A 42,863-nucleotide genomic window follows, 5' to 3' on the forward strand; every position below is an offset into this window, starting at 1 on the left:
CGGCGGTCGCCCGGCACTCCATCGACTGCGACTTCGAGCGCACCGGCGAGATCGACGTCGCCACCGAGCCCTACCAGGCGCGGGAACTGCGCGAGTGGCACGAGGAGACGACCCGCCGGGGCCTGGCCGAGGGCGTCGAGTACCTGGACGCCGACGCCGTACGGGAACAGGTGAACTCACCCACCTTCCAGGCGGGCCTGTGGGACCGCAGGGGCGTCGCGATGCTGAACCCGGCGAAACTCGCCTGGGGCCTGAAGCGGGCGTGCCTCGCCCTGGGCGTCCGCGTCCACGAGCACACGCCCGCGCTCGACCTGAAGCCCTACGGCGCGGGCATGTCCGTCCGCACCCCCTACGGAAGGATCCGCGCCCGCCGGGTCGCCCTGGGCACCAACATCTTCCCCAGCCTGGTCCGCCGCGTGCGCTCCTACACCGTCCCGGTCTACGACTACGCCCTCATGACCGAGCCGCTCACCGGCGACCAGCTCGCCTCCATCGGCTGGAAGAACCGCCAGGGCCTGGGCGACAGCGCCAACCAGTTCCACTACTTCCGGCTGTCCGCCGACAACCGGATCCTGTGGGGCGGCTACGACGCGATCTACCCCTACGGCGGCCGCGTCCGCGCCGAGTACGACGACCGCCCCGAGACCTACGCCAAGCTCGCCGGGCACTTCTTCACCTGCTTCCCGCAGCTGGAGGGCGTGCGCTTCTCCCACGCCTGGGGCGGCGCCATCGACACCTGCTCCCGCTTCTCGGCGTTCTTCGGCACGGCCCACCAGGGCAAGGTCGCCTACGCGGCCGGGTACACCGGCCTCGGCGTCGGGGCCACCCGGTTCGGCGCCGAGGTGATGCTGGACCTGCTGGCCGGGGAGCGCACCGAGCGGACCGAGCTGCAGATGGTCCGCAGGAAGCCGCTGCCGTTCCCGCCCGAGCCGTTCGCCTGGACGGGCATCGCCCTCACCAAGTGGTCACTGGCCCGCGCGGACGCCCAGGGCGGCCGCCGCAACCTGTGGCTGCGCACGATGGACCGACTGGGCCTGGGCTTCGACAGCTGATCACTCGGAGGCCCGGCCCGGCGCGGAGCCGCCCTCCGCCGGAGCGGGCGGCGCCGGCGGCCGGGCCTCCTCCCGGCGCGGCGGTCCTTCCTGGCGCTGCCAGGCGGCGTACAGCGTGGAGAGGCCGATCGCCACGGTGGACACCGCCTCCGGCTGGATCCCGGACAGGACGAGGACCACTCCGGTCACCAGAACCGCCAGGAAGACGACCAGGTCGGTTCGTCGTCGTGCGCTGCGCATTGCTGCCCCTTCTGATCCGATCTCGTGCGAAGCTGCTCCCTCGGGAGCGGGCATCAGGCTGCGCCGGAGACGAAGTGTTGCGCCACACGGCACAGTTGCCACGTTCCGCAACGCCCGGCGCGAGGAGGGTCAGGGGGATGGCATGGGCAGTCTCGTGCCGCTGGGCGGCGATCTGCCGGTCGAGTCGCGGGCGCTCGCGGAGGCGCTGCGCGGCCTCTTCGACGGACTGGGGCTCAGCGTCCGCCGCTACGCCACCCGGCGGCACCGGGACCCCGGCTCCGTGTCCCGGTTCCTCAACGGCACACGCGTACCGCCCTGGGAGTTCGTCAACGACCTGATCAGCGATGTCACGGAACAGCACGGCCAGCCTCCCACCCAGGAGGCCATGGACCTGCTGCGGCGCCTGTACCGCGCGGCTCTCGCGGAGAGCGGCTCGGCGTTCAGCCGGGTCCAGCTGCTGGAGAACCAGCTCGCCGACGCCGACCGGCGGTCCGTGGAGTCCACGGCCGTGGTCCGCGCTCTGGAACGGGCGTTGGCGGACGCGCAACACCGCGCCGCCGACCTGGAGTTGCAGATCCGGCAGCTGCACGGCAGGCAGCAGGGCAGGATCGCCGAGAAGGACAAGGCCCTTCGGCTGTACGAGGATCAGGTGACCGCGCTGCTCAGAGAGCGGCAGTCTCTGCTCCGGGAGGTCGAGGCACTCGGCGAGCAGTTGCTCGACGCCCACAACCGGCGGGCGCAGGCGGAACGCCGCTGCGAGGAACTGGAGCGGCAGCTGGTCGTGGCCGAGGAGCTGTGGGCGGAGGAGAGCGGCCCGGGCGAGCGGGACGCGGACCACGCAAACGGGGAAGCCGGGGCGCCCGGCCTCTCCGCGCGCGGGGCCGGCCCCTCGGGGAGCGACGACGTCCGCACCGGAGGCGGGCCGGACCCCAGGTACGCCCTCGACACCTTCGAGGCGGGCGAGGCCAACCGCTTCGCCCTCTCGGCCGCCGTCGCCGTCGCCGAGGCCCCCGCCAGGCTGTACAACCCGCTCTTCGTCTACGGCACGTCCGCCATCGGCAAGACACACCTGCTGCACGCGATCGGGCAGCGCACCCGCGCCCTGCACCCCGACAAGCGCGTGCGGTACGTCGGCGCCGAGGACTTCGGCAACGAGTTCGCACGGGCGGGCGGCGAACGCGGCCTGGACCGGTTCCGCCGGCGCTACCGGGACGTGGACGTCCTGCTGATCGACGACATCCAGTTCCTCGCCGACCATGAGCGGTTACGCGAGGAGTTCCTCCACACCTTCGACGCCCTGCACGGCGCGCAGAAGCAGATCGTGCTGTCCTCGGACCGCCCGCCCAAGCAGCTGACCCACCTCGGGGACAGGCTGCGCAACCGGCTGGAGTCCGGACTGATCACGCACGTCCAGCCGCCCGACCGGCCCGCCCGCGTCGCCCTCCTGCGACGCCAGGTGGAACGGGACCGGCTGACCGCGTCGCCGGAGGTCCTGGAGTACATCGCCTCCCAGGTGCAGCGGAACGTGAGGGAGCTGGAGGGGGCGCTGATCCGCGTGACCGCCTTCGCGTCCCTGAACCGGCAGCAGGCGGACGTGGAGCTGGCCGAGACCGTCCTGAAGGATCTGGTGCCGGACCGGGTGCCGACCCGGCAGGAGGACGTGGCCCGGCTGATCATCGCGGAGACCGCCGAGTACTTCGGCGTCACCTCCGACGACGTGTGCGGCAAGGAACGCGGCCGCGCGATCGTGACGGCGCGGCAGATCGCCATGTACCTCTGCCGGGAGCTCACCGATCTGTCGACGCCGAGGATCGCCGCGGTCTTCGGCGGCCGGGAACGGGAGACCGTCGAGCACGCGGACCGGAAGATCCGCAACCTGGTGGCCGAGCGGCGCTCCATCTACAACCAGATGACCGAACTCACCCTGCGCGTCAAGGCAGCCGGCGGGCTGGGCTCCGGCAGCTGAGCGCGTGGACCGGCCCGGCGCGGCGGGTGTGAGCCGGTTCACTCCGATGAGGTGGTGGAACCCGCGTAATGACCCCGGGGAGACCCCCTTCTCCCTCGTGGTGCCCCCGTGGGCGCAGCGCGCGCCCGCGGGATCCACGAGCTTCACGAGAGAGAAGGGGGTCTTCCTCATGACAGGGGCCAAGACGGCGGTCGAGTGGCTCGCATCCGTCGCACCCGATCCCGAGGCCTGCCGCTGGGAGTGGGAGCGCAACCCGCTCGGGGTCGCGCTGCTGCCGGCCGGCAGTGCCTGGGACGTGCTCATCCTGCCCGGGGAACTCGGCTACGCCACGCTCGACGTGCTCAGCCGCGTCCTCGACCAGCCGGGCCCCGTGCTCGTCGACTTCGGCGACGAACGCATGGGGTTCTTCGTACCGCCCGGCACCGCGGCCCGCTGGCTCGGCACCGGCATCCGCACGGCGGGCGCCGGCACCTGGATCGTCGTGCCGTACCCGGGCCGTTCCTCACCCGGCGGCGTGCGCTGGCTGGTCCCGCCGGACGGCTCGGGCCTGCTGACGGATCCGGCCCTGCTGGAACTGGCCATGCACGAGGCGGCGGCGGGCCTGGCCAGCCCGAGCGGTGACTAGGCCCTACCGGGGCGGCCCGCCTCGCGCCGTCCGCCGCAGGAACAGCCACAGCGACGTCAGCAGCACCGCGCACAGACACCAACTGCCCACCACGTCCAGGGGCCAGTGGTAGCCGCGGCGGACCAGGCCGTAGCTCACGCCCAGCACGAGGGCGGCGCAGACGGTGATCAGGGCGCGGCGGGCCGGGGCGGTGCGCAGCCACGGGAGCAGCAGCAGCGTCGCGCCGCCGTAGGCGACGGCGGCCGTGGCGGTGTGGCCGGAGGGGTAGTAGCCGGTGCCCGAGGGGACGACCGGCGGGCCCGGGCGGTCGGTGAGTTCCTTCAGCGGGACGACCAGGGCCGGGACCAGCACCATGAGCAGGGCGGCGGCGGCCACCGGCGGCCACCAGCGGCCGGTGCCGTCGCGGCGGCCGCGCACGGCGGCGTACCCGAGCGCGACGGCGAGGACCGGGACCGCCACCCCGACGTTGCCCAGGTCCGACAGCAGCTCGGAGAAGCGGTCGGGGTTGAGCAGCACCCGGCTGAGCCGCTCGTCGAGCCGCAGCAGCGGGCCGTCCGCGACGACCTGCCAGGTGATCAGTGCGAAGAGCAGGGCGGGCAGGCCGAGCAGTGCGACCAGGGTGCCGGGGTGCTCGCGGGAGGGGGTGCGTTCCTGGTGCGCGTGCGCGGCGATCGGCATGGGGACAGCTTGGCACGAGCGCGGACGTCCGCCCGTCGCCCGAACGGTCGCTGTCCGGGCCGGTGTCAGTGCCCGGTGCGACACTGCCCGGCATGACCGCACCCCACGCGAAGGCGGACCTGCTCCGTTATCTGCAGGACGCCCGCGACGCGCTGCTCTGGAAGCTCGACGGACTCTCCGAGTACGACGTCCGCCGCCCGCTCACCCCGACCGGGACCAACCTGCTCGGGCTGGTCAAGCATGCCGCCGGGGTGGAGCTCGGGTACCTCGGCGACACGTTCGGGCGGCCGTACTTCGCGACGGAACCGCCGCCGCCCTGGTGGTACACGCGGGACGCCGAGCCCAACGCGGACATGTGGGCCACACCGGAGGAGTCACGCGAGCGGATCACCGGGCTCTACCGGCAGGCCTGGCGGCACTCCGGCCGGACGGTCGAGGCCCTGGAGCTGGAGGCGACCGGGCAGGTGCCGTGGTGGCCCGAGGAGCGGCGGGAGGTGACGCTGCACCACGTCCTGGTCCGGGTGATCGCCGACACGCAGCGGCACGCCGGCCACGCGGACATCGTGCGCGAGCTCATCGACGGGAGCACCGGTCTGACGCCGGCCGCGGACAGCATGCCGGAAGGCGACCGGGCGTGGTGGGAGAGGCACCGGGCCCGGCTGGAGCGGGCCGCGCGGGAGGCCTCGGACGGCTGAGCCGAGGCAGGGAGGTCTCGAACGGCGGGGAAAAGCGCCGGAGAAAGAGGAAGAGGGAGGTCGGCCGCCCCGGAACAGGGGGGGGTGGTTCCGAGGCGGCCGTCCGGACCGGAACGTCGCGCGCCCCGGGGGGTTTGGGGCGGGCGACCGTCCGATCGGTGAGGAGATCCAGAGCCTCAGGCTCCGGTTGTGTGCGCGAGGGCACGACCAGGTCGAAGCTGGGGAGGCCCCGGCCTGATGTCGCCCACAGTCCCCTGTGGGCGGGGTGTATCTCTCATCTGGGTAGAACCTACGACAGGGGCAGGGCTCAGGACAGGCCGTAGGGCGCCATGTCATCCACCTCGCACACCTTCTTCACACGCTCTGCCGCTCGCCGCCCCGGTAGCGGAACCGGGGCGGCTCACCTGCCCCGACGGGGGCTCAGATGCGCGTCGCGGCGGGTCAGATGCGGGCGAAGCCCTGCTCGATGATGTCGAGGCCCTCGTTCAGCAGGTCCTCGCCGATCACCAGCGGGGGCAGGAAGCGGAGGACGTTGCCGTAGGTGCCACAGGTCAGGACCAGCAGGCCCTCCTGGTGGCAGGCCTTGGCCAGAGCGGCGGTCGCCTCCGGGTTCGGCTCCTTGGTGGCGCGGTCCTTGACCAGCTCGATGGCGATCATCGCGCCGCGGCCGCGCACGTCGCCGATGATGTCGAACTTCTCCTGCATGGCCGAAAGGCGCGCCTTCATCAGGGCCTCGATGTTCTTGGCCTTGGCGTTGAGGTCGAGCTCGCGCATGGTCTCGATCGCGCCCAGCGCACCCGCGCAGGCGACGGGGTTGCCGCCGTACGTGCCGCCCAGGCCGCCCGCGTGCGCGGCGTCCATGATCTCGGCACGCCCGGTCACGGCCGCGAGCGGCAGACCGCCGGCGATGCCCTTGGCGGTCGTGATCAGGTCCGGCACGATGCCCTCGTCCTCGCACGCGAACCACTGGCCGGTGCGGCAGAAGCCGGACTGGATCTCGTCGGCGACGAAGACGATGCCGTGGTCGGAGGCGAACTTCCGGATGGCCGGCAGGAAGCCCTTGGCCGGCTCGATGAAGCCGCCCTCGCCGAGCACCGGCTCGATGATGACCGCGGCGACGTTCTCGGCGCCGACCTGCTTGCTGATCTGGTCGATGGCCTGGGCGGCGGCCTCGGGGCCGGCGTTCTCGGGACCGGTCGGCCAGCGGTAGCCGTAGGCGACGGGCACGCGGTACACCTCGGGCGCGAACGGCCCGAAGCCGTGCTTGTACGGCATGTTCTTCGCGGTGAGCGCCATCGTCAGGTTGGTGCGCCCGTGGTACCCGTGGTCGAACACGACGACGGCCTGCCGCTTGGTGTAGGCACGCGCGATCTTGACGGCGTTCTCGACGGCCTCGGCACCGCTGTTGAACAGGGCGCTCTTCTTGGCGTGGTCACCCGGGGTGAGCTCGGCGAGGGCCTCGGCGACCTCGACGTAGCCCTCGTACGGCGTGACCATGAAACAGGTGTGGGTGAAGTCAGCGAGCTGCGCCGACGCCCGGCGTACGACGGCCTCGGCGGAGGCGCCGACGGACGTCACGGCGATGCCCGAGCCGAAGTCGATCAGGCGGTTGCCGTCGACGTCCTCGATGATCCCGCCGCCCGCGCGCGCGGTGAACACGGGCAGCACGGAGCCCACGCCCTGCGCGACCGCGGCGGTGCGGCGGGCCTGCAGCTCCTGCGACTTCGGGCCGGGGATGGCGGTGACGACACGACGCTCCTGCGGCAGTGCGCTCATGCGGGGCTCCTGGGGGTGGTGCGGACGGACCTGTACAGACACTGTGACTTCTTTTCCCGCAGGCTAGGGCGGGGGGAGGGGGGTGGGCATGCTCCATGTGGGCGTTGTCGGCGCGGTGGCTTGTCCGGGGTGGACATGGCGGTCTCGGCCACCCGTGCCCACGGCGCGGCCGCGTATGCGGTGAACTCCCCAGGGGAGGGCGTTAGATTGGCTCGCTGATGGTGGACGGAGCGGCTGGTCAGGGGGCAAGGGCGATGGACAGCGACGGGACGCAGGAGGCCCGGGGCACGCATGCGAACCCGGTACCGCGTCCGGCGGGACCACCGGAGGTGCCCTCGATGCCTCCCCGGCCACCCCGGGCACCGGCGGCCCCGCCGCTGCCGGACGGCTCGGCCTTCCTCGCCTGGCTGCGCGCGCCCCGGCCCGAGGCCGCGCCGGGGGTGTGGCGGTTCGGGTACCGGCCGCGGCCCGCTGAGGAACTCGACGTCACGCCCACCCGGCAGCTGCTGAGCGGGGCGGTGATCGCGTTCCTCGTGGGGTGGCTGATCTGGTCCCTGCTGCAGAACGGGTACCTCGGCAACTGGTGGTGGGTGCCCTTCGACCTGATCGTCCCCGACGCCTGGCGCGGCGCCGACAGCGATCTCGGCGAGACCGGCACGTTCCTGGTGTACCGGGGGTACGAGCTCCTCGTCGCCCTGGCGATCATGGTCGGGGTGGCCCGGCTCGGCCGCTGGGGCGAGGTCTGGCGCCGCTTCGTCGCCGCGCGCTTCCGCCGGCCCGAGGCCCAGGCGACCGCCGCCTCACCCGAGGACGACCCCGCCCAGTGGAACGAACTGCGCGCCGCCGGCGCCGTCGACGCGGCCGAGCGGCTCGCCGCCGACGCCCGCTCCGGGCTCATGCGGGACGTCGACCACGCCCGGATCCAACGGGCCTGGCAGGGCGTGCGCACCGGACGGCACAGCCTCGCCACCTTCAGCGGCGCGGTGCTGAAGGACGGCGCCGCCGCCTGTCTGCACCCCTCCGGAGAGCGCGACCTGCCCGCCCGGCTCGCCCGGCACGACCTGCTCACCGGACAGGTACGGCTCGGCACCACGGTGGACGACGCCCGCAACCCGTACACCTACCGCGGCGCCGGGCTCGCCCTGGGGCCCGACCTGCTCGGCACCTCGCTCGTCGCCGTCGGCCCCGCCGGTTCCGGGAAGACCGGGGCCGTGGTGCGGCCCTTGGCCGAGGCGTTGTGTCTGCAGGCGCTGGCCGGGCGGGCCGCCGTCGTGGTGGTCGGGGCGGCCGGGGCGGGTCTCGGGCCCGCCGACGCGTACGACGTCGTCGTCCGGATCGGCAATCAGGACTCCGAGTACGACCTCGACCTGTACGGCGGCACCGCCGACCCGGACGAGGCCGCGGCCGTGCTCGCCGAGGGGCTGGTCGGGGACCTCGCCGATCCGCACCCCGGCAGTGACAGCCGGCGCGCCACCACCGTGCTCGCCCAGCTGCTCGGGCCGTTCCGCGCCGTGCACGGGCGATTCCCCTCCGTGCCGGAGCTGCGGCAGCTGCTGGACGGGGCACCGGGGCCGTTCGCCGCCCTGCGGCAGGGACTGCAGGAGTCCGGGCAGGAGTCGCTGCTGCGGGAGCTGGACGCCCGGGAGCGGCAGATGGGGCAGCCGGGGGACGTCGGCGGGGTGCTCGGCGACCGCGTCGCGCTGCTCGACCGGCCCGCCTTCGCCGGGTTCTTCGACACCTCCGGCCAGTCCCGGCCCTTCACCCTCAAGGCCCTCGACCACCCCGTGCGGGTGCGCATCGACCTGCCCGAGCGCGGGCACGCCGACGCCTCCCGGATGCTCGCGCGGCTGGTGCTCGCCCAGTTCACGGCGAGTGTCGCCGTACGCGAGGACCGGTCGCTGTTCGCCTGCCTGGTGCTCGACGACGCGACCGGCGTGGTCACGCCCGAGGCCGTGCGCGGCATCCAGCGGCTGCGGTCCGGCAACGCCGGTGTCGTGCTGACCCTGCGGACGCTGGACGACGTGGCCCGGCCCCTGCGCGGACCGCTGCTCGGCGCCACCGGGTGCCGGATGGCGCTGGCCGGGCTCACGCCCTGGGACGGGCAGGACTTCGCCGAGGTGTGGGGCAAGGAGTGGACCGAGGCCCGTGACGTCACCGACCGGCAGATCATCGCCGAGACTCCGGCCGGCAAGGCGCTGCACGCGGTCCGGCGGGTGATCACCGGCAAGGCGCCGACCGCCCGGGCGGTGACCGTCCGGCAGGTCGAGCGCGAGCGCTGGTCCGCCTCCGAGCTGGCCCACGGGGTGCCGGCCGGGCACGCGGTGCTGTCGCTGACCACCGTGCAGGGCGAGCACGCACCGCCCCTGCTGGTGAACCTGCGGGGCTGAGATCCCACGGTCCGTGGGCCGACGCGGTACGCCGGGACCGTACGGTGAGGCAGAATCGTCACAGGTCGTTCATACGCCGCGGCCAAAAGACCACGCCGCCCACACCGCCCACACAGCCCTGACGCAGACCTGAAGGCCTCATGCCCCCGACGCTCGCCTCGCTCGTCCACCACTCCGCGCTGAAGCTGACCGTGCGGGCGGGCGAAGACCGCCTCGACGTGCCGGTCCGCTGGGCGCACGTCAGCGAGCTCGCCGACCCCGTGCCCTACATGGAGGGCGGGGAGCTGCTGCTGATCACGGCGCTCAAGCTGGACGCCGAGGACCCGGAGGCCATGCGGCGCTACGTGCGGCGGCTGGCCGGCGCCGGCGTGGTCGGGCTCGGCTTCGCCGTCGGCGTCAACTACGAGGAGATCCCCAAGGCGCTCGTCGACGCGGCCGAGGAGGAGGGCCTGCCGCTGCTGGAGGTGCCGCGCCGGACCCCGTTCCTCGCCATCAGCAAGGCCGTCTCCGCCGCGATCGCCGCCGACCAGTACAAGGCCGTCACGGCCGGGTTCGCCGCCCAGCGCGAGCTGACCCGGCAGGCGCAGACCGGCGGGCCGGAGGGGCTGCTGGCCGCGCTGGCCGCGCAGGTCGACGGCTGGGCGGCGCTGTACGACGCGTCGGGCGCCGTCGTCGCCGCGGCCCCCGAGTGGGCCGGGCGGCGTGCCGCACGGCTCACCGGCGACGTGCAGCGGCTGCGGGACCGGCCCGCGCCGGCCTCGTCGGTGGTCGGCGGGCCGGAGAACGAGGACCGGGTCGAGCTGCACACGGTCGGCACCGGCCGGCGGCCCCGCGCGGCGCTCGCCGTGGGCACGGCCGCCACCCTGGGCACCGCCGAGCGGTACGCCGTCCACTCGGCCATCGCCCTGCTGACCCTGACCACGGAACGCTCCCGGTCCCTCCAGGCGGCCGAGCAGCGGATCGGCGCCGCGGTGCTGCGGATGCTGCTGGCCGGGGAGCCGGACCACGCGCGGGCGGTCGCCGGGGACCTGTACGGCGGGCTGCTGGACGCCCCGTTCCGGATGATGGTCGCCGAGCGGGTGCCGGTGTCGGCCTCGGCGGCGCTGGCCCGTGCCGAGGCGCGGGCGGGCGCCCCGGCCCTCGACCGGCCCTCCGCCGCCGCGCTCGCCGCGGCCGACACCGCCGGCGACCCCCTGGCGGCGCTCGCCGACGTGGTGGAGTCCGCGGCGGCCCGGGCCGGGGAGGCCGTGCTGGTCGTGCCGGAGGGGGAGCGGCTGGTGGTGCTGGCCGCGGACGGCGGTGCCGCGGCGGCGGCCTGCGCGCAGTACGCGGCCGCCCTGGAGACGGCCCGGACCGGCGTGCGCGAGAAGGTGCCGGGCGGCGAGGAGGACGAGCTGGTCGTGGGCCTGTCCGCACCGGCCGGGCCCATCGCCGCGTCGGCCGCGTACAAGCAGGCCGAGCAGGCCCTGTCGGTGGCCAGGCGGCGTGGACGCGTCCTGGTGGAGCACGAGCAGATGGCGGCCGGATCCGTACTGCCGCTGCTCGCGGACGACGCCGTACGGGCGTTCGCCGACGGCATGCTGCGCCCGCTGTACGAGCACGACGCCACGGGCCGCGGCGACCTGGTCGCCTCCCTGCGCGCCTGGCTGTCCCGGCACGGCCAGTGGGACGCGGCCGCGGCCGACCTCGGCGTCCACCGCCACACCCTGCGCTACCGCATGCGCCGCGTCGAGGAGATCCTCGGCCGCTCCCTGGACGACCCGGACGTGCGGATGGAGCTCTGGCTGGCCCTGAAGGCGACCAGCACGGACTAGCCAAACCGTAGTGTCCCGGGGCGCCACTGCTACGCCCCGGACAAGCGCCCCTCGGCCACTCCGCCCCTACGGTGGGTCCGTACGACTGGATCACCCCCAACGCCGAAGGGCCGGAACGAACATGACCTCCACCCACGCCTTCTGGCTCGCCGGCCGCCAGGCCACCGGCGAGGACACCTTCGACGTCACCTCCCCCTGGGACGGACGGCTCGTCGGCAAGGTGAGCGTGCCGACGGACGCGCAGGTAGAGGAGGCCGTCGCCGCCGCGTACGCCGTGCGCGACGAGCTCGCCGCCACCCCGGCCCATGTGCGCGCCGCCGCCCTCGACCACGTCAGCAAGCGCCTCGCCGAGCGCACCGAGGAGATCGCGCGGCTGATCTCCGCCGAGAACGGCAAGCCCATGAAGTGGGCGCGCGGCGAGGTCGGCCGTGCCGTGTCGGTGTTCCGCTTCGCGGCCGAGGAGGCCCGGCGGTTCAACGGCGGCGAGGCCCAGCGCCTCGACACCGACCTCGGCGGCCAGGGCCGCCTCGCCCTCACGCGCCGCTTCCCCAAGGGCGTCGTGCTGGGCATCGCGCCCTTCAACTTCCCGCTGAACCTGTGCGCCCACAAGGTCGCCCCGGCCATCGCCGCCGGCGCCCCGATCATCCTCAAGCCGGCCCCGGCCACCCCGCTGTCCGGCCTGATCATCGGTGACCTGCTCGCCGAGACCGAGCTGCCCGCCGGTTCCTGGAGCATCCTGCCGGTCGCCAACGACAAGATGCCCGCGCTGGTGCAGGACGAGCGCCTGCCCGTGATCTCCTTCACCGGCTCCGAGAAGGTCGGCTACGCGATCATGGACTCGGTGCCGCGCAAGCACTGCACCCTGGAGCTGGGCGGCAACGGCGCGGCCGTCGTCCTCGCCGACTGGGCGAGCGAGGAGGACCTGGACTGGGCGGCGAACCGCATCGCCACCTTCTCCAACTACCAGGGCGGCCAGTCCTGCATCTCCGTCCAGCGGGTCATCGCCGACGCCTCGGTGTACGACCGGCTGCTGCCGCGCATCGTCGCCGCCGTCGAGGCCCAGGTCACCGGTGACCCGAGCGACGACGCCACCGACGTCGGCCCGCTGGTCAGCGAGGACGCCGCCCAGCGCGTCGAGAAGTGGGTGCAGGAGGCCGTGGACGCCGGTGCCCGGCTGCTCACCGGCGGCAAGCGCGACGGCGCCTCCTACGCGCCGACCGTCCTGGCCGAGGTCCCGGCCGACGTGACGATCTCCTGCGAGGAGGTCTTCGGGCCGGTCCTCACCGTGCAGAAGGTGGACGGCGAGGCCGAGGCCTTCGCCGCCGTCAACGACTCCAAGTACGGCCTGCAGGCGGGCGTGTTCACGCACGACCTGCAGACCGCCTTCCGCGCCCACCGGGCCCTTGAGGTGGGCGGCGTGGTCGTCGGCGACGTCCCGTCCTACCGCGCCGACCAGATGCCGTACGGCGGCGTCAAGCAGTCCGGCGTGGGCCGCGAGGGCGTGCGGTTCGCCATGGAGGACTACACCTACGAGCGCGTGATGGTCCTCACCGGCATCACCCTCTGACCCTCCTCCGGCCCCTCTGGCCGATGGGAACCATTTTCATATAGGGTCCTGAAGAGGCCCGGCACCGATGCCTTCCGGTGCCGGGCCTCTTCTGTTCGTGCCGGCCTGCTCCGGACCCTCAACCGGAGAAGCCGACGTGCGCGAGCCGCAGCGGGCCGCGCAGCCTCAGGCGCACGTCGTGGACACCGGCGGCGGCGACGGCGGCGACGAGCGGGACGTAGTCGTACGGGCCCGCCGTGGGCGCCGCGGTCGACAGCACCGCGAGCACCGGACCGCCGTCCAGGGACAGTTCGGCCGTGCCCGCCCCGGCCACCTCCATCGTCACCCCGGAGACGCCGCGCCCGAAGTCGCAGGCGCGGTAGAGCAGTTCGGCGCCGTCCGCGTCGGCCGGTGTCACCGCGTCGCCCGACACCTTCGTCCGGTCGACGATCTCGATGCCGTGCTGCTCGTCGAAGTCGGCCGCGGCCAGGCCGTCCGTGACGACCGCGCGGGGCAGGGCGGGCTCGCCGGTCAACGTGACCGTCGTCCGCAGCCGGACGTCCTCGCTGGACGCCCCCACCAGAAGCTCGTGCGGGCCCGGCTCCACCCGCCACCGTCCCCGGGCCACGTCCCAGAAGGCGAAGGCGGACAGCGGGACGTCGAAGTCCAGCGCGGCCGTCGCGCCCGGGGCGAGCGTGACCCGGCGGTGGCCGAGCAGCTCACGGCGCGGGCGGGGGACGGTGGAGCCGGGCGCCCGGGCGTAGACCTGGGCGACCTCGTCGGCGGTGACCTCGCCGGTGTTGGTGACGGAGAAGGAGACACGCACCGACCCGTCCCCGGCCCGGGCCGTCAGGCCGTCGTAGGCGAACGCGGCGTAGGACAGTCCGTGCCCGAAGGGGAACAGGGGAGTGCCCTCGAAGTAGAGGTACGTCTGGCGGCTGCCGATCACGTCGTAGTCGAGCAGGTCCGGCAGGTCGGCGTCCGAGGCGTACCAGGTCTGCGGGAGCCGGCCGGCGGGGGAGACGTCACCGGCCAGGACCCGGGCCAGGGCGGTGCCGGCCGCCTGCCCGCCGTGCGCGGTCCACAGCACGGCCGGCAGGTCCGCCGGGTCGACGGCGTAGGGGTAGGCGCTAACCAGGGCGAGCACGGTCGCCGGGTTCGCCGCGCGGGCCGCCCGCAGCAGCCGCTCCTGGTGGCCGGGCAGCCGCAGTGTCGTACGGTCCTCGGTCTCGCGGCCGTTGAGGTGCGGGTCGTTGCCCGCCACGACCACCACCACGTCGGCCGCCGCGGCGGCCCGGGCCACCGCCTCCTCGCCGCGCTCGGCGACGACCAGGCCGAAGACCTCGGGGTCCTCGTCGGCAACCTTCACGCCGTCGGCGGAGACACAGACGTGGCGACCCGTTCCCAGGTGCCTGAGGAGGTGCCCGTCCCCGTGCGGTTCCAGCCTGAACGTCTCCTGCACGACCCAGCCGCCCGGCTGGTCGGCGGCGGCGCGGACGTACCCGTCATCGGCGACCGAGAGGTAGCGGCCGTCGGGCGCCCGCAGGGTCAGCACGCCCTCGCCCCAGTCGACCAGCGCCAGTTCGGTGCCGGACGCGTCGGTGGTCAGCGGGGGCAGGTCGGTGCGGCCCGCGAGCAGCGCCGGGTCGAGCGCGCCCTCGGCGCCGCGCACCTCGTCGGCGGCGTCCCCGGCCGGCGGCACGCGCAGGAAGGCGCCCGACGCGGTCCGCAGCCGGACCCGGTCCACACCCTCGGCGAACTCCACCCGCTCCGCCCCGAACCGCTCGTACAGGCCCTCCAGCGGGGTCGAGCGGTGCAGCAGGGTGCCGCTGTACCAGTCGAGCTTGCACTCGTCGGCCAGCAGCCCCACCACCGCGACGCGGGCCCCGGCGGCCAGCGGCAGCAGCCCGTCGTTCTTCAGCAGCACGATCGCCTGCTCGGCGGCCTCCTGCGCGAGGGCGCGGTGCTCCGGGGTGTCGAACGCGGCCGTCGCCCCGTGCGGGTCGTCCTGCGGGTCGAACTCGCCGAGCCGGAAGCGGACCGAGAGCTGGCGGCGGACGGCCGTGTCGAGGTCCGCCTCCGTCAGCAGGCCGCGCTCCAGGGCGCCGCGCAGCCGCGCGGTGATGCGCGAGGAGTCCGTGCCGTGGTCGGTGAAGCTGTCGACGCCCGCCACGAGCGAGGCGGCGGTCGCCTCCTCGTGCGTGTCGAAGTAGTGCTCGGAGTCGACCAGGTTGCTCGGCGCCCCCGCGTCCGAGCAGACCAGCAGCTCCTGGCCGGTCCAGGTGCGCAGGTGCTGTCGCAAGTACGGGGAGACGTGGTTGGGGCGGCCGTTGACCAGGTTGTAGGCCGGCATCACCCCGGCCACCGCGCCCGCCTCCACGGTGTCGCGGAAGGCCCGCAGGTCGTACTCGTGCAGCACGCGCGGGCGCACCGAACTCGACGTGGTGGAGCGGTCCGTCTCGTTGTTGTGGGCGAGCCAGTGCTTCAGCACGGGCGCCGTGCGCCAGTACACCGGGTGGTCGCCGCGCAGGCCGTGCGTGTAGGCGGTGGCGATCGCCGAGGTCAGCTTCGGGTCCTCCGAGTAGCCCTCCTCGTTGCGGCCCCACAGGGGGTGGCGCAGCAGGTTGACCGTCGGGGCCCACACGTTGAGGCCGACCCGGTCGTCCTTGGCGCGCATCGCGCGGGCCTCCCTCGACACGGCGTCGCCGACCCGCCGTACGAGGTCGGGGTTCCAGGTCGCGCCGAGCCCGACGGCCTGCGGGAACACCGTCGCCGGGCCCATCCAGGCGACGCCGTGCAGGGCCTCCTGGCCGGTGCGGAACGCGGCGATCCCGAGCCGTTCGACGGCGGGCGCGTACTGGTGCAGGAAGGCGATCTTCTCGTCGAGGGTGAGCCGCCCCAGCAGGTCGTCGACGCGTTCCGCGAAGGGCAGCCGCGGATCGCGGAAGGGTGCGGTGGGTGGCGTGTGTGCGGTCACGTGGGGATCCCTTGCGCTGAATCGGCGAGGTGCTTTCGAAGCGCTTCGATGCTGATTCGACGACGGGTCGGGTGTCAAGACATCGGCGCCTCACTTCAAGTGGTGCACGAGGAAAGGTCCCTTGCGAGGCCGGGAGGAAGTTTGGAAGCGACCCTTGTGCACCGTGGGGCGTTCACTTAACCTCGCAGCAACATCGAAGCGCTTCGACTGCCTCGGCCGCCGAAATCCCGACGCATGCGTCGAAGGTCCGCTTCAGCTCAGCCAGTTCCACTCGAGACACCGCAGCCGACGGCCTCCGCCGGGTGTCCTGGTGTGCCACGAAGGGTTGACGCAATGACGCCGAACGCCGCCTCCGCCTCCTCGGGACCGAGCCGGAGAACCTTCCTCGCCTCCACGGCGGTCGCCACCGCGGCGGTCGCGGGCGGGGTGCCGCTGCTCACCGCGTGCGGCGGGTCGGACAGCGGAACGCGCGACGGCACCACCTCGGCCAAGGACGCCGAGAAGATCCTGCCCGCCTACGTGGCGAGCAACGTCGTGAAGCCGGACATCCCGTCGAGGAACGGCTCGGCCATCGGCTTCACCGGCAAGCTGGACCTCGCCACCCTCAAGACCTCGGTCGCGAAGAAGCTCGGCAAGGGCGGCAGGGTCACCGTCATGGCGCCGTTCTGGGGGTCGCCGCCGAAGCAGGACAACGCCTACTACACGGCGATGAACGACCTGATCGGCGTCGACGTCGTCTGGCAGAACCAGGACGGCAACACCTACGACCAGAAGCTCGGCGCGGTCCTCGCCTCCAGCGACGTCCCGGACGTGGTGGTCGTCCCCGGGTGGAACATGGGCGGCAAGATACCCAGCGCCATCATCGGCAAGTTCGCCGACCTCGGCCCGTACCTGTCCGGGGACGAGGTCAAGCAGTACCCGAACCTCGCCGCGATCCCGACCGACGCCTGGCGGCGTTCCCTCTTCGGCGGCAAGCTGCGCGGCCTGCCCATGCCGGCGCCGTCCGCCCCCTCCATGGTGCCCCTGTACCGGCAGGACGTCTTCGAGAAGGAGGGGTACGAAGTCCCGCGCTCCTGCGACGAGTTCATGTCGCTGGCCAAGGAGATCACCAACGCCCGGGCCAGGCGGTGGGCCTGCCTGGACATGAAGTGGACCGCCTTCCAGGCCTTCGGTGTGCTCTCCGGCAGCGAGAAGCCGCTCGGCTGGAACCTCGTGGACGGCAAGCTCGTCAACCGCATCGAGACCGAGGAGTTCCTCGAAGCGCTGGAGTGGTCCCGCAAGCTCTTCGCCGCCGGGGTCGTCCACCCCGACTCCAAGATGGGCAAGAACGCCCCGGACCCGGGGCCCAAGTTCGCGGCGGGCGAGTTCCTGATCTACCCCAACAACATCTCCCAGTGGTGGGGCCGCACCGCAGAACAGGCCGCGCAGAACCCGGAGTTCAAGATCTGGGGCATGGACCTCTGGGGCCACGACGGTGGCGACCCCACCCTGTGGGCCGATCAGCCCGCCGGCATCTTCGCCTTCGTCAACAAGAAGGCCTCCGAGTCGGTCGTCCGCGACGTGCTGGCCGTCGCCAACGTCACCGCGGCGCCGTACGGCACCAAGGAGTACATGATGACCAACTACGGCGTCGAGGGCACCCACTACACCGTCGAGGACGGCGTCCCCGTCAAGACCGACAAGGGCAACATCGAGGTGATGAACGCCTACGTCATGGTCGCCTCTCCCGCCGCGACCCTCGCGCACCCCGACTTCCCCGAGGTCGCCAAGGGCCAGGTCGAGTGGCAGCAGCGGATGGGCGCGTTCGCCAGGAAGTCCGCCTTCTGGGGCCTGCAGATCACCGAGCCCGCCCGGTACACCAACCTCACCAACGACGTCGAGCAGCTGGAGGACGACATCGTCCGCGGCCGGAAGAAGATCGGCGACATGCAGCAGTTCGTCTCCGACTGGAAGAGCAGGGGCGGCGACAAGCTGCGCGACTGGTACCGCAAGCTCCTCGACGAGAACGGTTCGGCGGCGAGCTGACCCGGCCCTGAGGCAAGGAGAACAGCTGTGTCGCACAGCACGGTGCCCCGGAGCGGTACCGAGGCCGCAACGCCCGGGAGGACCCCGGTGGCCTCCGGTGACGTCGCCGGTTCCCGGGAGAAGCCACCCGGGGGCAGGCTCAGCCTCCGGCACAGGTTCCGGCGCGATCGCGTCCTGGTCCTCATGACCCTGCCGGCCCTCCTGCTGGTGCTGGTCTTCAACTACCTGCCCATCCTCGGCAACGTCGTCGCCTTCCAGGAATACGACCCCTACCTCAGCGACAACGGCGTCGTCTCCATCCTGAACAGCCCCTTCGTGGGCCTGGAGAACTTCCGGCGGATCGTCGAGGACCCGGCCTTCTGGAACGCCGTCGAGAACACGCTGGTGCTGTTCTTCGTCCAGCTCGTGCTGTTCTTCCCGATCCCGATCCTGCTCGCGCTGCTCATCAACAGCGTGGTCCGGCCCCGCGTGCGGGCCGTCGCGCAGGCGGTGCTCTACCTGCCGCACTTCTTCTCGTGGGTGTTGGTCATCGCCGTCTTCCAGCAGATGTTCGGCGGCGCGGGCATGCTCTCCCAGCTGCTGCGGCGAAACGGCTACGACGGCATCGACATCATGACCAACCCGGACACCTTCGCCTTCCTGCTCACCGCGCAGAGCGTGTGGAAGGACGCCGGGTGGGGGATCATCGTCTTCCTCGCGGCCCTGGCCTCGGTGTCCCAGGACCACTACGAGGCGGCCGCGATGGACGGCGCCGGACGCTGGCGCCGCATGTGGCACGTCACCCTGCCCGCCCTGCGCCCGGTGATCGCGCTCCTGCTGGTGCTGCGTGTCGGCGACGCCCTGACCGTCGGGTTCGAGCAGATCCTGCTGCAACGCGACGCCGTCGGTCCGGGAGCGGGGGAGGTCCTCGACACCTTCGTGTGGTGGAACGGCGTGCGCAACCAGGACTTCGGCTACGCGGCCGCCGCGGGTCTGATCAAGGGCGTGGTCAGCATCGGCCTGGTCCTCGCCGCGAACAAGGTGGCCCATCTCATGGGCGAGCAGGGGGTGTACAAGAAGTGACCGCAGTCGTCGAGAAGCCGGCGAACAGGCCGCGCCCGTGGGCCGCCCCGCCGCGCCCGGCCTGGGAGGAGGAGCCCTCCAGGGCCGGCCTCGCGGGCAAGGGCATCGCCCTGTCGTTCGCCTGCCTGGCGATCCTCTTCCCGCTGTGGATCGTCGTCGTCACCAGCCTCTCCTCGCGGAAGACCATCGACGAGGCGGGCGGCCTGGTGCTGGTGCCCGAGGGCATCACCTTCATCGCGTACCGGGAACTGCTCAGCGGCGGCCAGGTCACCCGGGCCGCGCTCGTCAGCATCCTCGTCACCCTGACCGGCACGCTGTTCTCGATGGCGGTGTCCGTGCTGTGCGCCTACGGCCTGTCCCGCAGCGGGTCCCTCGGCCACCGCTGGATCCTGATGACGCTGCTGGCCACCATGTTCTTCAGCGCCGGCCTCATCCCCACGTATCTGCTCGTGCAGTCCCTCGGCCTGACGGACAGCTATCTCGCGCTGATCCTGCCGAGCGCGGTGAGCGTCTTCAACATCCTGGTGCTGCGCGGCTTCTTCATGGGGATCTCGCAGGAACTCGTCGACAGCGCGCGCATCGACGGTGCCGGGGACTTCCGCATCCTCTGGCAGATCGTCATGCCGCTGTCCCGGGCCGTCCTCGCGGTGATCACGCTGTTCTACGCCGTGGGCTACTGGAGTGCCTGGTTCAACGCGTCGCTCTACCTGAACGACCAGGACATGATGCCGTTGCAGAACGTGATGATCCAGCTCGTGCAGAAGCAGGAAGCACCGGTCGGTCTCGGACAGGCCATCAAGACAGGGCAGTTGTCGGGGCTGGCCGTGCAGATGGCGGTCATGGTGATGGCCCTGCTGCCGGTCGCCGTGCTGTCGCCGTTCGTCCAGAGGCACTTCAAGAAGGGGATGCTGACGGGCGCGGTGAAGGGCTGACGGACCGCGCCGGCGGGCCGTCCGCCGCCTTCCGTGTGCATCCTTCGCCGTGGCTGATCGCGCAGTTCCCCGCGCCCCTTCCGGGGCGCTTCCCCCTCCCTCCTCAGACGCCGAGGTGTGTGTCATGCATGCGTCCAGCCCGAGCAGAAGAACCGTCCTGGCCGGAGCAGCGGCCGCCGCCGCGCTCAGCGGTGCTCCCGTCCTGCCCGGGCGCGCACAGGCCGCCGGGGCGGCCGGCTCCGCGGGCGGGGCGTACCGCTGGCGCAATGTCGTCCAGGGCGGCACCGGATTCGTGACCGGCGTGCTGTTCCACCCGGCCGTCCGCGGCCTGGCCTACGCCCGTACCGACATCGGCGGCGCCTACCGCTGGGAGGACCGCACCGGGCGGTGGGTGCCGCTCGTCGACCACATCGGCTGGGACGACTGGAACCTGCTGGGCGTGGAGGCCATGGCCGTCGACCCGGCCCACCCGGACCGGCTGTACCTCGCCCTCGGCACCTACGCCCAGCCGTGGGCCGGCAACGGGGCCGTGCTGCGCTCCGAGGACCGGGGAGCGACCTGGCGGCGCACCGACCTCACGGTGCAGCTCGGGGCCAACGAGGACGGGCGCGGCTGCGGTGAGCGGCTGCTCGTCGACCCACGCGACAGCGACACCCTGTGGCTCGGCACCCGGCACGACGGGCTGCTCAGGTCGGCCGACCGGGGCGCCACCTGGCAGGCGGTGCCCTTCCCGGCCGCACCGAGCGCCACCGGGCAGGGCGTCACGCTCCTGGTGGCGGCGGGCCGTACCGTCTACGCCGGCTGGGGCGACGCGAACGGCACCGCCCCGAACCTCTACCGCACGGCCGACGGCACCACCTGGGAGGCCGTCCCGGGACAGCCGACGGGCACCGCCGCGAAGGTGCCGGTCCGCGCCGCCTACGACCGGCACACGCGCGAGCTGTACGTCACCTACGCCGACGCCCCCGGCCCGAACGGCCAGTCCGACGGCGGCGTGCACAAGCTGCGCACCACGGACGGGAGGTGGACGGAGGTCACACCGGTGCGGCCCGGCGGCACGACGGGCGACGGCGGGAGGGACTCCTTCGGCTACGGCGGTGTCGCCGTCGACGCCCGCCGCCCCGGCACGGTCGTCGTCTCCACCAACAACCGCTGGGCGGAGATCGACACCGTGTTCCGCTCCACCGACGGCGGCCGGAGCTGGACCTCACTGAAGGACACGGCCGTCTTCGACGTCTCCGAGACGCCGTTCCTCATGTGGGGCGGTGACCGGCCCAAGTTCGGCTGGTGGATCCAGGCCCTCGCCCTCGACCCGTACGACTCGCGGCACGTCGTCTACGGCACAGGCGCCACCCTCTACGGCACCCGTGACCTCACCCACTGGGCCCCGCAGATCCGCGGTCTGGAGGAGGCGTCCGTCCGCCAGCTGGTCTCGCCCCCGGCCGGCGAGGCGCATCTGCTCAGCGGCTGCGGGGACATCGGGGTGATGTACCACGAGCGGCTCACCGCCTCGCCCTCCCGCGGCATGGCGTCGAACCCGGTCTTCGGCACGTCGACCGGTCTGTCACTGGCCCCGGCCAGGCCGTCGTACGTGGTCCGGGCGGGCTGGGGCGACCACGGCAACGGGGCCTGGTCCGGCGACGGAGGCCGGACCTGGGCCCCGTTCGCCGCGCAGCCGGACATGGCCAGGACCGCGCCCGGGCCGATCGCCGCCAACGCCGACGGCAGCGTCCTGCTGTGGTCCTTCGGCCCGGGCGACCCGGGCTTCCGCTCGGCCGACAACGGCGCCACCTGGTCCGAGGTCGCCACCTTCCCGCGGGGCGCCGCCCCGGTCGCCGACCCCGCCGACCCGCGGCGCTGGTTCGCCTTCGACACCACCACCGGCACCCTGTTCGCCGGCACGGACGGCGGCCGCACCTTCACCGCGCGGGCCGGCGGTCTGCCCTCGGGCGACCGCGAGTTCCAGCTCGTCGCCGCCCCGGGGCGCTCCGGCGACCTGTGGCTCAGCCTGAAGGGGAACGGGCTGTACCGCTCCACCGACGGGGGCGAGAGCTTCCGCAAGGTGGACAGCTGCCGGGCGTCGTACACCCTCGGTTTCGGCAAGGCGGCCGAGGGCGCCTCCTACCCGGCGCTCTACATGGTCGGCGCCACCGGGAGCGGCACGGCCGTCCACCGCTCGGACGACGAGGCGAGGACCTGGGTGCGCGTCAACGACGACCGGCACCAGTGGGGCTGGACCGGCGCCGCCATCACCGGCGACCCGCGCGTGTACGGCCGGGTCTACGTCGCCACCAACGGGCGCGGCATCCAGTACGGGGAGCCCGCCTGATGCCCGGCCTGAGCGACGCGACCAGGGGCCGGCTGCTGTTCGGCGGCGACTACAACCCCGAGCAGTGGCCGGAGGAGACCCGGCACGAGGACGTCCGGCTGATGAAGGCCGCCGGGGTCAACTCCGTCACCCTCGGGGTGTTCTCCTGGTCGACGCTCGAACCGGAGCCGGGTGCCCGGGAGTTCGGCCTGATGGACACGCTCATGGACCTGATGCACGAGCACGGCATCGGCGTCGTCCTCGCCACCCCGACGGCCTCGCCCCCGCCCTGGATGGGCCGGCTGCACCCCGACACCCTGCCCGTCACCGAGGACGGCCGCACCGAGTGGTGGGGCGGCCGGCAGCACTTCTCGCACTCCAGCGCCACCTACCGGCGCTACGCCGCCGCCATCACCGAGGACCTGGCCGCCCGCTACGGCGGCCACCCGGCGCTGACCATGTGGCACATCAACAACGAGTACTGCACCTACGACTACGGCGACCAGGCCGCGGCCGCCTTCCGGCGCTGGCTGCGCGCGAAGTACCGCACGCTCGACGCCCTCAACGAGGCCTGGGGCACCGCCTTCTGGAGCCAGGGCTACGACACCTGGGACGGCATCCTGCCGCCCCGCCTGCCGCACTACCTGCGCAACCCCGGCCAGGTCCTGGACTTCCGGCGCTTCACCTCGGACATGCTCCTGGAGTGCTTCACCGCCGAGCGGGACATCGTCCGCCGCCACTCCCCGCACACCCCGGTGACCAGCAACTTCATGCCGCTGTGGTCCGGGCAGGACGCCTGGCGCTGGGCCGGGGAGGAGGACGTCGTCTCCGTCGACCTCTACCCCGACCCGCGCGACCCGCTCGGCGCCCAGAGCGGCGCCCTCGTGCAGGACATGACCCGCTCCCAGGCGCGCGGGCCCTGGATGCTGATGGAACAGGCGGCCGGGCCGGTCAACTGGCGGGGCGTGAACCACCCCAAGCCCCGGGGCCTGAACCGGCTGTGGTCGCTGCAGGCGGTGGCCCGGGGCGCCGACGCCGTCTGCTACTTCCAGTGGCGGCAGTCCCGGCAGGGCGCCGAGAAGTTCCACTCCGGCATGGTCGGGCACGCCGGGGAGGAGGGAAGGACCCACCAGGAGATCAAGCGGCTCGGCGCCGACCTGGCGCGGATCGCCCCCGAGGTCTCCGGCCGGAACGTCACCGCCCGCATCGCCGTCCTGCACGACTGGGACGCCTGGTGGGCCGGCGCCCAGGACGGCCGCCCGTCCAGCCGGATGGAGTACCCCGACGTCCTGCGCGCCTGGCACCGGGCCCTGTGGCAGGCGCACCTGGTCACCGACTTCGCCCATCCGCTGCACGATCTGACGCCGTACGCGATGGTCGTCGTGCCGCAGCTCTACGCGCTCACGGACGCGGCCGTCGACCACCTCCTCGCCTACGTACGGCAGGGCGGCACCCTCGTCTGCGGCTTCCAGACCGGTGTCGCCGACGAGGACGACCGGATCCGCCCCGGCGGCATGGACGCCCGGCTGCGGGAGCTGTTCGGCATCCGCACGCTGCACGAGTGGTGGCCGCTGGAGGAGGGGGAGACCGCCGCCTGCGAGGGCTTCCACGGCACACTGTGGTCCGAGGAACTGGAGGGCGACGGCACCGCCGACGAGACCCTGCCCTACGAGGGCGGTGAGCTCGACGGACTGCCCGCCGTGCTCCGCAAGGGCCGGGCCTGGTACGTGTCCACCCTCCCCGAGCCCGGGGCGCTGCGCGACCTGCTGGCCCGGATCGCCGCGGGCGCGGGCGTCCGGCCGGTGCTCGACGGACTGCCCGGACAGGTGGAGGCCGTACGCCGAGGAGAGGTGCTGTTCGTGCTCAACCACGACCGTGAGCCGGTCACCGTAGAGGTGCCCGGCACCCATCGCGACCTGCTGACCGGGACCGAAGTCACCGGCCGGATCACGCTCGGCCGCTACGGGGCGGCGGTGCTCCGGCCATGACCGACTCCGCCCCCGTGCACGGCACCTGGGAGCCGCGCCCGGCCGGCCGCTGGGAGGACGCGTTCCTCAGCGGCAACGGCCACCACGGCGCCCTTGTGTTCGGTGACCCGAACGCCGAACGGGTCGTCGTCACCCATCACACGCTGGTGCGGCCCAACGGCCGGGACGACCGGCCCCCGCAGCTCGCAGCGGGCCTCGCCGCCGTGCAGGACCGCCTCCTGGCGGGTGACACGAGCGCCGCCGAGAGCTTCACGGACGGCCGCCCGCTGGAATGGGTGCAGCCCTTCCACCCCGCCTTCCAGGTCCGCGTCAACCGGCCACCCGGCGACCGCCCCGGCTACCGCCGGGAGGTCGACTTCACCACCGGCGTGGTGAGCGCGACCTGCGACGGCTGGACCGGGCGGGTCTTCGTCTCCCGCGCCGACGACGTGATCGTCCAGTACGTCACGGGCCGCGCCCTGACCCTCGACATCGACCTGGACCACCGGCTCCCCGGCGCCCCCGCCGGACTGGGCGTCGGCCACGGAGCCGTCCTCACCCCCGAGGGCGCCCTGCTCAGCCTGCGCGCCCGCTACCCGGACAGCGACCTGGCCTGCACCGGCGTCACCCGCGTCACCGTCACCGGCGGCACCACGGCCCTCGTCCCGCCGGGCGTGCGCGTCCAGGGCGCCCGGTCCGTCCTGCTCCTCACCCGGGTGTTCCGGCACACCGGCGAACTCGACGTGGTCGCCGAGGGCCGTGCCCTGCGCGACCTGGGCACCGACCACGACGCCCTCCTCGACCGTCATGCCGCCCTGCACCGCACCGCCTACGAGCGCGTCATCCTCGACCTCGGCGCCGACCCGGCCGAACGCGCCCTGCCGGGCTCCGAGCTGCTCCGGCGGCCGGACAGCCCCGCCCTGCTGGAGCGCCTCTTCGCCGCCGGCCGCTACCACCTGCTGAGCGCGAGCGGCCTCTTCCCGCCCCGTCTGACCGGGCTGTGGACCGGCGACTGGAACACCGCCTGGTCGGGCGCCTTCACCCAGGACGCCAACCTCAACCTCCAGACCGCCTCGGCCGCGGCCGCCGCCCTCCCCGAGGTCACCGAGGCCCACGCGCACCTGATCCGGCGCCAGTTGCCCGACTGGCGCGACAACGCCCGCGCCGTCTTCGGCACCCGGGGCGTCGTCGCCCCCGCCCACTCCGACGGCGAGTCGGGCCACTCCCACCACTTCGACCGCGAGTACCCGCTGCACCTGTGGACCGCCGGTGCCGACTGGCTGCTCAAGCCGCTCGTCGACCACGACGACACCCGCGGCGCCCGCGACCCGCGCACCGCCGCCGCCCTCGCCGAAGTCGCCCTCTTCTACGAGGACTTCCTCACCCGCACCGACGCCGACGGCCACCTCGTCGTCGTCCCCTCCTACTCACCCGAGAACCGCCCGGCCAACGCGAGCTGGGGCACGGTCAACGCCGCCATGGACCTGTCGGCGGCCCGCCACGCCCTGCGCACGGCCGCCGCCTACCACCCGGACACTCCGGACGCCGAGCGCTGGAACGCCCTCGCCGACCGGCTCCCGCCGCACCGCGTCAACGCCGACGGAGCCCTGGCCGAATGGGCCTGGCCGGGCCTGGAGGACTCCTACGACCACCGCCACCTCAGCCACCTCTACGGCGTCTGGCCGCTCGACGAGATCACCCCCTACGACACCCCCGGACTGGCCGCCGCCGCCCACCGCGCCCTGGAACTGCGGGGCTCCGAGAACGACTCCGCGCACGGTCATCTGCACCACGCGCTCGTCGCGGCCCGGCTCCGCGACGGCGACCGCGTCGCCCACGCCCTCGGCCGGGTCCTGGACGGCGACTTCTTCCACGTCTCCCTGATGAGCGCCCACTACCCCCGGCGCGACGTCTACAACGCCGACGCCGCGCACACCCTGCCCGCCGTGCTGATCGAGATGCTGGTGCAGTCCACGCCCGACCGGCTGGTGCTGCTGCCCGCGCTCCCGGCGGACCTCCCCGGCGGCGCGCTGCGCGGCGTGCGCACCCGCTTCGGCGCCGCACTCGACCTCACCTGGAGCCGGGACGGCGCCGCCACCGCCGTGCTCCGGCCGGACCGCGACGCCCGTGTCGAACTGAGGACTTCCTCCGGCGCCGAGCCCCTCGACCTGGTCGCCGGAGAAGACCGCGTCCTCACCGTGAGAGCGCGGTGATCCCCCCGCACTTCCCCCCACCCATGGAAGGGACACCATGGCATCACGCACCCTGAGCAGGCTCACCAAGGCCCTGCTGGCCCCGGCCCTCGCGCTCGGCGCCACCGTCGGTCTCGCCTCCGCCCCGGCCTCCGCCGCCGTCTGGAACACCTGCGACCAGTGGGGCAACACGAGCCTGAACGGCTACACCCTCTACAACAACATCTGGGGCTCCGGCGCCGGCAGCCAGTGCGTCTGGGCCAACTCCGGCACCCAATGGGGCGTCTGGGCCGACCACCCCAACACCGGCGGCATCAAGTCGTACCCCAACTCCAAGAAGGTAATCAACAAGACGATCACCTCCCTGTCCTCGCTCACCAGCAGCTACAACGTCACGGTCCCGTCGTCCGGCGCGTACAACACGTCGTACGACATCTGGGACACCGACTACGACTACGAGATCATGCTCTGGGTCAACCACAACGGCGCCGTCGGTCCCCTCGGCACCGCCCAGGGCAGCGTCACGCTCGGCGGCCACACCTGGAACGTCTACAAGGGCAGCAACGGGGTCAACGAGGTCTTCTCGTTCCTGCGGACGTCCGACTCCAGCTCCGGCAGCGTCGACATCCTGCCGATCCTGAAGTGGATCAAGGACACCAAGAAGTGGATGGGCAACGAGACCATAGGTGACGTGCAGTTCGGCTACGAGATCACCTCGTCGTCCGGCGGCCTGAACTTCACCACCCACAACCTGACGGTCAGCGGGGGCTGACCCGCGCGAGCCGGGGCGGGCCGTGCCGCGGGGCGGCGGCCGGCCCCGGCCGTGCGGCGCCTACGAGCGGCTCGGTGCCGGGCCCGAGCTCGCCCGGACCGTCAGCTCGGGCGCGAGCAGCACGACCTCGTCGCCGCCGCGTCCCTCCAGCTTGGCGACCAGGTGTTCCACCGCACGCCGGCCCATCTCCTGCGCGGGGATGGCGACCGACGTCAGCCGCACCGAGGCCTGCGTCGCCACCTGGTCCGGGCAGATCGCGACCACCGACATGTCCTCCGGGACGGCCCGGCCCTGCTGCCGCAGCAGGGCGAGCAGCGGCTCGACCGCCGACTCGTTCTGCACGACGAGGCCCGAGGTGTCAGGGCGTTCGTCGAGGATCCGGGCGAGCGTCACCGCCATGGCGTCGTACCCGCCCTCGCAGGGCCGGTGCAGCAGCCGCACGCCCAGTTCCCGGGCGCGGGACCGCAGCCCGTCGAGGGTGCGCTCGGCGAAACCCGTGTGCCGCTCGTAGACCGCCGGGGCCTCGCCGATGACGGCGATGTCGTGGTGCCCCTGCTTGGCCAGGTGCTCCACGCACAGCGCACCCGTCGCCCGGAAGTCCAGATCGACGCAGGTCAGCCCCGCGGTGTCGGCGGGCAGCCCGATCAGCACCGACGGCTGGTCCGTCGCCCGCAGCAACGGCAGCCGCTCGTCGTCGAGTTCGACGTCCATCAGGATCATGCCGTCGGCGAGACCGCTGCCCGCGACGCGGCGCACCGCGTCGGGCCCCTCCTCGCCGGTGAGCAGCAGCACGTCGTAGCCGTGCGTGCGCGCGGTGGTCGCCACCGCGATGGCGATCTCCATCATCACGGGCACGTACATGTCCGTGCGCAGCGGGATCATCAGCGCGATGATGTTCGACTTGCTGCTCGCCAGGGCGCGCGCCCCCGCGTTCGGGTGGTACCCGAGCTCGCGGATGCTCCGCTCGACCCGCTGCCGGGTGGTCGAGGAGATCGACCGCTTGCCGCTGAGGACATAGCTCACCGTGCTCGCCGAGACTCCGGCGTGCTGGGCGACCTCGGCGAGGGTGACCATCCAGCTCTCCAAGTTCTTAGTGAAGCGCTTCGACAGCGCGCCGTGCCGGTATGAACGGGTGAGGGTGGGTTCGACAGTAGCTTCAGCGCGGGTGGGTGTCCATAGGCTGTCGAAGCGCTTCGATTCCCATTTCCGCCCCCTTCGGCCGAACGGACGCGTGAGGACTGGTGGCAGCGTCCGGTATCGGGTACCAACGATCCAGTAGCACCGGTCGGTAACGTACAGTCATCACCAATCCTAGATGCGGCGAGGTGACCCTCATGTCCGCTTCCACCACCCCCTCATCCCGTCCCGCCGTCACCGAGCGGGAGGCCCGTGAGGTGGCGGAGGCCGCCCGGGAACAGCACTGGCGCAAGCCCAGCTTCGCCAAGGAGCTGTTCCTCGGCCGCTTCCGGCTCGACCTCATCCACCCCCACCCCGTCCCCGAGGACGAGGCGGCCGAGCGCGGCGAGGAGTTCCTCGCCAAGCTCCGCGACTTCGTCGAGACGAAGGTCGACCCGGCCCTCATCGAGCGCGAGGCCCGGATCCCCGACGAGGTGATCGACGGGCTGAAGGAACTCGGCGCCTTCGGCATGAAGATCGCCACCAAGTACGGCGGTCTCGGTCTCACCCAGGTGTACTACAACAAGGCGCTGGCCCTGGCGGGCTCGGCCAGCCCGGCGATCGGCGTGCTGCTCTCCGCCCACCAGTCGATCGGCGTGCCCCAGCCGCTGAAGCTGTTCGGCACCGAGGAGCAGCGCGAGCGCTTCCTGCCGCGCTGCGCCCGCACGGACATCAGCGCCTTCCTGCTCACCGAGCCCGACGTCGGCTCCGACCCGGCACGCCTGGCCACCACGGCCGTGCCCGACGGCGACGACTACGTCCTGGACGGCGTGAAGCTGTGGACCACCAACGGCGTGGTCGCCGACCTGCTGGTCGTCATGGCCCGGGTGCCGAAGTCCGAGGGCCACCGCGGCGGCATCACCGCCTTCGTCGTGGAGACGAGCTCGCCGGGCGTCACCGTCGAGAACCGCAACGCCTTCATGGGCCTGCGCGGCATCGAGAACGGCGTCACCCGCTTCCACCAGGTCCGCGTCCCCGCCGCCAACCGGGTCGGCGAGGAGGGCCAGGGCCTGAAGATCGCCCTGACCACGCTCAACACCGGGCGGCTCTCCCTGCCCGCCTCCTGCGTGGCGGCCGGCAAGTGGTGCCTGAAGATCGCCCGCGAGTGGTCGGCGGCCCGCGAGCAGTGGGGCAAGCCCGTCGCGCACCACGAGGCGGTCGGCTCCAAGATCTCCTTCATCGCGGCGACCACGTTCGCCCTGGAGGCCGTGACGGACCTGGCCTCGCAGATGGCCGACGAGAACCGCAACGACATCCGCATCGAAGGCGCCCTGGCCAAGCTGTACGCCTCCGAGATGGCCTGGACGATGGCCGACGAACTCGTCCAGATCCGCGGCGGCCGCGGCTTCGAGACGGCCGAGTCCCTGCGGGCCCGCGGCGAACGCGGCGTCCCCGCCGAGCAGCTGCTGCGCGACCTGCGCATCAACCGCATCTTCGAAGGCTCGACGGAGATCATGCACCTGCTGATCGCCCGCGAGGCGGTCGACGCCCACCTCTCGGTCGCCGGCGACCTCATCGACCCCGAGAAGTCCCTCGGCGACAAGGCGAAGGCCGGCGCCAACGCCGGCGCCTTCTACGCCAAGTGGCTCCCCAAGCTGGTCGCGGGCCCGGGCCAGCTCCCCACCTCCTACGCCGCCTTCAAGCACGGCGTGGACCTCTCCGGGCACCTGCGCTACGTCGAGCGCACCTCCCGCAAGCTCGCCCGCTCCACGTTCTACGCCATGTCCCGCTGGCAGGGCCGGATGGAGTCCAAGCAGGGCTTCCTCGGCCGCATCGTCGACATCGGCGCCGAGCTGTTCGCCATGAGCGCGGCCTGTGTCCGGGCCGAGATGCTGCGCAGCCAGGGCGACCACGGCCGCGAGGCCTACCAGCTCGCCGACGTCTTCTGCCGCCAGGCCCGTATCCGGATCGAAGAGCTCTTCACCCGTCTGTGGACCAACACCGACGACCTCGACCGCAAGGTCGTCGAGGGCGTCCTGTCCGGCACCTACACCTGGCTGGAGCGGGGCGTCGTCGACCCCTCGGGCGACGGCCCCTGGATCGCCGACGCGACTCCTGGACCGTCCGCCAAGGACAACGTCCACCGGCCGATCCGCTAGCCCGGCCCTCCGGGGGCGCGAACCACTGCGGCGCGCGCCCCCGGGATAGGGATGCGCTGTCCTCACGCGCCAGGCTTACGGCAACAATGGAGGAATGAGCGACAGTCCAGCCCCCCTCGCCGACCCGCACCTCGTCTACGACCCGGTGTCGGCCGACGGACCGAAGGACGTGGTGATCCTCGGTTCCACCGGGTCCATCGGCACCCAGGCCATCGACCTCGTGCTGCGCAACCCCGACCGCTTCCGGGTCACCGGCCTCTCGGCCAACGGCGGCCGGGTCGCCCTCCTCGCCGAACAGGCGCACCGGCTCCGCGTGCGCACGGTCGCCGTGGCCCGGGAGGACGTCGTACCGGCCCTGCGCGAGGCGCTCACCGCGCAGTACGGCCCGGGCGAGCCCCTCCCGGAGATCCTCGCCGGCCCCGAGGCGGCCACGCAGCTCGCCGCCGCCGACTGCCACACGGTCCTGAACGGCATCACCGGCTCCATCGGACTCGCCCCGACCCTCGCCGCACTGGAGGCGGGCCGCACCCTCGCGCTCGCCAACAAGGAGTCGCTCATCGTCGGCGGCCCGCTGGTCAAGGCCCTCGCCAAGCCCGGGCAGATCATCCCCGTCGACTCCGAGCACGCCGCCCTGTTCCAGGCCCTGGCCGCCGGCACCCGCGCCGACGTCCGCAAGCTGGTCGTCACCGCCTCCGGCGGGCCCTTCCGCGGCCGTACCAAGGCCGAGCTCGCGGGCGTCACCGTCGAGGACGCCCTCGCCCACCCCACCTGGGCCATGGGCCCGGTCATCACGATCAACTCCGCGACCCTCGTCAACAAGGGCCTGGAGGTCATCGAGGCGCACCTGCTCTACGACATTCCCTTCGACCGCATTGAGGTCGTCGTGCATCCCCAGTCGTATGTCCACTCGATGGTTGAGTTCACGGATGGATCGACACTGGCCCAGGCGACCCCGCCCGACATGCGCGGGCCCATCGCCATCGGTCTCGGCTGGCCCGAGCGCGTCCCCGACGCCGCTCCCACCTTCGACTGGAGCAAGGCCTCGACCTGGGAGTTCTTCCCGCTCGACAACGAGGCCTTCCCCTCCGTGAACCTCGCCCGGCACGTCGGCGAGCTCGCGGGCACCGCCCCGGCGGTGTTCAATGCGGCCAACGAGGAGTGCGTGGAGGCGTTCCGCCGGGGCGCACTGCCGTTCAACGGGATCATGGACACCGTCACCCGGGTCGTCGAGGAGCACGGCACCCCGCGTACGGGAACCTCGCTCACCGTGTCGGACGTCCTCGAAGCGGAGACCTGGGCACGCACCCGGGCCCGGGAACTGGCGGCACAGACGGCGGAGGCCCGTGCATGACGACCCTGATGTTCATCCTCGGCATAGTCCTCTTCGCGGTCGGCCTGCTGTTCTCGATCGCGTGGCACGAACTGGGGCACCTGTCCACCGCCAAGCTGTTCGGCATCCGCGTGCCGCAGTACATGGTCGGCTTCGGCCCGACGATCTTCTCGCGCAAGAGGGGCGAGACCGAGTACGGCATCAAGGCCATCCCGTTCGGCGGCTACATCCGCATGATCGGGATGTTCCCGCCCGGCCCCGACGGCCGTCTGGAGTCCCGTTCCACCTCCCCGTGGCGCGGCATGATCGAGGACGCCCGCTCCGCCGCCTACGAGGAGCTCCGGCCCGGCGACGAGAAGCGGATGTTCTACACGCGCGCCCCCTGGAAGCGCGTGATCGTGATGTTCGCCGGTCCCTTCATGAACCTGATCCTCGCGGTGGTGCTGTTCCTCACCGTCCTGATGGGCTTCGGCATCACGCAGCAGACCACCTCGGTCAGCTCGGTCTCCCAGTGCGTCATCGCCCAGAGCGAGAACCGCGACAAATGCGAGAAGGGCGACCCGGCCTCCCCGGCCGCGGCGGCGGGGCTCAAGGCGGGCGACAGGATCGTCTCCTTCGGCGGCACGCACACCGACGACTGGAACGAGCTGTCGGACCTGATCCGCGCCAACCCCGGCAAGGAGGTGCCGATCGTCGTGGAGCGGGGCGGCCAGGAGGTCACCCTGCACGCGAAGATCGCCTCGAACCAGGTCGCCAAGAAGGATTCCAGCGGCCAGATCGTCGAGGGGCAGTACGTCCAGGCCGGCTTCCTCGGCTTCAGCGCCGCCACGGGCGTGGTCAAACAGGACTTCGGCGACTCCGTGACGTGGATGGGCGACCGGATCGGCGAGGCCGTCGACTCCCTCGCCGCCCTCCCGGGCAAGATCCCGGCCCTGTGGAACGCGGCCTTCGACGGCGCCGAGCGCGAGTCCGACTCCCCGATGGGCGTGGTCGGCGCGGCCCGCGTCGGCGGTGAGATCTTCACGCTCGACATCCCGCCCACCCAGCAGCTGGCCATGGCCCTGATGCTGGTCGCCGGCTTCAACCTCTCCCTGTTCCTGTTCAACATGCTCCCGCTGCTGCCGCTCGACGGCGGCCACATCGCGGGCGCCCTGTGGGAGTCGCTGCGCCGCAACACGGCCAAGCTGCTGCGCCGGCCGGACCCCGGCCCCTTCGACGTGGCGAAGCTCATGCCCGTCGCCTACGTCGTCGCCGGGATCTTCATCTGCTTCACGATCCTGGTGCTGATCGCCGACGTGGTGAACCCGGTGAGAATCTCCTAGCCATACGGAGTTCCGGGCGGCCCGGCAGGCTTTTCGCCGGGCCGCCTCCCATCGGGTGGCACGACGGGTGGGATGTGCCCGCGCCCGCACCCGTGCCGTAATCTCGAAGCTCGGAGCCCGCTGCTCACGGGACCGGACCTTGATCCACGACTTGGGGTTGCACAGCAGATGACTGCGATTTCTCTCGGCATGCCGTCCGTTCCGACCAAGCTCGCCGAGCGCCGGAAGAGCCGCCAGATCCAGGTCGGGTCCGTCGCGGTCGGCGGAGACGCCCCCGTCTCGGTCCAGTCGATGACCACCACGCGCACCTCCGACATCGGCGCCACCCTCCAGCAGATCGCCGAACTGACCGCCTCCGGCTGCCAGATCGTCCGGGTCGCCTGCCCCACCCAGGACGACGCCGACGCCCTGGCCACCATCGCCCGCAAGTCGCAGATCCCGGTCATCGCCGACATCCACTTCCAGCCGAAGTACGTCTTCGCCGCGATCGAGGCCGGCTGCGCGGCGGTCCGCGTCAACCCCGGCAACATCAAGCAGTTCGACGACAAGGTCAAGGAGATCGCCAAGGCGGCCCGCGACCACGGCACCCCGATCCGCATCGGCGTCAACGCCGGCTCCCTCGACCGCCGCCTGCTGCAGAAGTACGGCAAGGCCACCCCCGAGGCCCTGGTCGAATCCGCCCTGTGGGAGGCGTCCCTCTTCGAGGAGCACGACTTCCGCGACATCAAGATCTCCGTCAAGCACAACGACCCGGTCGTCATGATCGAGGCGTACAAGCAGCTCGCCGCCCAGTGCGACTACCCGCTGCACCTCGGCGTCACGGAGGCCGGCCCCGCCTTCCAGGGCACCATCAAGTCGGCGGTCGCGTTCGGCGCGCTGCTCTCCCAGGGCATCGGCGACACGATCCGGGTGTCGCTGAGCGCGCCTCCCGCCGAGGAGGTCAAGGTCGGCATCCAGATCCTGGAGTCGCTGAACCTCAAGCAGCGCGGCCTGGAGATCGTCTCCTGCCCCTCCTGCGGCCGGGCCCAGGTCGACGTCTACAAGCTGGCCGAAGAGGTCACCGCCGGCCTGACCGGCATGGAGGTCCCGCTGCGCGTCGCCGTCATGGGCTGCGTCGTCAACGGCCCCGGCGAGGCCCGCGAGGCCGACCTGGGCGTCGCCTCCGGCAACGGCAAGGGCCAGATCTTCGTCAAGGGCGAGGTCATCAAGACCGTCCCCGAGTCCAAGATCGTGGAGACCCTCATCGAGGAGGCCATGAAGCTGGCCGAGCAGATGGAGAAGGACGGCGTGGCCTCCGGCGAGCCGTCGGTGGCGGTGGCGGGCTGACCGCGCAGCCCGCACCCGGGCCGGGGGACACACCGTCTACGCGGCCGTCCTCGCCACGGTCGACGGCCCTCAGCCCGCCCTCGGCCTGTTCCGGGAACTCGTCCGCGATCTCGGCGCGACCCTGGGCGAGGACCACCCCGCGACCCTCCGCGTCCGGATGAACCTGGTCATCGCCACCCTGGAGAACGGGCAGGCGGGGGAGGCCGGGCACCTGTGCGCCCGGGTCGTCGACTCGCTGCGCAGAGTGCTGGGCGACGACCACCAGGAAACCCGGCTGGCGAGGGAACTCCTGCGGGACCTCGACGAGCGGGAGCCGCGGCGGGAGGCGAGCGCCCCGCCCGTTCCACCGCAGCGGTACTGGCACTCGTACGGCACGTCGTACGACGGCGGGGGCGGACAGAGCGACCGGGCCCTCAAGTCGGCCGTCGAACCGGTCACCTGGCGCTCCGAGCCGCCCCCCGGCACCGCGGCCCCGGCCCCCGGCACCGTCACACCGGCCTACCGGATGGTGAGCGGCCTCCAGGACGAGGTGAGCCGGCTCAGGGAGCGGCTCGACGAGCGGTAGGGCCGGGCCGGTGCGCGTCCCGGCCGCCGGCGCGGCGGCACTCCCCAGCTCCGCCAGGTACAGTGCGGGGAATCAGCCGACCCCAGTGTGTGAGGCGCCCCGCACGTGTTGACGCAGACCACCTCACGGGTCCTCGAACCGAGCGACCTGGACGCCGCGCTCGCCGTCCTCGACCGCGAGCCGGTCGCGAACGCCTTCGTGACGTCCCGGGTGCAGATCGCCGGACTCGACCCGTGGCGGCTCGGCGGTGAGATGTGGGGCTGGTACGAGGACGGCATCCTCACCTCCCTGTGCTACGCGGGCGCCAACCTCGTGCCGATCTGCGCCGGTCCGCGTGCCGTGCGCGCCTTCGCCGACCGCGCCCGCCGCTCCGGCCGCCGCTGTTCCTCCATCGTCGGCCCCGCCGGACCGACCGCCGACCTGTGGCGGCTCCTGGAGCCCCACTGGGGCCCGGCCCGCGAGGTGCGCCGCCACCAGCCGCTGATGATCACCGACCGGCTGCCGGACGACGTCACCCCCGACCCCTACGTCCGCCGCGTCCGCAAGGACGAGATGGAGACGATCCTGCCGGCGTGCGTGGCGATGTTCACCGAGGAGGTCGGCGTCTCGCCGCTGGCCGGCGACGGCGGCCTCCTCTACCAGGCCCGGGTCGCCGAACTCGTCGGCTCCGGCCGCGCCTTCGCCCGCTTCGACGCGGACGGCAAGGTCGCCTTCAAGGCCGAGATCGGCGCCGCGACGGACCGCGCGTGCCAGATCCAGGGCGTGTGGGTCGCCCCCGAATACCGGGGGACCGGCCTGGCCGCCCCCGGCATGGCGGCCGTGCTGCGCTACGCCCTGGCGGACGTGGCCCCCCTCGTCAGCCTCTACGTGAACGACTTCAACACGGCGGCCAGGAGGACCTACCGGCGCGTGGGCTTCCAGGAGGTCGGCGCCTTCATGAGCGTTCTGTTCTGAAGCGCCCGGACGGCGGCGGAAACCCCCCTGTAGGCTCCCCGCCATGGACCTGGTGATCGGCCCCCTCGACCTCTCCGCCCACGTAGACGAGGCCCTGGCCGTCCAGGCCGTGGCCTTCGGTCTCGGCCCCGACGAAGTCGCCGTCCGCCGCCAGATCGTCCTGCGCCACATGACCTACCCCGGCGCCCGCGCCCTCGGCGCCACCGCGGGCGGACGCCTGGTCGGCTTCGTCTACGGCATGCCCAACGACCGCACCCACTGGTGGTCCACCGTCGTGGAGCCCTACCTGCGCGCCCAGCACCACGACCACTGGCTCGACGACTCCTTCGTGATCACCGAGCTGCATGTGCACCCCGCCTACCAGAACCGCGGCGTCGGCCGCTCCCTGATCACCACGATCACCGACGGCGCCGCCGAACCCCGCTCGATCCTCTCCGCGATCGACACCGACAGCCCCGCCCGCGCCCTGTACCGCTCCCTCGGCTACCGGGACCTGGCCCGCCAGGTCCTCTTCCCGAGCGCCCCCAAGCCGTACGCCGTGATGGGCGCCCCGCTCCCGCTGCTGCGCCGTTAACCGATTTCCGCCGCCCCCTGCCGCCCGGATAATCTCCTGCCATCACCCTCCCCCACTCTCGACGGCGCTCGAGCGGGGGGACCCCCAGCAGCAGGAGCAGACGAACCATGGCGAACGCACCGGTCCAGCGCATGTCCCAGTTGTTGGCGAAGACGTTGCGCGACGACCCGGCCGACGCCGAGGTCCTCAGCCACAAGCTCCTCGTCCGCGCCGGCTACGTACGCCGCACCGCCGCCGGCATCTGGAGCTGGCTGCCCCTCGGCAAGAAGGTCCTGTCCAACGTGGAGCGCATCGTCCGCGAGGAGATGGACGCCATCGGCGCCCAGGAGGTGTCCCTGCCCGCCCTGCTGCCGCGCGAGCCCTACGAGGCGACCGGCCGCTGGAACGAGTACGGCGCCGAACTGTTCCGCCTCCAGGACCGCAAGGGCGGCGACTACCTCCTCGGCCCCACCCACGAGGAGATCTTCACGCTGCTGGTGAAGGACCAGGCGTCCTCCTACAAGGACCTGCCCGTGATCCTCTACCAGATCCAGAACAAGTTCCGTGACGAGGCCCGGCCGCGCGCCGGCATCCTGCGCGGCCGCGAGTTCCTTATGAAGGACTCCTACTCCTTCGACACCGAGGACGAGGGCCTCGCGCGGTCCTACGCCCTGCACCGCGAGGCCTACCAGCGCGTCTTCGCCCGGCTCGGCCTCGACTACCGCATCTGCGCCGCGACCGCCGGCGCGATGGGCGGCTCCAAGTCCGAGGAGTTCCTGGCCCCGGCCGAGGCCGGCGAGGACACCTTCGCCGACTGCCCGAACTGCGACTTCGCCGCCAACACCGAGGCGATCACGTACGAGCTGAAGCCGGTCGACGCCGCGGACGTGCCCGCCGCCGAGGACATCCCCACCCCGGACACCCCCACCATCGAGACCCTCGCCGCCTCCCTCGGCGTCCCGGCCTCGGCCACGCTGAAGAACCTCCTCGTGAAGGTCGACGGCGAGATCGTCGCCGTCGGCGTCCCCGGCGACCGCGAGGTCGACCTGGACAAGGTCGAGGCGCACTTCGCCCCGGCCACCGTCGAGCTGGTCACCGAGACCGACTTCGCGGGCCGCCCCGACCTGGTCCGCGGCTACGTCGGACCCCAGGGCCTGGACAAGGTCACGTACATCGCTGACCCGCGCGTCGCCCCGGGCACCTCCTGGATCACCGGAGCGAACAAGGCCGGAACGCACACCAAGAACGTCGTCGCGGGCCGCGACTTCGAGGTGGACCAGTACGTCGACGTCGTGGTCGTGCAGGAGGGCGACCCCTGCCCGAAGTGCGGCACGGGCCTCGTGCTGGACCGCGCCATCGAGATCGGCCACATCTTCCAGCTGGGCCGCAAGTACGCCGACGCCCTCAAGCTCGACGTCCTCGGCCAGAACGGCAAGCCGGTCCGCGTCACCATGGGCTCCTACGGCATCGGCGTCTCCCGCGCGGTCGCCGCCCTCGCCGAGCAGAGCGCCGACGACAAGGGCCTGTGCTGGCCCAAGGAGGTCGCCCCGGCCGACGTCCACGTGGTCGCCGCCGGCAAGGCCCTGCAGACCGAACTGGCCCTCGACATCTCCCAGAAGCTGGCCGCTGCCGGGGTCCGCGTCCTGGTCGACGACCGCGCCGGCGTCTCCCCGGGCGTCAAGTTCACGGACTCCGAGCTGATCGGCGTCCCGCAGATCCTGGTGGCCGGCCGCCGCGCCGGCGAGGGCGTCGTCGAGCTGAAGGACCGCCGTACCGGCGAGCGCGAGGAAGTGACGGTCGAGGAGGCCGTCGCCCGCCTCACGGCGTAAGGCCCCGGCGGGGGCAGGGGTGAGCGCTCCGGGCGGCCGGGGCGCTCACAGCCAGCCCGCGAACTCCAGCAGCAGCTCCGCGTCCCGGGGCCGCCCCACGCGCCCCGCCCGTACACCCGACTCCACGGCCCGGAACAGGGTCCAGCCGCGCAGCCGCTCCTGGTCCACGTCCAGGGACTCGGCCAGCCGCTTCACCCGGCGCCGGGTCGTCGCCGCCCCGGACGGCTGGGCGATCAGGTCCTCCACCCGGTCGCGGACCAGCCGGGCCAGGTCGAACGCGCACTCGCCGACCACCGGGTCGGGCCCCACGGCCAGCCACGGCATCCGCTCCCCGGCGAGCACCTTGCTCTGCCGGAACGTGCCGTGCAGCAGCCGGTGTTCGGGCGGCGCGGCCAGCAACTCCTCGCGCGCGGCCAGCGCCAGCTCCACCAGGGGGGCCACCGCGGGATCGGCCTGCGCCCGGGCCCGCATCGCCTCGGCCTGCCGCCCGGTCCGCTCGGCCACCGTCTCGAACGGGAAACCGGCGGGCGGCTCGATCCACAGCCGCCGCAGCGTCCCCGCCGCCTCCAGCAGCGCCTTCGCCTCCGGCAGGGACCGCACCGACACGTCCGGATGCAGCCGCTCCAGCAGCAGCACCCCCTCGGTCGGCTGGACCGGTTCGAGCAGTTGCACGGCACCCCGCCCGGCCCAGTGCGCGAGCGCGGCCCGCTCCGCCTCCGGCCGGGCCCGCCCCGGTGCCAGCTTCAGCACGGCGGGTGTCCCGTCGGCCGTCCGCACCAGCACGACCAGGCTGCTGCGTCCGCCGGGCACCTGCACGCGCTCCACGGTCAACTCGCGTAGCGCTACGGCCTGCCGCGCCGCCTCGGGCAGCTTCTCCAGCCAGTCGTCGCCGTCCGGGGCCGTCTCACCGAGCGCCCTGACCAGGCGCTGCGGCGGTTCGAAAACCATGCGCGAGTCCGTTCCCTTCGTGCTCGTGACGGTGCGCGCCCCGCGCGGGTCACGCCCTCGGCGCCGCCGAGGGCGGGGCCGTGCCCGCCCGCTCGGCGAGCCCAGGGAAGGCTACGCTCTCCCCGCGCCAGCGCACCGCCCGCACCGCCGCCTCGCGCAGCGCCTCGGCGGCCAGGGCCCGCCGCTCGCCGCCCGCGGCCCGCACCAGGTCGGAGTAGACCCCGGCCACCCGGTCCTCCAGCTCCGCGGCCAGCCGCCCGGCCGCCGCCGCGTCCGGCACCGCGAAGGGCAGCGCGTATCCGGCGGCCGCCGCCACGGGCCGGCCGCCCAGGTCCTTCACCTCGCGCACCAGTGCGTCCCGGCGTGCCCGGTGCGCGTCGTAGGCGGTCCGTGCCTCGCCGCGCCGCCCCTCGCCGATCTTCCCGCCGACGACTCCGTACCCGTAGACCGCCGCGTGCTCGGCCGCCAAGGCCGCCTGGAGGGCCCGCAGCTCCCGGTCCTTCGCCTCGCTCACGCGTCCCCCTCGGACAGCAGGTACACGTGCGCCGCCCCGGCCGCCGCCGCCGACGCCAGCAGCCGCGCCAGCTCGCCCGGCACCCCGAGCAACTCCTTGGACCGCCGGTCGGCGAGCTCCCGCTCCGCGGCGGCGAGCCCGGCCAAGGCGTCCTTGTCGTTCCCCGCCACGGCGACCGGCGACGAGGCCGGGCCGGACGGCGGGGGTGACGCCGGGGGTGATGCCGGACCGGACGGCGGGACCGACGCCGAGGGCGATGCTTTTCGGCCACCCCCGAACGCCTGGACATGCCGTACGACGTTCTCCCGCAGCGGTCCCAGCCGCCCCACCAGGGCCGGCCGGGCGGCGATCACCGCGTCGTACCGCTCCAGGAGCCCCTCGCTGTCCCGGGCCGCACGCGCGCGTGCCCGGCGTTCGGCGGCCGAGGGCCCGTCGCCCGCGTCCCCGGACCCCTCCGGACCGGCGGTGCAGCCCGCCAGCGCGAGGGCCGCGGGCCCGACCGCGAGCAGACTCCTTCTGCGCGGCCCCGAACGGGGGCGCGGCGATGAGGGGAACGGCACGTCAGACGTCCTCGGGGGCTCGTGGTGGGAAACATGCGAGAAGGAAGGGACCGCAAGGGCTGCCCGCCCGTGATCACGGTACCCGGGCCGTCGCCCGGGACCACTCAGCGGCACCGTTCGTGACCGGGTGGACGGCAACACTCCCTGCGACCGGATACCCTTTGACCAGACACGCGACCCATCCCACAACAGCACACGCGGCCGAGGAGTCACCCGGATGAGCACCACCCAGAGCGAGAGGCTGCGAGAGCTACTGGAACCGCTCGTCAGCTCCCAGGGTCTGGATCTCGAAGAGATCGAAGTGGACTCCGTCGGTCGCAAGCGTGTGCTGCGCGTCGTCGTCGACTCGGACACCGGTGCGGACCTGGACCAGATCGCCGATGTGAGCCGCGCGCTCTCGGCGAAGCTCGACGAGACGGACGCGATGGGTCAGGGGGAGTACACCCTGGAGGTCGGCACCCCGGGCGCTGAGCGCCTCCTCACGGAACACCGGCACTACGTCCGGGCCACGGACCGGCTGGTGAAGTTCCAGCTGGCCGAGGGCGGCGAGCTGGTCGCCAGGATCCTGAAGGTCGACGACGACGGCGTCGACACCGAGGTGCCCGGGGTCAAGGGCCGCAAGGCCACCGCGCGCAGACTCGCCTTCGACGACATCGTCCGGGCGCGCGTCCAGGTCGAGTTCAGCCGCAAGGACAACAAGAAGGAAGAGGAGGCGTAGCCGTGGACATCGACATGAGCGCCCTGCGGGGCTTGGTTCGGGAGAAGGAGATCTCCTTCGACCTGCTGGTCGAGGCGATCGAGTCGGCCCTCCTCATCGCCTACCACCGCACCGAGGGAAGCCGCCGCCACGCGCGCGTGGAGCTCAACCGGGAGACCGGCCATGTGACCGTGTGGGCGAAGGAGGACGCGGACGACCTCGAGGAGGGCCAGGAGCCCCGCGAGTTCGACGACACCCCGTCCGGTTTCGGCCGTATCGCCGCCACCACGGCCAAGCAGGTCATCCTGCAGCGCCTGCGCGACGCCGAGGACGACGCGACGCTCGGCGAGTACGCCGGCCGCGAGGGCGACATCGTCACCGGTGTGGTCCAGCAGGGCCGCGACCCGAAGAACGTGCTCGTGGACATCGGCAAGCTGGAGGCCATCCTGCCGGTGCAGGAGCAGGTGCCGGGCGAGACCTACCCGCACGGCATGCGGCTGCGGTCGTACGTCGTCCGGGTGGCCAAGGGCGTCCGCGGCCCGTCCGTGACGCTGTCGCGCACGCACCCCGGTCTGGTGAAGAAGCTGTTCGCTCTGGAGGTGCCGGAGATCGCCGACGGGTCCGTGGAGATCGCCGCGATCGCCCGCGAGGCCGGTCACCGCACCAAGATCGCCGTACGGTCCACCCGCTCCGGCCTGAACGCCAAGGGCGCCTGCATCGGCCCCATGGGCGGCCGGGTGCGCAACGTGATGGGCGAGCTGAACGGTGAGAAGATCGACATCGTCGACTGGTCGGAGGACCCGGCCGAGATGGTGGCGAACGCCCTCTCCCCGGCCCGCGTCTCCAAGGTCGAGATCGTGGACATGGCGACCCGGTCCGCCCGGGTGACCGTGCCCGACTACCAGCTGTCCCTGGCCATCGGCAAGGAGGGCCAGAACGCCCGCCTCGCGGCCCGGCTGACCGGCTGGCGGATCGACATCCGCCCGGACACGGAACCGGCCGCGGAGTAGCCGCGGAGGAGCCGCGAGGCAGCCCGGAGCAGGCGCGGACGGATCGGCCGAAGATCGACGGCGGATCCGCGCCGCATCCGGGGAATGGATCCAAGCCGTGAGTCGTTCAGATCACGACAGGTTCACGCGCTGCAATCGTTCGAATGCTGCCCCACAGGGGTGAGGCGCGTACGGGGAGGTAGACTTAACTGTGTCTGGCCGGACACGCGCCCGTGCATGCCCTGAGCGCACCTGTGTGGGGTGCCGGGAGCGAGCGGCCAAGACTGAACTGCTGCGGATCGTGGCGATCGAGGACGCGTGCGTCCCTGATCCACGCGGTACGCTGCCCGGCCGGGGTGCGTACGTACACCCCGCCCAGGTCTGTCTGGACCAGGCGGTACGCCGCCGGGCGTTCTCGAGGGCACTGCGCGTCCCGGGAGCGCTCGACACAAAGGCGTTGCGCCGATACGTCGAGCAGACAACAGTTGCCGATCAGGCAACACCGTAAGAACGTGCCGCACGGAACCCCGTGTGGTCTAGGTACCTCGCGAGTCGAAAGCAGGTCGAGATTGCGATGAGCACTCGATGAGTACGCGATGAGTACGCCCATGAACTAGCGACGGTCCGGACGCAACCCGGACCTCAAAGGAGCGAAGTGGCTAAGGTCCGGGTCTACGAACTCGCCAAGGAGTTCGGTGTCGAGAGCAAGGTCGTCATGGCCAAGCTCCAGGAACTCGGTGAATTCGTCCGTTCGGCGTCTTCGACCATCGAAGCGCCCGTTGTACGCAAGCTGACGGACGCCCTCCAGCAGGGCAACGGCGGCGGCAAGTCCGCCCCCGCCCGCAAGGCTGCCCCGGCGAAGCCGGCAGCCCCCTCTCCGGCGCAGGCCGCCCGCCCGGCCGCCCCGCGCCCGCCGGCCCCCAAGCCGGCCGCCGCCGAGAAGCCCGCGGCTCCCGCCGCGCCGGCCACTCCCGGCCCCCGTCCCAC

34 protein-coding genes and 1 pseudogene (1 of these 35 only partly in view) are annotated in these 42,863 nt (G+C 72.6%); 26 read left to right on the forward strand and 9 right to left on the reverse strand.

Features of this window, described 5'->3' with window-relative positions; all coding sequences use genetic code 11:
• Positions 1–1,052 carry the 3' portion of an NAD(P)/FAD-dependent oxidoreductase gene (locus CHR28_RS24340; protein WP_094055810.1) on the forward strand. It extends 367 nt beyond the left edge of the window, so 1,052 of the gene's 1,419 nt are visible here — the last part of the coding sequence; its start codon lies beyond the left edge, outside the window; its stop codon occupies positions 1,050–1,052.
• On the opposite strand, the gene CHR28_RS24345 is transcribed toward CHR28_RS24340, so the two are convergent.
• Complete coding sequence (locus CHR28_RS24345; RefSeq protein ID WP_094055811.1) at positions 1,053–1,292, reverse strand: hypothetical protein; 240 nt, start codon at positions 1,290–1,292, stop codon at positions 1,053–1,055. It abuts the gene before it with no gap.
• A gap of 142 nt (positions 1,293–1,434) precedes the next feature.
• Between CHR28_RS24345 and dnaA the strand changes: the two genes are divergently transcribed.
• On the forward strand, positions 1,435–3,258 hold the full coding sequence (gene dnaA / locus CHR28_RS24350) for a chromosomal replication initiator protein DnaA (RefSeq protein ID WP_179272547.1): 1,824 nt from the start codon (positions 1,435–1,437) through the stop codon (positions 3,256–3,258).
• A gap of 169 nt (positions 3,259–3,427) precedes the next feature.
• Positions 3,428–3,883 carry a hypothetical protein gene (locus CHR28_RS24355; protein WP_094055812.1) on the forward strand — a complete coding sequence of 152 codons (456 nt, stop codon included), beginning with the start codon at positions 3,428–3,430 and terminating at the stop codon, positions 3,881–3,883.
• Positions 3,884–3,886: 3 nt separating this feature from the next.
• On the opposite strand, the gene CHR28_RS24360 is transcribed toward CHR28_RS24355, so the two are convergent.
• Entirely contained in the window at positions 3,887–4,561 is a 675-nt protein-coding gene (locus CHR28_RS24360; RefSeq protein ID WP_094055813.1) for a phosphatase PAP2 family protein, read from the reverse strand.
• Positions 4,562–4,653: 92 nt separating this feature from the next.
• Between CHR28_RS24360 and CHR28_RS24365 the strand changes: the two genes are divergently transcribed.
• Entirely contained in the window at positions 4,654–5,256 is a 603-nt protein-coding gene (locus CHR28_RS24365; RefSeq protein ID WP_094055814.1) for a DinB family protein, read from the forward strand.
• Between the two features lie 44 nt (positions 5,257–5,300).
• On the opposite strand, the pseudogene CHR28_RS38505 reads toward CHR28_RS24365, so the two are convergent.
• Together CHR28_RS38505 and gabT are read right to left on the reverse strand one after the other, a co-directional pair.
• Positions 5,301–5,534: pseudogene (locus CHR28_RS38505) on the reverse strand (phosphatase PAP2 family protein); the annotation flags it as partial.
• Positions 5,535–5,697: 163 nt separating this feature from the next.
• The gene (gene gabT / locus CHR28_RS24375; RefSeq protein WP_094055815.1) at positions 5,698–7,032 is read right to left on the reverse strand and encodes a 4-aminobutyrate--2-oxoglutarate transaminase; all 1,335 of its coding nucleotides are present in this window, start codon (positions 7,030–7,032) and stop codon (positions 5,698–5,700) included.
• 254 nt (positions 7,033–7,286) lie between these two features.
• On the opposite strand from gabT, the gene CHR28_RS24380 reads away from it, so the two are divergent.
• The 3 genes from CHR28_RS24380 to CHR28_RS24390 all read left to right on the forward strand — a co-directional run bounded on the left by CHR28_RS24380 (position 7,287) and on the right by CHR28_RS24390 (position 12,800).
• Positions 7,287–9,419 carry an ATP-binding protein gene (locus CHR28_RS24380; RefSeq protein ID WP_094055816.1) on the forward strand — a complete coding sequence of 711 codons (2,133 nt, stop codon included), beginning with the start codon at positions 7,287–7,289 and terminating at the stop codon, positions 9,417–9,419.
• 140 nt (positions 9,420–9,559) lie between these two features.
• Entirely contained in the window at positions 9,560–11,233 is a 1,674-nt protein-coding gene (locus CHR28_RS24385; RefSeq protein WP_094055817.1) for a PucR family transcriptional regulator, read from the forward strand.
• A gap of 121 nt (positions 11,234–11,354) precedes the next feature.
• Positions 11,355–12,800 (forward strand): aldehyde dehydrogenase family protein, encoded by a 1,446-nt coding sequence (locus CHR28_RS24390; protein ID WP_094055818.1) that lies wholly within the window; start codon positions 11,355–11,357, stop codon positions 12,798–12,800.
• Positions 12,801–12,918: 118 nt separating this feature from the next.
• Here the strand turns inward: CHR28_RS24390 and CHR28_RS24395 are convergent, their stop codons facing one another.
• Positions 12,919–15,756 carry a glycoside hydrolase family 3 C-terminal domain-containing protein gene (locus CHR28_RS24395; protein ID WP_094055819.1) on the reverse strand — a complete coding sequence of 946 codons (2,838 nt, stop codon included), beginning with the start codon at positions 15,754–15,756 and terminating at the stop codon, positions 12,919–12,921.
• Positions 15,757–16,089: 333 nt separating this feature from the next.
• On the opposite strand from CHR28_RS24395, the gene CHR28_RS24405 reads away from it, so the two are divergent.
• The 7 genes from CHR28_RS24405 (at position 16,090) to CHR28_RS24435 (ending at position 27,014) form a co-directional block, all read left to right on the forward strand.
• Positions 16,090–17,781, forward strand: coding sequence for an extracellular solute-binding protein (locus CHR28_RS24405; RefSeq protein WP_094055820.1), 1,692 nt, complete (start codon positions 16,090–16,092; stop codon positions 17,779–17,781).
• 27 nt (positions 17,782–17,808) lie between these two features.
• A complete protein-coding gene (locus CHR28_RS24410; protein ID WP_094055821.1) occupies positions 17,809–18,843 on the forward strand; it encodes an ABC transporter permease in 1,035 nt (344 codons plus the stop codon).
• Positions 18,840–19,775: a carbohydrate ABC transporter permease gene (locus CHR28_RS24415; RefSeq protein ID WP_094055822.1), complete on the forward strand. Its 936-nt coding sequence runs from the start codon at positions 18,840–18,842 to the stop codon at positions 19,773–19,775. The genes CHR28_RS24410 and CHR28_RS24415 overlap by 4 nt, the downstream gene beginning before the upstream one ends.
• Before the next feature lie 124 nt (positions 19,776–19,899).
• Positions 19,900–22,104, forward strand: coding sequence for a sialidase family protein (locus tag CHR28_RS24420; RefSeq protein ID WP_094055823.1), 2,205 nt, complete (start codon positions 19,900–19,902; stop codon positions 22,102–22,104).
• A complete protein-coding gene (locus CHR28_RS24425; RefSeq protein ID WP_094055824.1) occupies positions 22,104–24,071 on the forward strand; it encodes a beta-galactosidase in 1,968 nt (655 codons plus the stop codon). The genes CHR28_RS24420 and CHR28_RS24425 overlap by 1 nt, the downstream gene beginning before the upstream one ends.
• The gene (locus tag CHR28_RS24430; RefSeq protein ID WP_094055825.1) at positions 24,068–26,263 is read left to right on the forward strand and encodes a glycosyl hydrolase family 95 catalytic domain-containing protein; all 2,196 of its coding nucleotides are present in this window, start codon (positions 24,068–24,070) and stop codon (positions 26,261–26,263) included. The genes CHR28_RS24425 and CHR28_RS24430 overlap by 4 nt, the downstream gene beginning before the upstream one ends.
• Before the next feature lie 37 nt (positions 26,264–26,300).
• On the forward strand, positions 26,301–27,014 hold the full coding sequence (locus tag CHR28_RS24435) for a glycoside hydrolase family 12 protein (RefSeq protein ID WP_094055826.1): 714 nt from the start codon (positions 26,301–26,303) through the stop codon (positions 27,012–27,014).
• Between the two features lie 60 nt (positions 27,015–27,074).
• On the opposite strand, the gene CHR28_RS24440 is transcribed toward CHR28_RS24435, so the two are convergent.
• Positions 27,075–28,088, reverse strand: coding sequence for a LacI family DNA-binding transcriptional regulator (locus CHR28_RS24440; protein ID WP_094055827.1), 1,014 nt, complete (start codon positions 28,086–28,088; stop codon positions 27,075–27,077).
• Positions 28,089–28,348: 260 nt separating this feature from the next.
• On the opposite strand from CHR28_RS24440, the gene CHR28_RS24445 reads away from it, so the two are divergent.
• The 8 genes from CHR28_RS24445 (at position 28,349) to CHR28_RS24480 (ending at position 38,168) form a co-directional block, all read left to right on the forward strand.
• Positions 28,349–30,289 (forward strand): acyl-CoA dehydrogenase family protein, encoded by a 1,941-nt coding sequence (locus CHR28_RS24445; protein ID WP_094055828.1) that lies wholly within the window; start codon positions 28,349–28,351, stop codon positions 30,287–30,289.
• 94 nt (positions 30,290–30,383) lie between these two features.
• Entirely contained in the window at positions 30,384–31,640 is a 1,257-nt protein-coding gene (gene dxr / locus CHR28_RS24450; protein ID WP_094055829.1) for a 1-deoxy-D-xylulose-5-phosphate reductoisomerase, read from the forward strand.
• Positions 31,641–31,648: 8 nt separating this feature from the next.
• The gene (locus tag CHR28_RS24455) at positions 31,649–32,941 is read left to right on the forward strand and encodes a M50 family metallopeptidase (RefSeq protein ID WP_094055848.1); all 1,293 of its coding nucleotides are present in this window, start codon (positions 31,649–31,651) and stop codon (positions 32,939–32,941) included.
• A 168-nt stretch (positions 32,942–33,109) separates the two neighbouring features.
• Positions 33,110–34,267, forward strand: coding sequence for a flavodoxin-dependent (E)-4-hydroxy-3-methylbut-2-enyl-diphosphate synthase (gene ispG / locus CHR28_RS24460; protein WP_094055830.1), 1,158 nt, complete (start codon positions 33,110–33,112; stop codon positions 34,265–34,267).
• Positions 34,268–34,388: 121 nt separating this feature from the next.
• On the forward strand, positions 34,389–34,832 hold the full coding sequence (locus tag CHR28_RS24465; protein ID WP_373453384.1) for a hypothetical protein: 444 nt from the start codon (positions 34,389–34,391) through the stop codon (positions 34,830–34,832).
• A 105-nt stretch (positions 34,833–34,937) separates the two neighbouring features.
• A complete protein-coding gene (locus tag CHR28_RS24470; RefSeq protein WP_094055832.1) occupies positions 34,938–35,786 on the forward strand; it encodes a GNAT family N-acetyltransferase in 849 nt (282 codons plus the stop codon).
• Positions 35,787–35,829: 43 nt separating this feature from the next.
• Positions 35,830–36,360 carry a GNAT family N-acetyltransferase gene (locus CHR28_RS24475; protein WP_094055833.1) on the forward strand — a complete coding sequence of 177 codons (531 nt, stop codon included), beginning with the start codon at positions 35,830–35,832 and terminating at the stop codon, positions 36,358–36,360.
• Between the two features lie 107 nt (positions 36,361–36,467).
• A complete protein-coding gene (locus CHR28_RS24480; RefSeq protein WP_094055834.1) occupies positions 36,468–38,168 on the forward strand; it encodes a proline--tRNA ligase in 1,701 nt (566 codons plus the stop codon).
• A gap of 45 nt (positions 38,169–38,213) precedes the next feature.
• Here CHR28_RS24480 and CHR28_RS24485 read toward each other — a convergent pair whose 3' ends face one another.
• From CHR28_RS24485 to CHR28_RS24495, 3 genes are read right to left on the reverse strand one after another with little or no spacing between them, the layout of a single operon-like run.
• A complete protein-coding gene (locus CHR28_RS24485; RefSeq protein WP_094055835.1) occupies positions 38,214–39,116 on the reverse strand; it encodes an aminoglycoside phosphotransferase family protein in 903 nt (300 codons plus the stop codon).
• A 49-nt stretch (positions 39,117–39,165) separates the two neighbouring features.
• Positions 39,166–39,630, reverse strand: a complete 465-nt coding sequence (locus CHR28_RS24490) for a ferritin-like domain-containing protein (RefSeq protein ID WP_094055836.1) — start codon at positions 39,628–39,630, stop codon at positions 39,166–39,168.
• Complete coding sequence (locus CHR28_RS24495) at positions 39,627–40,190, reverse strand: hypothetical protein (RefSeq protein WP_094055837.1); 564 nt, start codon at positions 40,188–40,190, stop codon at positions 39,627–39,629. Before CHR28_RS24495 ends, CHR28_RS24490 begins: the two co-directional genes overlap by 4 nt.
• Positions 40,191–40,407: 217 nt before the next feature.
• Between CHR28_RS24495 and rimP the strand changes: the two genes are divergently transcribed.
• The 4 genes from rimP to CHR28_RS24515 form a co-directional block, all read left to right on the forward strand.
• A complete protein-coding gene (gene rimP, locus CHR28_RS24500) occupies positions 40,408–40,908 on the forward strand; it encodes a ribosome maturation factor RimP (protein ID WP_094055838.1) in 501 nt (166 codons plus the stop codon).
• Positions 40,909–40,910: 2 nt separating this feature from the next.
• Entirely contained in the window at positions 40,911–41,897 is a 987-nt protein-coding gene (gene nusA / locus CHR28_RS24505; RefSeq protein ID WP_094055839.1) for a transcription termination factor NusA, read from the forward strand.
• 190 nt (positions 41,898–42,087) lie between these two features.
• On the forward strand, positions 42,088–42,384 hold the full coding sequence (locus CHR28_RS24510) for a YlxR family protein (RefSeq protein WP_094055840.1): 297 nt from the start codon (positions 42,088–42,090) through the stop codon (positions 42,382–42,384).
• 147 nt (positions 42,385–42,531) lie between these two features.
• Positions 42,532–42,863: translation initiation factor IF-2 N-terminal domain-containing protein (locus CHR28_RS24515; protein WP_179272548.1), on the forward strand; the 332-nt coding region annotated here is incomplete at its 3' end.

Source organism: Streptomyces sp. XY006 (assembly GCF_002237655.1).
GTDB lineage: Bacteria > Actinomycetota > Actinomycetes > Streptomycetales > Streptomycetaceae > Streptomyces > Streptomyces levis.

Excerpts from the sequence above, each read along its gene's own strand:
- gabT (WP_094055815.1), bottom strand. The coding sequence starts at position 7,032 with ATGAGCGCACTGCCGCAGGAGCGTCGTGTCGTCACCGCCATCCCCGGC.
- CHR28_RS24475 (WP_094055833.1), top strand. The coding sequence starts at position 35,830 with ATGGACCTGGTGATCGGCCCCCTCGACCTCTCCGCCCACGTAGACGAG.
- CHR28_RS24390 (WP_094055818.1), top strand. The coding sequence starts at position 11,355 with ATGACCTCCACCCACGCCTTCTGGCTCGCCGGCCGCCAGGCCACCGGC.
- CHR28_RS24445 (WP_094055828.1), top strand. The coding sequence starts at position 28,349 with ATGTCCGCTTCCACCACCCCCTCATCCCGTCCCGCCGTCACCGAGCGG.
- ispG (WP_094055830.1), top strand. The coding sequence starts at position 33,110 with ATGACTGCGATTTCTCTCGGCATGCCGTCCGTTCCGACCAAGCTCGCC.
- CHR28_RS24430 (WP_094055825.1), top strand. The coding sequence starts at position 24,068 with ATGACCGACTCCGCCCCCGTGCACGGCACCTGGGAGCCGCGCCCGGCC.
- CHR28_RS24480 (WP_094055834.1), top strand. The coding sequence starts at position 36,468 with ATGGCGAACGCACCGGTCCAGCGCATGTCCCAGTTGTTGGCGAAGACG.
- CHR28_RS24345 (WP_094055811.1), bottom strand. The coding sequence starts at position 1,292 with ATGCGCAGCGCACGACGACGAACCGACCTGGTCGTCTTCCTGGCGGTT.
- CHR28_RS24355 (WP_094055812.1), top strand. The coding sequence starts at position 3,428 with ATGACAGGGGCCAAGACGGCGGTCGAGTGGCTCGCATCCGTCGCACCC.
- CHR28_RS24435 (WP_094055826.1), top strand. The coding sequence starts at position 26,301 with ATGGCATCACGCACCCTGAGCAGGCTCACCAAGGCCCTGCTGGCCCCG.
- CHR28_RS24440 (WP_094055827.1), bottom strand. The coding sequence starts at position 28,088 with ATGGTCACCCTCGCCGAGGTCGCCCAGCACGCCGGAGTCTCGGCGAGC.
- CHR28_RS24385 (WP_094055817.1), top strand. The coding sequence starts at position 9,560 with ATGCCCCCGACGCTCGCCTCGCTCGTCCACCACTCCGCGCTGAAGCTG.
- CHR28_RS24360 (WP_094055813.1), bottom strand. The coding sequence starts at position 4,561 with ATGCCGATCGCCGCGCACGCGCACCAGGAACGCACCCCCTCCCGCGAG.
- CHR28_RS24425 (WP_094055824.1), top strand. The coding sequence starts at position 22,104 with ATGCCCGGCCTGAGCGACGCGACCAGGGGCCGGCTGCTGTTCGGCGGC.
- dnaA (WP_179272547.1), top strand. The coding sequence starts at position 1,435 with ATGGGCAGTCTCGTGCCGCTGGGCGGCGATCTGCCGGTCGAGTCGCGG.
- CHR28_RS24420 (WP_094055823.1), top strand. The coding sequence starts at position 19,900 with ATGCATGCGTCCAGCCCGAGCAGAAGAACCGTCCTGGCCGGAGCAGCG.
- dxr (WP_094055829.1), top strand. The coding sequence starts at position 30,384 with ATGAGCGACAGTCCAGCCCCCCTCGCCGACCCGCACCTCGTCTACGAC.
- CHR28_RS24455 (WP_094055848.1), top strand. The coding sequence starts at position 31,649 with ATGTTCATCCTCGGCATAGTCCTCTTCGCGGTCGGCCTGCTGTTCTCG.
- CHR28_RS24365 (WP_094055814.1), top strand. The coding sequence starts at position 4,654 with ATGACCGCACCCCACGCGAAGGCGGACCTGCTCCGTTATCTGCAGGAC.
- CHR28_RS24380 (WP_094055816.1), top strand. The coding sequence starts at position 7,287 with ATGGACAGCGACGGGACGCAGGAGGCCCGGGGCACGCATGCGAACCCG.
- CHR28_RS24405 (WP_094055820.1), top strand. The coding sequence starts at position 16,090 with ATGACGCCGAACGCCGCCTCCGCCTCCTCGGGACCGAGCCGGAGAACC.
- CHR28_RS24485 (WP_094055835.1), bottom strand. The coding sequence starts at position 39,116 with ATGGTTTTCGAACCGCCGCAGCGCCTGGTCAGGGCGCTCGGTGAGACG.
- rimP (WP_094055838.1), top strand. The coding sequence starts at position 40,408 with ATGAGCACCACCCAGAGCGAGAGGCTGCGAGAGCTACTGGAACCGCTC.